At 58.8% G+C, this 55,592-nt stretch carries 59 protein-coding genes and 2 tRNA genes; 30 read left to right on the forward strand and 31 right to left on the reverse strand.

The features are described 5' to 3' along the window. On the forward strand, nt 1-212 hold a 212-nt coding region (locus ERD78_RS18400; protein ID WP_129971331.1), incomplete at its 5' end, for an integrase core domain-containing protein. A gap of 73 nt (nt 213-285) precedes the next feature. Here the strand turns inward: ERD78_RS18400 and yaaA are convergent. Further along, entirely contained in the window at nt 286-1,080 is a 795-nt protein-coding gene (yaaA, locus tag ERD78_RS18405; protein WP_129971332.1) for a peroxide stress protein YaaA, read from the reverse strand. Between the two features lie 90 nt (nt 1,081-1,170). Continuing rightward, nucleotides 1,171-1,953 (reverse strand): 3-hydroxybutyrate dehydrogenase, encoded by a 783-nt coding sequence (locus ERD78_RS18410; RefSeq protein ID WP_129971334.1) that lies wholly within the window; start codon nt 1,951-1,953, stop codon nt 1,171-1,173. Nucleotides 1,954-2,165: 212 nt separating this feature from the next. Here ERD78_RS18410 and ERD78_RS18415 point away from each other — a divergent pair. Both ERD78_RS18415 and ERD78_RS18420 read left to right on the forward strand, forming a co-directional pair. Then, a tRNA-Ser gene (locus ERD78_RS18415) sits at nt 2,166-2,256 on the forward strand. A 205-nt stretch (nt 2,257-2,461) separates the two neighbouring features. Then, nucleotides 2,462-2,941, forward strand: coding sequence for a hemerythrin domain-containing protein (locus tag ERD78_RS18420; protein ID WP_129971336.1), 480 nt, complete (start codon nt 2,462-2,464; stop codon nt 2,939-2,941). 150 nt (nt 2,942-3,091) lie between these two features. Here ERD78_RS18420 and ygiD read toward each other — a convergent pair whose 3' ends face one another. After that, entirely contained in the window at nt 3,092-3,943 is an 852-nt protein-coding gene (gene ygiD, locus ERD78_RS18425) for a 4,5-DOPA-extradiol-dioxygenase (protein ID WP_209020036.1), read from the reverse strand. A gap of 139 nt (nt 3,944-4,082) precedes the next feature. On the opposite strand from ygiD, the gene ERD78_RS18430 reads away from it, so the two are divergent. Then, the gene (locus ERD78_RS18430; RefSeq protein WP_129971338.1) at nt 4,083-4,544 is read left to right on the forward strand and encodes a DUF6790 family protein; all 462 of its coding nucleotides are present in this window, start codon (nt 4,083-4,085) and stop codon (nt 4,542-4,544) included. Nucleotides 4,545-4,914: 370 nt separating this feature from the next. On the opposite strand, the gene ERD78_RS18440 is transcribed toward ERD78_RS18430, so the two are convergent. After that, nucleotides 4,915-5,415: a CinA family protein gene (locus ERD78_RS18440; RefSeq protein WP_129971342.1), complete on the reverse strand. Its 501-nt coding sequence runs from the start codon at nt 5,413-5,415 to the stop codon at nt 4,915-4,917. A gap of 293 nt (nt 5,416-5,708) precedes the next feature. On the opposite strand from ERD78_RS18440, the gene ERD78_RS18445 reads away from it, so the two are divergent. The 13 genes from ERD78_RS18445 (at nt 5,709) to ERD78_RS18505 (ending at nt 22,006) form a co-directional block, all read left to right on the forward strand. Continuing rightward, a complete protein-coding gene (locus ERD78_RS18445) occupies nt 5,709-5,930 on the forward strand; it encodes a hypothetical protein (protein WP_129971344.1) in 222 nt (73 codons plus the stop codon). Nucleotides 5,931-6,471: 541 nt separating this feature from the next. Continuing rightward, a complete protein-coding gene (nusG, locus tag ERD78_RS18450; protein ID WP_167668989.1) occupies nt 6,472-7,035 on the forward strand; it encodes a transcription termination/antitermination protein NusG in 564 nt (187 codons plus the stop codon). Between the two features lie 273 nt (nt 7,036-7,308). Further along, nucleotides 7,309-8,463: a polysaccharide biosynthesis/export family protein gene (locus ERD78_RS18455; RefSeq protein ID WP_245152532.1), complete on the forward strand. Its 1,155-nt coding sequence runs from the start codon at nt 7,309-7,311 to the stop codon at nt 8,461-8,463. A gap of 11 nt (nt 8,464-8,474) precedes the next feature. Further along, on the forward strand, nt 8,475-10,727 hold the full coding sequence (locus ERD78_RS18460; RefSeq protein ID WP_129971348.1) for a GNVR domain-containing protein: 2,253 nt from the start codon (nt 8,475-8,477) through the stop codon (nt 10,725-10,727). 44 nt (nt 10,728-10,771) lie between these two features. Next, nucleotides 10,772-12,205: a lipopolysaccharide biosynthesis protein gene (locus tag ERD78_RS18465; protein ID WP_129971350.1), complete on the forward strand. Its 1,434-nt coding sequence runs from the start codon at nt 10,772-10,774 to the stop codon at nt 12,203-12,205. Nucleotides 12,206-12,229: 24 nt separating this feature from the next. After that, nucleotides 12,230-13,282, forward strand: a complete 1,053-nt coding sequence (locus tag ERD78_RS18470; protein ID WP_129971352.1) for a GNAT family N-acetyltransferase — start codon at nt 12,230-12,232, stop codon at nt 13,280-13,282. Nucleotides 13,283-13,320: 38 nt separating this feature from the next. Next, entirely contained in the window at nt 13,321-14,640 is a 1,320-nt protein-coding gene (locus ERD78_RS18475; RefSeq protein WP_245152533.1) for a polysaccharide deacetylase family protein, read from the forward strand. A gap of 9 nt (nt 14,641-14,649) precedes the next feature. Continuing rightward, a complete protein-coding gene (locus ERD78_RS18480; protein WP_129971356.1) occupies nt 14,650-15,714 on the forward strand; it encodes a glycosyltransferase family 4 protein in 1,065 nt (354 codons plus the stop codon). Between the two features lie 17 nt (nt 15,715-15,731). Then, entirely contained in the window at nt 15,732-17,714 is a 1,983-nt protein-coding gene (gene asnB, locus ERD78_RS18485) for an asparagine synthase (glutamine-hydrolyzing) (protein ID WP_129971358.1), read from the forward strand. Next, a complete protein-coding gene (locus ERD78_RS18490) occupies nt 17,711-18,856 on the forward strand; it encodes a glycosyltransferase family 4 protein (RefSeq protein WP_129971360.1) in 1,146 nt (381 codons plus the stop codon). Before asnB ends, ERD78_RS18490 begins: the two co-directional genes overlap by 4 nt. A gap of 93 nt (nt 18,857-18,949) precedes the next feature. Continuing rightward, nucleotides 18,950-20,116: a hypothetical protein gene (locus ERD78_RS18495; protein ID WP_129971362.1), complete on the forward strand. Its 1,167-nt coding sequence runs from the start codon at nt 18,950-18,952 to the stop codon at nt 20,114-20,116. Further along, the gene (locus ERD78_RS18500) at nt 20,113-21,369 is read left to right on the forward strand and encodes a glycosyltransferase family 4 protein (protein ID WP_129971364.1); all 1,257 of its coding nucleotides are present in this window, start codon (nt 20,113-20,115) and stop codon (nt 21,367-21,369) included. The genes ERD78_RS18495 and ERD78_RS18500 overlap by 4 nt, the downstream gene beginning before the upstream one ends. Before the next feature lie 154 nt (nt 21,370-21,523). Beyond that, on the forward strand, nt 21,524-22,006 hold the full coding sequence (locus tag ERD78_RS18505; protein WP_129971366.1) for a hypothetical protein: 483 nt from the start codon (nt 21,524-21,526) through the stop codon (nt 22,004-22,006). A 32-nt stretch (nt 22,007-22,038) separates the two neighbouring features. Here ERD78_RS18505 and ERD78_RS18510 read toward each other — a convergent pair whose 3' ends face one another. Beyond that, complete coding sequence (locus ERD78_RS18510) at nt 22,039-22,701, reverse strand: GntR family transcriptional regulator (protein WP_129971368.1); 663 nt, start codon at nt 22,699-22,701, stop codon at nt 22,039-22,041. Nucleotides 22,702-23,036: 335 nt separating this feature from the next. Between ERD78_RS18510 and ERD78_RS18515 the strand changes: the two genes are divergently transcribed. From ERD78_RS18515 to ERD78_RS18545, 7 genes are all read left to right on the forward strand, one after another. Continuing rightward, the gene (locus tag ERD78_RS18515) at nt 23,037-24,458 is read left to right on the forward strand and encodes an amidase (protein WP_257216571.1); all 1,422 of its coding nucleotides are present in this window, start codon (nt 23,037-23,039) and stop codon (nt 24,456-24,458) included. 15 nt (nt 24,459-24,473) lie between these two features. Then, a complete protein-coding gene (locus ERD78_RS18520; RefSeq protein ID WP_129971372.1) occupies nt 24,474-25,670 on the forward strand; it encodes a CaiB/BaiF CoA transferase family protein in 1,197 nt (398 codons plus the stop codon). Continuing rightward, on the forward strand, nt 25,671-26,498 hold the full coding sequence (locus ERD78_RS18525) for an enoyl-CoA hydratase (protein WP_129971374.1): 828 nt from the start codon (nt 25,671-25,673) through the stop codon (nt 26,496-26,498). Between the two features lie 34 nt (nt 26,499-26,532). Then, nucleotides 26,533-27,516 carry an ABC transporter substrate-binding protein gene (locus ERD78_RS18530; protein ID WP_129971376.1) on the forward strand — a complete coding sequence of 328 codons (984 nt, stop codon included), beginning with the start codon at nt 26,533-26,535 and terminating at the stop codon, nt 27,514-27,516. 23 nt (nt 27,517-27,539) lie between these two features. Continuing rightward, nucleotides 27,540-28,370, forward strand: a complete 831-nt coding sequence (locus tag ERD78_RS18535; RefSeq protein ID WP_371734639.1) for an ABC transporter permease — start codon at nt 27,540-27,542, stop codon at nt 28,368-28,370. A 9-nt stretch (nt 28,371-28,379) separates the two neighbouring features. After that, entirely contained in the window at nt 28,380-29,129 is a 750-nt protein-coding gene (locus tag ERD78_RS18540) for an ABC transporter ATP-binding protein (protein WP_129971380.1), read from the forward strand. A gap of 65 nt (nt 29,130-29,194) precedes the next feature. After that, the gene (locus ERD78_RS18545) at nt 29,195-30,073 is read left to right on the forward strand and encodes an alpha/beta fold hydrolase (protein ID WP_129971382.1); all 879 of its coding nucleotides are present in this window, start codon (nt 29,195-29,197) and stop codon (nt 30,071-30,073) included. A 10-nt stretch (nt 30,074-30,083) separates the two neighbouring features. Here the strand turns inward: ERD78_RS18545 and ERD78_RS18550 are convergent, their stop codons facing one another. The 5 genes from ERD78_RS18550 to ERD78_RS18570 all read right to left on the reverse strand — a co-directional run bounded on the left by ERD78_RS18550 (nt 30,084) and on the right by ERD78_RS18570 (nt 36,766). After that, the gene (locus ERD78_RS18550) at nt 30,084-30,872 is read right to left on the reverse strand and encodes an SDR family NAD(P)-dependent oxidoreductase (protein WP_129971384.1); all 789 of its coding nucleotides are present in this window, start codon (nt 30,870-30,872) and stop codon (nt 30,084-30,086) included. Between the two features lie 71 nt (nt 30,873-30,943). Next, nucleotides 30,944-32,284: a serine--tRNA ligase gene (gene serS, locus ERD78_RS18555; protein WP_129971386.1), complete on the reverse strand. Its 1,341-nt coding sequence runs from the start codon at nt 32,282-32,284 to the stop codon at nt 30,944-30,946. 90 nt (nt 32,285-32,374) lie between these two features. Further along, on the reverse strand, nt 32,375-33,790 hold the full coding sequence (locus ERD78_RS18560) for a replication-associated recombination protein A (protein ID WP_129971388.1): 1,416 nt from the start codon (nt 33,788-33,790) through the stop codon (nt 32,375-32,377). A gap of 5 nt (nt 33,791-33,795) precedes the next feature. Further along, entirely contained in the window at nt 33,796-34,422 is a 627-nt protein-coding gene (lolA, locus tag ERD78_RS18565) for an outer membrane lipoprotein periplasmic chaperone LolA (RefSeq protein ID WP_129971390.1), read from the reverse strand. Further along, nucleotides 34,412-36,766, reverse strand: coding sequence for a DNA translocase FtsK (locus ERD78_RS18570; protein ID WP_129971392.1), 2,355 nt, complete (start codon nt 36,764-36,766; stop codon nt 34,412-34,414). Before ERD78_RS18570 ends, lolA begins: the two co-directional genes overlap by 11 nt. A 45-nt stretch (nt 36,767-36,811) precedes the next feature. Here ERD78_RS18570 and trxB point away from each other — a divergent pair, with 45 nt between their 5' ends. Together trxB and ERD78_RS18580 are read left to right on the forward strand one after the other, a co-directional pair. Further along, nucleotides 36,812-37,768, forward strand: a complete 957-nt coding sequence (gene trxB / locus ERD78_RS18575) for a thioredoxin-disulfide reductase (protein ID WP_129971394.1) — start codon at nt 36,812-36,814, stop codon at nt 37,766-37,768. Next, nucleotides 37,758-38,594 (forward strand): Smr/MutS family protein, encoded by an 837-nt coding sequence (locus tag ERD78_RS18580; protein WP_167668990.1) that lies wholly within the window; start codon nt 37,758-37,760, stop codon nt 38,592-38,594. The genes trxB and ERD78_RS18580 overlap by 11 nt, the downstream gene beginning before the upstream one ends. Nucleotides 38,595-38,907: 313 nt before the next feature. On the opposite strand, the gene ERD78_RS18585 is transcribed toward ERD78_RS18580, so the two are convergent. Further along, nucleotides 38,908-39,522 carry a superoxide dismutase gene (locus tag ERD78_RS18585; RefSeq protein WP_129971398.1) on the reverse strand — a complete coding sequence of 205 codons (615 nt, stop codon included), beginning with the start codon at nt 39,520-39,522 and terminating at the stop codon, nt 38,908-38,910. A 166-nt stretch (nt 39,523-39,688) separates the two neighbouring features. On the opposite strand from ERD78_RS18585, the gene ERD78_RS18590 reads away from it, so the two are divergent. Beyond that, nucleotides 39,689-40,984, forward strand: a complete 1,296-nt coding sequence (locus tag ERD78_RS18590) for an FAD-dependent oxidoreductase (RefSeq protein ID WP_245152535.1) — start codon at nt 39,689-39,691, stop codon at nt 40,982-40,984. A gap of 57 nt (nt 40,985-41,041) precedes the next feature. Next, the gene (locus ERD78_RS18595; protein ID WP_129971399.1) at nt 41,042-42,076 is read left to right on the forward strand and encodes an adenosine deaminase; all 1,035 of its coding nucleotides are present in this window, start codon (nt 41,042-41,044) and stop codon (nt 42,074-42,076) included. A 143-nt stretch (nt 42,077-42,219) separates the two neighbouring features. Here the strand turns inward: ERD78_RS18595 and ERD78_RS18600 are convergent, their stop codons facing one another. Further along, complete coding sequence (locus tag ERD78_RS18600) at nt 42,220-42,429, reverse strand: cold-shock protein (RefSeq protein WP_129971400.1); 210 nt, start codon at nt 42,427-42,429, stop codon at nt 42,220-42,222. A gap of 186 nt (nt 42,430-42,615) precedes the next feature. Between ERD78_RS18600 and ERD78_RS18605 the strand changes: the two genes are divergently transcribed. Both ERD78_RS18605 and ERD78_RS18610 read left to right on the forward strand, forming a co-directional pair. Continuing rightward, a complete protein-coding gene (locus ERD78_RS18605; RefSeq protein WP_129971401.1) occupies nt 42,616-43,218 on the forward strand; it encodes a DNA-3-methyladenine glycosylase in 603 nt (200 codons plus the stop codon). A gap of 13 nt (nt 43,219-43,231) precedes the next feature. Next, nucleotides 43,232-43,308, forward strand: a tRNA-Arg gene (locus ERD78_RS18610). Between the two features lie 219 nt (nt 43,309-43,527). On the opposite strand, the gene ERD78_RS18615 is transcribed toward ERD78_RS18610, so the two are convergent. From ERD78_RS18615 to ERD78_RS18695, 19 genes are all read right to left on the reverse strand, one after another. After that, entirely contained in the window at nt 43,528-44,664 is a 1,137-nt protein-coding gene (locus tag ERD78_RS18615; protein WP_245152536.1) for a site-specific integrase, read from the reverse strand. Further along, nucleotides 44,649-44,873, reverse strand: coding sequence for a DUF4224 domain-containing protein (locus tag ERD78_RS18620; RefSeq protein WP_129971402.1), 225 nt, complete (start codon nt 44,871-44,873; stop codon nt 44,649-44,651). Before ERD78_RS18620 ends, ERD78_RS18615 begins: the two co-directional genes overlap by 16 nt. Continuing rightward, nucleotides 44,870-45,190 (reverse strand): hypothetical protein, encoded by a 321-nt coding sequence (locus tag ERD78_RS18625; protein WP_129971403.1) that lies wholly within the window; start codon nt 45,188-45,190, stop codon nt 44,870-44,872. Before ERD78_RS18625 ends, ERD78_RS18620 begins: the two co-directional genes overlap by 4 nt. After that, nucleotides 45,178-45,354: a hypothetical protein gene (locus ERD78_RS19825; protein ID WP_167668991.1), complete on the reverse strand. Its 177-nt coding sequence runs from the start codon at nt 45,352-45,354 to the stop codon at nt 45,178-45,180. The genes ERD78_RS18625 and ERD78_RS19825 overlap by 13 nt, the downstream gene beginning before the upstream one ends. Then, complete coding sequence (locus ERD78_RS18630; RefSeq protein WP_129971404.1) at nt 45,351-46,700, reverse strand: hypothetical protein; 1,350 nt, start codon at nt 46,698-46,700, stop codon at nt 45,351-45,353. The genes ERD78_RS19825 and ERD78_RS18630 overlap by 4 nt, the downstream gene beginning before the upstream one ends. Beyond that, nucleotides 46,697-47,023, reverse strand: a complete 327-nt coding sequence (locus tag ERD78_RS18635) for a hypothetical protein (RefSeq protein ID WP_129971405.1) — start codon at nt 47,021-47,023, stop codon at nt 46,697-46,699. Before ERD78_RS18635 ends, ERD78_RS18630 begins: the two co-directional genes overlap by 4 nt. Continuing rightward, a complete protein-coding gene (locus ERD78_RS19830; protein ID WP_167668992.1) occupies nt 47,020-47,166 on the reverse strand; it encodes a hypothetical protein in 147 nt (48 codons plus the stop codon). Before ERD78_RS19830 ends, ERD78_RS18635 begins: the two co-directional genes overlap by 4 nt. Further along, complete coding sequence (locus ERD78_RS18640; protein WP_129971406.1) at nt 47,163-47,501, reverse strand: hypothetical protein; 339 nt, start codon at nt 47,499-47,501, stop codon at nt 47,163-47,165. Before ERD78_RS18640 ends, ERD78_RS19830 begins: the two co-directional genes overlap by 4 nt. 348 nt (nt 47,502-47,849) lie before the next feature. After that, nucleotides 47,850-48,380 carry a hypothetical protein gene (locus ERD78_RS18645; RefSeq protein WP_129971407.1) on the reverse strand — a complete coding sequence of 177 codons (531 nt, stop codon included), beginning with the start codon at nt 48,378-48,380 and terminating at the stop codon, nt 47,850-47,852. Nucleotides 48,381-48,430: 50 nt separating this feature from the next. Then, nucleotides 48,431-48,928 carry a hypothetical protein gene (locus ERD78_RS18650; RefSeq protein ID WP_129971408.1) on the reverse strand — a complete coding sequence of 166 codons (498 nt, stop codon included), beginning with the start codon at nt 48,926-48,928 and terminating at the stop codon, nt 48,431-48,433. A gap of 48 nt (nt 48,929-48,976) precedes the next feature. Beyond that, complete coding sequence (locus tag ERD78_RS18655; protein WP_129971409.1) at nt 48,977-50,098, reverse strand: RNA-directed DNA polymerase; 1,122 nt, start codon at nt 50,096-50,098, stop codon at nt 48,977-48,979. 254 nt (nt 50,099-50,352) lie between these two features. After that, entirely contained in the window at nt 50,353-50,742 is a 390-nt protein-coding gene (locus tag ERD78_RS18660) for a four helix bundle protein (RefSeq protein WP_129971410.1), read from the reverse strand. A 27-nt stretch (nt 50,743-50,769) separates the two neighbouring features. Beyond that, nucleotides 50,770-51,186 carry an Lcl C-terminal domain-containing protein gene (locus ERD78_RS18665; protein ID WP_129971411.1) on the reverse strand — a complete coding sequence of 139 codons (417 nt, stop codon included), beginning with the start codon at nt 51,184-51,186 and terminating at the stop codon, nt 50,770-50,772. Between the two features lie 46 nt (nt 51,187-51,232). Continuing rightward, on the reverse strand, nt 51,233-51,565 hold the full coding sequence (locus ERD78_RS18670) for an Lcl domain-containing protein (RefSeq protein WP_129971412.1): 333 nt from the start codon (nt 51,563-51,565) through the stop codon (nt 51,233-51,235). Nucleotides 51,566-51,819: 254 nt separating this feature from the next. Continuing rightward, complete coding sequence (locus tag ERD78_RS18675) at nt 51,820-52,053, reverse strand: hypothetical protein (protein WP_129971413.1); 234 nt, start codon at nt 52,051-52,053, stop codon at nt 51,820-51,822. Then, nucleotides 52,050-53,930, reverse strand: coding sequence for a DNA cytosine methyltransferase (locus tag ERD78_RS18680; RefSeq protein WP_129971414.1), 1,881 nt, complete (start codon nt 53,928-53,930; stop codon nt 52,050-52,052). Before ERD78_RS18680 ends, ERD78_RS18675 begins: the two co-directional genes overlap by 4 nt. A gap of 54 nt (nt 53,931-53,984) precedes the next feature. After that, on the reverse strand, nt 53,985-54,890 hold the full coding sequence (locus ERD78_RS18685) for a recombination-associated protein RdgC (RefSeq protein ID WP_129971415.1): 906 nt from the start codon (nt 54,888-54,890) through the stop codon (nt 53,985-53,987). A gap of 3 nt (nt 54,891-54,893) precedes the next feature. Beyond that, entirely contained in the window at nt 54,894-55,100 is a 207-nt protein-coding gene (locus ERD78_RS18690; RefSeq protein WP_129971416.1) for a hypothetical protein, read from the reverse strand. A gap of 106 nt (nt 55,101-55,206) precedes the next feature. Further along, entirely contained in the window at nt 55,207-55,488 is a 282-nt protein-coding gene (locus ERD78_RS18695; RefSeq protein ID WP_129971417.1) for a hypothetical protein, read from the reverse strand. Nucleotides 55,489-55,592: the final 104 nt, after the last annotated feature.

Raw genomic sequence — 55,592 nt, forward strand, 5'->3', positions numbered from 1 at the left:
AAAGTTTCAACGGTAAGTTTCGTGATGAATGTCTGTCTATGGAATGGTTCCGCAACCGCCTGGAGGCCAGAGTCATCATTGAGGACTGGCGTCGCCACTACAATGAGATCCGGCCGCATTCGAGTCTAAACTACCAAACCCCACACGAGTTTGTGGGAAACCTGACCAACGAATTAACAACCGAGGCCAGAATCTCCAGTTCTCAGTGGTAGGAAATTCCCGGACAGGTCACCCCGCGATAACTGCCGCCGCGGCGGGCATCGCCACAGCCGCGTGCGCCAACCGCTAGGCGCCCCGCTCGCTTCGCCTGAATACCAGCTTGTTCTCTGTGGAGACCTCGGGAGCGAAAGCATACCCCTCACTGTCGAAGCCCTGCAGAGCCGCCGGCCTGGCAATGCGATGCTCAATGACATAACGAGCCATAAGGCCGCGCGCCCGTTTGGCGTGGAAGCTGATCACCTTCCACGAGCCGTTCTTGCAGTCCTGGAAGACGCACTGAACAACGCGCGCATCAAGCGTCTTGAGATCGACGGACTTGAAATATTCCTCGGAGGCCAGATTCACCACGATGCGTTCCGCCGGCTTGCCCGTCGCCTGCTCGTCTAGCCGCTGGTTCAGGTACTTGGCAATGGTGCCGCCCCAGAAATCATACAAATTAGCACCCTTGTCGGTTGCCAGCCGGGTTCCCATCTCCAGCCGGTATGGCTGCATGAGATCCAGCGGACGCAGCGCGCCGTACAGCCCACTAAGCAGCACCAGATGGTCCTGAGCCCACTTTAGCCTCGCATCCGACAGGCTGGGCGCATCGAGACCTTCGTATACGTCGCCATTGAATGCCAGCACGGCCTGCCGCGCATTATCCAGGTCGAATTTGGGTTTCCACGCCGCATACCGGTCCACATTAAGCCTGGCAAGCGTGTCGCTGAGCTTCATGAGAGCCGCCACTTCCGATACGGATTTCTGCTTCAGCACCTTGATCAGCCGCGATGCCTGCGTCACAAACTGCGGCTGGGTATAAAGCGTCGTGCGCACGGGCGAGTCGTAGTCCAGCTTCTTGGCTGGGGACAAAAGCAACAGCATGGGTATGCTTCCTTGTGCAAAAAAAATATGTGAATTCCGATATCATCCGCCCTGGCGCGAATCGCATGAGGGCGCAAAAATGGACAACGATCAGCGGGCCGTCCAACCGCCATCCAATGTCAGGGTCGTGCCCGTCATTTGATCCGCCGCCTCGGACGCCAGGAACACAGCGGCACCCCCCAGTTGCCTGGGTGTGACGAACTGCAGGGAGGGCTGTTTCTCAGCCAGCAACGCTTTTGCGGCGGATTCGATGTCCAGGCCCTGCTTGGCGGCCAATGCCTCGATCTGCTTTTCGACAAGCGCGGTGCGCACCCAGCCCGGGCAGATGGCATTGCATGTTATGCCATTGCCGGCGTTCTCAAGTGCCGTCACCTTTGTTAGGCCAACCACGCCATGCTTGGCGGCAACATAGGCGGATTTGTTCGCCGAAGCCACCAGCCCGTGCGCTGAAGCAATATTGATGATTCGGCCCCAGCCTTTTTTCTGCATCAGGGGCAAGGCGGCGGCCGTCCCATGAAAAACGGCGGACAGGTTCAGCGCAATGATGGCGTCCCACCGCTCGACGGGGAAATTTTCAATGCGGTCGGTGTGCTGAATACCGGCATTATTGACCAGGATATCCACACTACCCACTGTTTTCGCGGCCTGTTCGATAAAGGAGCGGGTTGCCTGCGGACTGGAAAGATCCGCCTCGATGAAGTGTGCCTTGACGTCGAACTCCAGCTCGATGTTCAGGCGCTCCTGCTCGATGGCCTCGGGGTCACCAAAACCGTTCAGTACCACATTGGCCCCATTAGCCGCCAGCTCGCGCGCAATGGCCATACCAATGCCGCTAGTGGAACCCGTAACGACTGCATTTTTGCCTGTAAGCATATTCTTCCTTTTTTCGTGGGGAGATGATGGCGAGAAAGGTACATTATGCAATTTTTTGATTCCTTGCTAGAATACCGGACTTGCTTGGCACGCGCCGCAACCTTCGACCCGGTTCGGCACGCAGCGTAGCAGGGCGTGTGCATCAGGTTATCGCACAACAAGCCCCTCGCAGGCCAGCGACTGGTCTCCCCCCAAACGGAAGCAGCCAGAAAGGACAGGTGGCAGAGTGGTCGAATGCGCCGGACTCGAAATCCGGTATACGGTTCTCCCGTATCGTGAGTTCGAATCTCACCCTGTCCGCCAGAACACCATGCAAATCAAGCAGATACGGCAATCCGGATACCTTCCGGATTGCCGTTTTCTTTTGCGCTGGCGGTCCCCATGACAGAAATGTGAGCCCGATATCGCTGCCCTCTGGGGAAGCACCATTACGCTTTCTCCAGGTACAACACTTGCGCGACAACGCTCAGTGTTGCCTGCGACGGCGAGAAACTACCGGAGAAAGCGCATGAACAAGTCACATATACCGGCCGCTCAAAAGAGCGTCCTTAGCCAGTTGATTGATGATCACAGGAAGGTAAGCACTCTTCTCAAGAAATTTAAAAGAGAAAAGGCATCCAACCAGAAACAGCAAGCCGCCAACGAGGCCTGCACCGCGATCACTGTGCACATCGAAATAGAGGAAGGACTGTTTTATCCGTTTCTTCGCGATCGGGACGCTCGGGTATTCGACGACCTACTCGATGAAGCCTTGGTCGAGCATGGCAATGTCAAGAATCTCATTGAAAAAATTATGAACATGAGTGCCGACAACCGATTATACGAAGCCAGCGTGCGAGTCCTCGGTGAGCGTGTCGCGCACCATGTCAAGGAAGAAGAAGAGCTGTTGTTCCCCAAGATTATCAGCAAGAATGTGGATCTGCGCGAACTGATCGAGCCAATGGAAAAACGGAGGCAACATGTTCTGGTCGGAAAAGTAACTGCGTAGCCTGCATGAATGGCCTGCTATGGGGGCAGGCATACCATCACCGCGATCTCAGCTATGATGAATTGAATGGAAGCTTGCTGGACACTTATCTGAATGATCCCGAGGGCAGAGATGGGTATAGCGTCGCACCCGCGCGCAAATCCTGCTTTGCTACATATTCGTCTGATCCGGCGGCACGCCTTCCGGTAATCCCGCCGCACAGGCTGCCGGGCCGCGCAGCGCCAATTCCGCTCCCAATCCGAAACAGGCCATCGAAATCGAACCCACGGTAAGGCCGCGAACCAGCGGCTCGGGCTTGGCGCCTTCCGCATCTGCCAGCCCCGCCAGATAAAGCAACGGAATAAAGTGATCCGGCGTGGGAACGGCAAGGCGATAATCCGGGTGCTCCAGCACGCGCAAGATCTCGCCAGGCGCCTTCTCCAATTGCTCCACTGCGGCCTCATCGAATCGTGCCGCCCAGTCGTAGCCGAACTCGCTCCGATGCCATTGCAGCGCTTGCAGATTGTGCACGACATTGCCACTCGCGACGATCATCACACCCTGCTCCCTGAGTGGCGCCAGGCTGGCGGCAAGCTTCAAATGATAGTCCAGCGGTTTTAAAGCATTGATGGAAAGCTGCAGAACGGGAATATCCGCGCTCGGATACATATGAGCCAGCACCGACCAGGTACCATGATCAATACCCCATTGATCGCGATCCAATCCGACCCATTGAGGCTTGACCAGCTCGACAATTTCGCCGGCCAGATCGCTGTCGCCCGGCGCCGGATACTGAAAATCAAACAGCGCTTGCGGAAAGCCATAGAAATCGTGAATGGTTCTTGGCCTGCGCATTGCTGTAATTGCCGTTGCACCGAAGTACCAATGCGCGGACACGACCAACAGGGCGCTGGGCCGGGGAAGATGCCGCCCAAACGCTTCCCAGGCTTCGGTATAGCCATTCTTCTCGAGGGTATTCATTGGGCTGCCGTGCCCAATGAAAAGAGCCGGCATTTTGCTCATGCTGTATTCCTTTGACGGGATCCCGACCAGTCTCTCATGGTCAATAACAACTCTCGACAAGTTTAGTGTTGGAAGGCCAACATGTACACACTGGCCAGCATATTGTTATGATCACAACACGACAATTATGGCGGCCGTCATGCAGCTTGTTGCGATCATTTTATTGATGGCAGTATTGCCTATCTTTTCCATTATTCAAGAGATGGTCACCAGCCAGACAGAGCTGCTTGATGCGCTCGGAAAATGGTTCGTATTTTGGGGTGTGGGATGGCGTCTTGCGACTGCCGGGATACACCAGCTGATGCGCCCGGGATTTACCGCGAAGGATATATTTGAAATCCACGATCCAGCGGCAAGCAAGCTTGTTCTGGAAATCGGCATTGGTAATCTCGCGTTGGGCCTCCCAGCCATCGCAAGCCTTTATTTTCCGGCTTGGGTTCCGGCTCTTGCCCTGGCGGGATGCATCTTCTACGGTTTGGCTGGCATCCAGCATGTAAGAAATAAAGCGTCAACTCGCGCAGAGATCGCGGCCATGGTATCAAATATCGGTATAGCCGCGATACTGATCATCTACCTCTTCTGGCTTGGCGTGGTGGCCTAGGGACAGTGCCCGCCGAGGTCATTCGTCCCAAACCTCGCTGGCCGCAAGAACGCCGATCGCGGCATGGCAACTTTCAGATGCGCAAGCGATTATGGCAATCGCTCTGTCTGCATTCACCACTGCATCTTCACGCAGCGCAATGAATCCATCATGGCCGCATCTCGGACATACGGGCCGGATTCCGACGGGAAACAGCTTGTCCAGAAAACCACCCTTGTCTTGCCTTCTCATCGATCAGCGTCTCCCTTCCCTACTTATCCCGTCTTATTCATGCCGATGTATATAAACTCGACGAAATCACAATCGGCCACTAATAAACCAAGCTAGTGGCCACACTCGAAATACAGGATAATGCCTTTCCTCCGCATTATCATATGATTTTTTTCTGCTGCCATTGCGTATGCAAGCGCATTAATTGAAGCAGGGCGTAGTCCGCACTTGCCGAACGAATCTCGTTTCGCCCGCCGATAAAACGACGTGTTTCCGAATATATTCGGGCAGATTCGGTATCTCGGCCAAACATCCACGCGAAACACTGCGTTCCCGCCGGCGGGCCTCCAGGCATGAATTCTGTGACACCCGTATTGGCAATAGCCACACTGGCTCGGCTCTTGGCCAGCGCGCCTTTGGCCATTTCGATTGACACCTCCTCGCTCGTGAGGCCATGGGAACGTATAGTCTCTTCACTGACGCCCAGGCACTTCTGCTTGGCAATTGGCGAATAGGTCACGAACGCACAGTCCAATATCTCGCCCGCCTGGGGGTAATCCACCAACCGCGCGGCAATCAGGCCCGCCGTGCACGACTCGGCCGTGACAAGAAGCAAATGGTGTTCTTGCAGATAGCGTGCTATTGAATCCATTTCGTTCATCACAAAGCCTTGCAGAAAGGTTCGCCCCGTCGGTCAGCGAGAGGGCCCAGACCATGACGGCAAATTCCGTGCCGATTCGGGAGAATCCTGGATATAAAAGCCCCTGTGCACGGTGCTCGACCTACATCCATTTGGTTCTCGGAAAATCTCCGGATTGTGCGCCACCAACCCGTACATTATCTTGGGACACGCAGAAATTAACTGACTGATATGGAAATGGCTTGCAACCTCACTAAAATCACAGCCGCGAGCTGCCACCCCCGATAGTTATTCGGACATAACAAGGTGCATTTATGGCTCCAATACCCATTAATGGCGCAGGCGTATACGCAACCCGCGGGGGCCATCTCGTTTTCATCAGGCATTTCGAAACAGGCTACGAAGGCATGAAAGCGTATGGATACAGCATTACCGGCCGACGCTCCGACGCCAACGCCGAATGGCGCGCATGGCACCTGGACGGCAGGATATACAGCGGTGGAGGCACGGAATGGGACATCGTCGAAGCGGCCTGAATCGCCGACACATGCAGCGCTGAGTCACTCAAGCACTTGCCGGCGCGACTGACGGTGTCCTCATCACGCACCTGCGGGGGCTGGCGCGCAGGCGATTGCGGCACCACGCCCCCATGGCCATTACGCACAAGCAACATGCTTTTTATTTTCACGTAACAGAATTGTTACAAGCTGATCGCGCAAGGCATTCGTCCGCTCAAGCACGGCAAGGCCTGCAGCGGGCGCTTCTGCTTCGGATTTACGTCTTGGTTCTAGGATGCAGACGCTCGAAATTGCAGTCGCTGGCCCGCAAATAGCTGGTTTTCAGGTGCACTCGGCTCACGGATCAGCTATCCGCCGTCAGGCCTAGGAAACATGTAGCTCAGCCCGCTGGACTATGTCATATGCCTTATGGAAGGAGTCCAGTCAAGGCTGCTATTAATTACACAAATTGAAAAACAAAGTAGTGGTGCACAACATTGCAGTCGCAGTTTCAGGATGGGTGGCCACGGAGAACAGTTAGGGCAGAAAAATGAGGATGCAATGTCAAAGCACAGGCAGCATGCTTGACGTCACACGGCAGAGCCCGAGAACGGCGGGAACAAGCACGGGGGGCAGTCAGGGGGACTGGTATGTGGCCTATACAGAGCCGCGCCGCGAAGCGCTGGCGCAGCAACACCTTCAACGTCAGCAGTTCGAAGTCTATCTTCCCTTGTACCGTGTCATGACCAGGCGAACGCGGACCGCGCAAGCCAGAACAGCGGAATGTGAGCCGATGTTCCCCCGCTACCTGTTCTTGCGGCCGACCAAGGTGCAGCAGTCGCTTAGCGTGGTTCGTTCGACCCGAGGCGTGACCGCGATGATACGATTCGGCGCTGTCTATGCCCAGTTGCATCACGACGTGGTTGCTGCCATTCAGGCTCGTGAACGCGAACAGCACCACTCCAGCCTGCTTGCTGTCCGGCCCATGCAACCAGGCACGCAGGTACGCATCACCAATCCCGCACTCGATGGCCTGGAGGGCCTGGTTCACGCGGCCTCGTCTCAACGCATCGTGGTGCTGCTGGACATTCTAGGGCAGCAGACGCGTGTCAAGCTCAGGGAGGAGGATGTGCGGGTCGCTTAAGCGGTCCTTGTCCGTTTCACGATACCCGTAGTAGACCGCAGCGGGTGGCGATGTCGCCCCATGCGCAAAGCATGCCTCGCCGGCGCAGCGAGGCATGCTGAATCAAGGCAGTTCGCGCCATTCCTTCGCAGCGATGCCCATTCGTGTTGCCCTGTCATGGTGCGAACACTGCGGTAGCCTGCGCCACCAGAAAATGCCATCCGCGAGCCAGCATCCCGTGCCATGACAATGACAACGGCTCGCTGGTGCGCCGATTCACAGAACGATAATGCCATGAAACACGTTCAACCTCCCGTGCTCTGCCGACACACGCTGCGCCAGGGCATGAGGCTCTCCATCCTGTGTGTTCTGCTGCTGTTGTCAGCCTGCGCCGCAAGCCCGGGCATGTACATGGGCAAACCCGAGGACGTCCAACAGGCGCTGCAGGATCAGAACGCACCGCCAGGTGCGCTCACAGCCATCACACCCGAGCTGATTGCCAGCCAGCAGGCGCCAGTAAACCATGCTGTACGGCAGGATGTTCGCGCATTGTTCGCGCACGGGAATCCCTACGCAATCGGTGCTGGCGACATACTGAACATCGTAGTCTGGAACCATCCCGAACTCGCGCTTGCGCCGGCTGGCTCCGCCGTCGCCACCACAGCGCCCGGAGCGCCGGACGTGGGCAATGGCTATAACGTCAGCGCGGATGGTCGAATACAGTTTCCGTTTCTGGGTGCAGTCAAAGTCAGCGGCATGACGGAGTATCAGGTTCAGTCCCTGCTGCGCAGGCGTCTTGCCCCCTATATCGCGGATCCACAGATCACCGTTCGTATTCAGTCATACAGGAGCGGCCGCATCTATATCGACGGCGAGGTGCGCAATCCAGGTCTGCTGACGATCAACGATATACCAATGACCTTGCCGGAAGCCATCAGCCGAGCAGGAGGATTCACTGCGGACGCGGACCGTTCAACCATCATCCTGAGCCGAGATGGGCGACAAACCAACATCAGTCTGCCGCGCTTGACGCAAAGCGGAACAAACCCTTCACAGATTCTGCTCAGGAACGGAGACATGCTGCGTGTGATCAGCCAAGAAGAGAACAAGGTCTTCCTGCTGGGCGATGTTTATGCTCCGCGCGCGCAGAGCCTGCACGACGGTCATCTGAGCCTGGCCGAAGCACTGGGGCAGGCAGGCGGCCTCAATCCGGACACCAGCAACCCGCATCAGATCTACGTAATACGCAGGGGAGAGAACGGGTTTGCAGAAATCTATCACTTGGATGCCGGCGAGCCCACTGCGCTTGTGCTGGCAGCGGGATTCGAACTCAAGGGACAGGATATCGTTTTCGTCGATCCTGCTCCTATCGTGAGATGGAATCGCGTCATCAACATGATTTTGCCTAGCTACGGGGCCATTAGTGCGACCCGGGACATGACACGATAAAGGGTACAACCATGAATCATGCTTCCACTCCAACCGCCCCCGCCAATCTCAGCCTGGTGTTGGCGCCGCCACAATCGGCCGAGGAAGAGGACATCGACTTTCCCGGCATACTTGACGCCTTGTTCAATGCGCGCAGGCTGATCCTGCTGATCACGATTCTTGGGGTGGCGGCAGGCGCCGCGTATGCGTTCCTCAAGCAGCCCATCTACCAGTCCGATTTACTCATACAGGTAGAACAAAGCCAGGGAGAAAGCGACAACCAGATTCTTGGCGCGCTAGCCTCCGCATTCGATATCCAATCGCCGGCCAGCGCGGAAATGCAGATACTGCGATCCCGCCTGGTTCTTGGCCAAGCCAGCGATACGCTCAAGCTGTATATCAGCGCCCAGCCCGATTATCTGCCTGTAGTGGGAGAATGGCTGGCACGCCGCGCGCACGAGCCCTCAAGCTCCGATATACCCTTGCTTGACGGTTATGTATGGGGCAATGAGTCTATCGATATCGAACACCTCCAGGTACCGCAGGCGCTGGTGAATCGCACGCTGACGCTGCGAATGACGGCCAGTGGATACGATCTGCTGGACCCTGATGGCAAAGTGCTCGCTCAAGGCATGCCGGGCGTCGACGTCGCATTCGATACACCGGACGGCTCTGGGAGCATTCAAGTGTCCAGCCTGCAGGGCAACCCTGGCGACCGTTTCAATGTCAAGCGCCTGTCGCGCCAGCACGTCATAGAAAAGCTGCAGCATGATCTTGTCATGGAAGAAAAAGGTAAGCCTTCGGGTGTGCTGTCCGTCAAATTGAACGGCACCGATCCGGTACAGCTTGCCGCCATCCTCAATGCAATCGGCACCGCATATGTGGAACAGAATACTGCCCGCAAGGCGGCCGAAGCCGAAAAATCCCTCACCTTTCTTGACGGCTTCCTGCCCCAGCTTCGCAAGCAGATGGATGAAGCCGATGATCGCTACACGTCTTTCCGCGATACCCATGGCACCTTCGACCTGGGTACCGAAGGCACGCTGTCACTGAACACGTCGGTGCAGCTCAAGACAGAATTGTTCTCGCTGCAGCAAAAACGCCGTGAACTCAGCGTGCAGTTTGCGCCCAGCCATCCCTCCATACGCGCGCTGGATGCACAGATATCCGCGGCACAGTCGCAGTTGGACAAGCTTGAGATGCATATCAAGGGCTTGCCCGACCTGGAGCAACAGCTTCTCAATCTGCGGCGCGACGCCAAGGTAAACAGTGAGATCTACGCAAGCCTGCTGACCAGTATGCAGCAATTGCGGCTGGTCAAGGAGGGCAAGGTAGGAAATGTACGGCTGGTCGACAGGGCCGTTGTACCCGAACGGCCGATCAAGCCAAACAAACCCATGGTCCTGGCCATTTCCGCATGCGCTGGCCTGCTGCTCGGTGCTGCGCTCGTACTTCTGCGCAGCACGCTGGGGGCTGGCATCAAGGGCGCCAGCGATATCGAGTCGCGCATGGGCTTGAGCGTCTTCGCCACCGTTCCGCGCACCCGCGTCCGTCCTGGGCGCTGGGCATCTGGTGCGCGTAGAAACGGCTCGGCATGGGTTCTGGCCCAGTCCGCACCCAATGATCCCGCCATCGAGAGCCTGCGCAGCCTGCGCACGTCGCTGCGGCCGCTTCTGTATGATGCGCCCAACAATATCGTGATGCTGACAGGGCCCACTCCTCATATCGGCAAGACTTTCACCAGCATCAATCTGGCAGCGGTGCTAGGCTCCTCGGGGAAAAAAGTCCTCCTTATCGACACGGACTTTCGCAGCGGCGGCGTGCATCAGCAATTTGGCCTGCCGCGCGAGAACGGCTACGAGGAACTGATACGGGGCGACATTACCGTACACCAGGCAATACACAAAGAGCCGATTCCCGGCGTGGATGTAATAACCACCGGAAACCTGCCGCTCTATCCCGCCGAAGCCTTGCTTGCCGACCGGGCGGCCACGCTGCTCGACGAATTGTCCCACGCCTATGACGTTGTCGTGCTTGATGCAGCGCCCGTCTTGCCGGTATCGGATTCTCTGGCCCTCGCCCCTCATGCCGGCGTACTGTTCCTGCTGGCAAGGGCGGAAGTGACAACGCTGGACGAACTGGAAGAGTCCGCCAAGCGGCTGCGCCAGGCTGGCGCCGAGGTCAGCGGCGTGATTCTGAATGACTTTGATCCCGGCAGCCACAAGTTCAGTTCAAAATACGGACGGCATCGCCAGTATCAGCTGGAATACGGCAAGCACGCCTGATCCGCCACTGTCGCTACGTCATCGACTGCTCGCGCGCCATCTTCATGCCCATCGCCTGGATCCGCACCATTCTGCCGAGCACGCCTTTTGCACGCGGCGTAAGCCTGCTGGCGGGCGGCACCGCGGGCTCGCAGGCGTTGCTGATGCTTGCGGCGCCGCTCCTGACTCGACTCTACACACCCGATCTGTTCGGACTGCTCGCTGTCTATACCAGCCTGCTGGGCATGTTTCTCTCAGTCTCCACCTTATGTTACGAAGAAGCCATTGTCCTTCCCGAATGCGATCGGGATGCGGCCAATATCGCAGCCTTGTGCATGTCGATCACGGTGATTGTCGTCGTTCTTTGCAGCGTCGTATTGCATTCCGCGAATCAATTCATCGCCCGCGAGCTCGATGCAGGCCGGCTGGTGCGATATCTGTGGCTATTGCCGCTGGGGCTGCTACTGGCAGGCTTCACCCAGATCATGAGCTTGTGGGCGATGCGGCACAAGCAGTTCTCGCTGGTGGCCCAGTCACGCATGGTCCAGACCGTGATCACGCTGACCTTGCAGCTTGGCGCCTACAGGCTGGCCGTGCTGGCTCTGTTGCTGGGACACACACTGGGTCAAGCCGCCAGCCTGCTGACGTTGAACTCGGGAATACGGCGACGTTCACGCATACGCGGCATCTCCCTGTCGGGCATGCGGCAAGCGGCATGGCGTTATCGCAACTTTCCGTATTTTTCCACTTTGTCGAATCTGCTGGATACCGGCGGCCGCGAATTACCCACCATTCTGTTCGCCATGCTGTTCAGTCCCGGGGCAGCCGGCTTATATGCGCTGGCCAACCGGGTTCTTGCCATGCCGATGACCGTGCTGGGCAGCGCCATCGCACATGTACTGCTGGCCAATGCGCCGCAGGCGCATCGCGACGGCGAACTGGGGAGCATGGTGGCCATTGTCTATGGCCGGCTGTCCCACATCGCCATGCCCGCCGTTCTGGCTCTGATGATGGTGGCCCCCGATCTCTTCGCTCTGGTTTTCGGGCAGGAATGGCGCGAGGCGGGTCTGCTGGCGCAGTGCATGGCGCCATGGCTGTACATGCGCTTTGTCGCATCGCCACTGAGCACGCTGATTCCCGCTCTGGAAAAACAGCGCGAAGGGCTTGTTTTCTATGCCGCCGTATTTGCATTGAGAATTATCGCAATTGTGATTGGCGGGCTGAGCAACAGCCTGACGATGGCCGTCGTGCTGCTGTCTCTGGCCAGTGTGCTGAGTTGGGGCGCCTATCTGATCTGGATAACGGGGCAGATTGGCAACTCGATCAGAAACCTAGCGTGGACATCGCTGAGCTCGCTGGGATGGGGGCTGCTGTGCATAGCGCCGCTCATTGCCAACAAGCTCTATCTGAATCACGACGGAACCTGGATGGTGGCCCTGCTCATGACTGGACTGCTGATCAGCCTCAGAATCTACTACCTGCTCCGCCAAATTTATTGAGCATCCGCCAACGAAGGAAATGGCATGTCATCAGTTCCCCTGACGCCCGCCCATGCGAAAGAACCGCACAATGGAACCTGCGCAAGCGTGCCTGAATGGCGCGACAGCCTGGGAACCGGTCATGTGCCGGCAAAGGAAATATACCGGGCACTCTGCGAGACGGGAGCCGGCATCCCGCTCTTTAGCCAAGCATGGTGGCTGGATGCAGTGACGGTGAACGGCAGTTGGGACGTGGCCCTTGTCGCCAACAACAAGCAGGTTATGGCCACCATGCCCTACTGCATGTACAGACGCATGGGGCGCAGGCTTATCGTGCATCCTCCGCTTACGCAGACCATGGGCCCGTGGATACGAAAGCAGGATGAGTGCGACATGAAGCGCCTGAGCAGAGAGAAACGGCTCATGAACGCACTGATCAGTCAGTTGCCCCCGTTCGACCACTTCGAACAGCGGTGGCATCATTCCATGACCAACTGGCTGCCCTTTCATTGGGCCGGGTTTCAGCAAACCACCCGCTACACCTATGTGATTGATGATATTTCACATCCTGACACCCTGCCCGCCGGCTTTGCGCTGGGCAAGCGTCAGGACCTGAAGAAGGCGAGCCGGCTGGATGTGCGTTTCAACATCCCGGCGCGGGCGTTCTATGACCATCATGCGATGACATTGAAACAGCGGAATGCGCGCATCCTCTACTCCTTCGATGTCTTCCAGCGCATTTATGAGGAAGGCCACCGGCGCCACGCGGCATGCACAGTGGGCGCTTTCGATACGAAAGGCACCATGCACGCAGGCCTGTTCATAGTCTGGGACAGCGAGAGTGCATACGGTCTGATCAATACGATAGATCAGACATTGAAATCCTCGGGTGCCAGCACGCTGCTCACGATGGAGGTCATCAGACATGTTTCATCGCGAACGCGGATGTTTGATTTCGAAGGCAGCATGATTGAAGGCGTGGAGGCCTCCGTGCGCCAGTACAACACGCGCCAGGTGCCCTATTTATCCGTCAGCAAGACCCCCTGCAGGCTTTACGCGCTGGCACGCTTTCTCAAAACCCTGAAAACCCATATCTGATCATGACCTCCTCATACAGCGCAGCGGCGATCCAATGGATGTCGTCCTTGCTTTCTCATCGCTTCGGCCACGCGCTTCGCGTCGCGCCCAGCGACGCACGGCATCTGCTGCTGTTCAGCGCCCATAGTGACTTGCGCATACGCGTTGTAGCCGATCCCGCCACATTCACCAGCAGACACGGAAATTTGCCCTGCGCACACTGGCACGGCGCGCGTGAAGGCTGGAACCTAGCACTTCCCGGATCGCTTCCCGCACCAGGCGTGGGCTTCCTGCCAGAACCGCTGATTACCTGCGACGAAGCAGGCATGACCATAGGCTACGACATTCTCGGACTTGCGTTCTGGATGCTTACCCGGCACGAGGAACTCACCCCTGCGGAAACCGATCGGCATGGTCGCTTTCCAGCCAGCGCATCACACGCATTCCGGCACGGCTATCTCGAGCGCCCCATTGTGGATGAATGGCTGCACCTGCTTGGCGCAGCCATGCGGCGTCTGTGGCCGGGCGCGCCTATACGGCCGCCCGATTTCTCCATGCAGGTATCGCATGATGTCGACTGGCCCAGCCGCTACGGCTTCTCGTCTTTCGGGCAGTTTGTGCGCACCATGACCAGCGATCTGCTATACCAGCGCGATTTTCTGCAGGGCCTGACCGCACCGCTGATATGGGCTGGCACGCATACGCGCCTGCGGCGCGGCGACCCGGCCAATACATTTGAATGGCTGATGGATGTATCCGAGCGCCATGATCTGAAAAGCGCGTTCTATTTCATCTGCGGCCGCACGGACGCCGGCATGGACGCGCCTTACGACCCCGAGCATCCCGCCATCCGCGCCCTGATGCGGCGCATTCATGAACGCGGGCACGAGATTGGCCTTCACCCCAGCTATCACACATATCGAGATCCCGAGACGCTAGTCAAAGAGGCGCAGCGCCTTAGGCGCGTGTGCGCGGAAGAAGGCATCGTACAGCATGAATGGGGGGGACGCATGCACATTCTGCGCTGGGAAACGCCCACTACACTGCACGCCTGGGAACGCGCGCGCATGTCCTACGACAGCACGCTGGGCTACGCTGACCGGCCCGGGTTCCGCTGCGGCACATGCCATCAGTACCAGGCTTTCGATCCGCTGGAGGACAGCGCTCTGTCTCTGCAAATCCGCCCGCTTATCGCCATGGAGTGCACAGTGGTCGCACCGCGCTATCTGGGCCTCGGCACAGGCGAGTCCGCCAGGAAGAAGTTCCTGCAGCTCAAGCTGGCCTGCCAGGCCGTGGCGGGCAGCTTTACTTTGCTCTGGCACAACTCGGAGCTGGAGACCGCAGCCAAGCGCCGCCTGTACGCGAGCCTGCTGGAGTAAGCCCATACCATGAAGCGCATTCTGATACTCGGCATCGACACCTTTGCCGCCAAGAACCTGGCCCAGATCCAAATGCTGTCCCGCAAGGGCTATGCGTTCACGATCGCCACCACAGACCGCCGCGCCGATTCGCAGCATTATTTCAAGATGCTGGATCCGCACGCGCATATGCTGCATGTGCTGCCTGCCCATCCTCTCAAGCGGTTGGCCGCAGTCATAAGGCTGTTGAAGCAGGGCCCCTACAGCCACATCGAGCTCTATGCCGCCGGACGCTGCACGCTGCTCTATCTTCCCGTGCTGAAGTATTTCAAGTGCAGGTGGATCGTCGTCGAGCGCGGCGATATTGGTTCCATGGACGAGTATTCATTCACGACGCGTCTGGCTATCCAGGCCGCCTACCGCCACGCGGATGCGGTCTGGTACAAGGAGCCCTATATGCATCCGCTGCTCGATGCAAAAGGCGCACGCAAGCTGTATTTCGTACCCAATGCCGCACAGATTCCTGACGCTCCGCGCGGCGATGCACGGCGCGATATCGACTTTCTCTGGGTCAATCGCCTGGTTCATGTGCGCTATCCGGATTGGATCGTGCGCTCCGCGTCCGATCCTGAACTGGCGTCACTCACCTTGGCCATGCTGGGGTTCCAGGACGCCGCACGGTGCGAGCCGGAAACCTTGAGGCGCCAGATCTACGCTCAGGACAACCGCCCCCCCGGGCTGTCGCTGCATGGCTTCACGGACCCGTTCTCATGGTATCCACGCGCACGGTTTTTTGTTCTACCAGCCCGATTTGTATTCGGCAACAATGCCCTGCTGGAAGCCATGGCGCACGGTGTGGTGCCCATTGTGACCCAGTCGCCGGGCGTGGATATGCTGATCCAGGATGGCGTCAACGGCTTTGTCGCAGATCAGAACGAAACATCCTTCAGGAGCACCATGCGCAGGGCAGCGCGCATGGAAAAGCAAGCATGGGAATGCATGTCCCAGGCAGCGCTCGGCACAATCGCACAGAAGTTCAACCTTGACACGTGGACCAACAGCATGGCCCGCATGTACGAAGAGCTTGCCTGTTAGGCAATCAGGAGACAAATATGTGCGGAATCGTTGGCGTATTCAGCCCACACGGCAGCACAGGCCTGCAGCAGGCGGCGGCGTCCATGGCGCATGCCATTGCGCATCGCGGACCCGATGGCGCCGGCGTATGGGTGGAGCAGCGTGTGGGGCTTGCCCTGGGACACCGTCGCCTGTCCGTGATCGACCCGAGTCCGGCGGGTGAACAGCCCATGCATTCGGCCTGCGGTCGCTATGTCATGGTGTTCAACGGCGAGATATACAACCACGAGCTTCTGCGCCTCGAGCTCGAAAAGGCACAGCAGGCGCCGGCCTTCTGGCGCGGCCATTCGGATACCGAAACTCTGCTGGCATGTTTTGCGGCCTGGGGGGTGGAAAGAACGCTGCAGGCCACTGTGGGCATGTTCGCAGTGGCATTGTGGGATCGCCTGTCATGCTGCCTCACACTGGCTCGCGACCGGATGGGAGAGAAGCCAATTTATTGGGGCTGGAATGGCGGCAGGCTGCTTTTTGCTTCGGAACTCAAGGCATTCAAGGCCTGCCCCGGTTTTGTCGCCGATATCGACCGCGATGCCATTGCGCTGCTGCTTCGCCATGCATGCATTCCCGCTCCTTATTGCATCTATGCGGGACTGCACAAGCTGTGCCCGGGTATGTATGTCAGCCTGCCTTTGGGCCGCCAGGATGCAGCACGCGCCGCTCAGCCGGTATCCTACTGGCGCCTGAACGATGCCGTGCAGTCTGGCCTGGCTTCTCCTTTCAGCGGAACGGTGGACGAGGCCATTTCCGCACTGGACCGGCAGTTGGCCGCAAGCGTACGGGCCCAGATGCTGTCCGATGTGCCGCTGGGCGCATTCCTGAGCGGCGGCGTGGATAGCACACTGATTGTCGCCTTGATGCAGAATCAGAGTTCCGAGCCTGTACGCACGTTCACAATCGGTTTCGACGATCAGCACTATGATGAAGCATCCCATGCACGCGCAATTGCGGCGCACCTGGGAACACAACATACCGAACTGTACATTGAACCGCAGGACATGCTCACGGTCGTGGGGCTGCTGCCGACACTGTACGACGAACCCTTCGCAGACAGCTCCCAGATTCCCACCTATCTCGTCAGCCGGCTGGCGCGGCAACACGTTACCGTGGCATTAAGCGGTGATGGCGGCGATGAGCTGTTTGGCGGGTACAACACCTATCATTTCGCGCCATCCATATGGCAACGCATCGACGGCCTTCCTTCCTCGCTGCGCAATGCGCTCGCTGCAGGCCTGTCCAAGCCGTCGGTAACGGCATGGAACCGGGCATTGCTCCCGCTGCAACGCTGCCTGCCCTCGGGCCTCAACGCACTGAGCGGCGAGCGCTTGCACAAGCTGGCATCCCTGCTGCCGGCCCGGTCCCGCGAAGACTTCTATCTGAGATTGAGCAGTCATTGGAGCCGGCCCGAATCAATAGTGTTGGGCGCGCAGGAGCCTTCCACACTGTTGGGTCTGCCTCAGGCCTGGCCCGAATCGGATCATTTCGAACACTGGATGATGGCCATGGGCGCGCAAACCTACATGGCGGACGACATCCTGGTAAAGGTCGACCGTGCATCCATGGCCAACAGCCTGGAAGTGCGTTCGCCAATGCTGGACCATCGGCTGGTCGAGCTTGCCTGGCGCATGCCATTGGACCTCAAGATTCGCAACGGCACGGGAAAGTGGTTGCTGCGCCAAGTACTGAATCGCTATATACCGCAATCGCTGATGGAGCGGCCCAAGATGGGATTCTGCGTGCCGCTCGCAGCGTGGCTGCGCGGGCCCTTGCGGGATTGGAGCGAAGCACTGCTGTCCACCAGCCGCCTGCGCAACGATGGCTATTTCGACGATCAACGGGTGCGGGCTGCCTGGACGGCGCATACGGACAACCTGAATGATTGCTCCTCAAAGCTCTGGTGCGTGCTGATGTTTCAAGCGTGGCTCGACGAGGAGCGCAGCGTCGCACTCGCGCTGGCGCCATGAAGGTTCTGCACATCATCACCGGGCTGGGAAACGGCGGCGCCGAAGGGGTGCTGTACCGTCTGTGCGCCTTCGACCGGCAGTCCGGCCACCAGCACCATGTCATATCGATGATGGATGGCGGCGTGTATGCCGGACGGCTGGAAAGCGCAGGCTGCTCCGTAACCTGCCTGCACATGCCGCGCGGCCGCCTGACCTTGGCCGGGTTGCGGCTGTTGTACCAAAAGATGCGCGCGCTGCAGCCTGATGTGGTTCAGACATGGATGTATCATGCGGATCTCGTCGGCGGCGTTGCAGCCAGGCTGTGCGGCATACGCGCCGTCGCGTGGGGTTTGCGCCATGCCGATCTGGATCCTGGCAGGAACAAGAGGCGCTCTCTGCTGATCGCGCGTATTTGCGCTCGGTTGTCTTCCCGCGTGCCCGCCCGCATAGCCTGCTGTTCCGAAGAGGCCATGCGGACACACGCCAGACTGGGCTATAGCGCAGAAAAAATAACGGTGATACCGAACGGTTACGCGCTGGCGCAATTTCAGCCCAGCAACAAGCTGCGTGCGGGGGTGCGCCGCGACCTCGGCCTGCCCGCAGACAGGCTTCTGGTCGGCATGGTGGCGCGCTGGGATGTCCAGAAAGACCACAGCAATCTTCTTCATGCGCTGGCACTCGTGCAGCGATCACATCCGGCAATGCAATGCCTGCTGGTCGGCGCAGAAATGACACAGGACAACCTGTCGCTGCGACGCCTGCTGACACACACCGGCATGGCCGGCAGCGTCCTGCTCCTGGGGCAGCGGAACGATATTCCCGCCATCATGAACGCGCTGGATCTGCACATACTCTCGAGCGCGGGCGAGGCATTCCCCAATGTTCTGGCGGAGGCCATGGCATGTGGAACGCCTTGTGTCGCAACCGATGTGGGCGACGCCTCCTTGATCGTGGGTGAGACGGGGTGGCTTGCCCCCCCGCGGAATGCCCCATGCCTGGCACAGGCCATATTGCAGGCAATTTCCGCGCGCAGCATGCCCGACGAATGGGAACAGCGGCGCAAAGCCTGCCGCCTTCGCATTGCCCAGTACTTCGAACTGTCTCATATGGTGGCCGCCTACCACGCGCTGTGGGCTGCCACACGAGATCAACCCCTTCCCTGAACACGCTCCGCATCTAGCCTGCTTTGACGGCGAAACCTCTCGCGCATGCGCGATCGGGGGCATGGCCGCCGACCTTCTTCGACAGGTGCTTCCATGGAACTTTTTTCATCGGCCTGGCAGGTTGCCGGCGCCCTGCTCGTATTCCTTGCCGGATTACTCCTGGCGTGTGCCGTGGCGCGCCCATTCAGAATCAAACGCAAGCGCGCGCTGTTTCTCTATTTGTGGCACACAGGCATGTGCATCGTATACGTCCTGTACACGCTGCATAGCGTCAGCGATGCTCAAGGCTATTACGAGGCCGCACTTCGGGGAAACATCGAGTTCTCTTTCGGGTCGGCCGCAGTCGACTATCTGACATATCTGTGCGTGAATGGTCTGGGGCTTTCCTACCTCGGCACATTTCTTGTCTACAACATCATCGGATTCGCGGGTCTGGCCGCCCTGGATGGCTGCTTGCGCGTGGCAACGGCTGACAAGCATCGCACGGTACGGCGTTTTGCCACGCTACTGGTTCTACTGCCATCCGCCAGCTTCTGGTCTGCGGCCATAGGCAAGGACGCATTGTCATTCCTGGCCGTCTCGCTCTCTCTCTGGGCAGCCCTGCAGCTGAGACGCAGGATGCCGCTGATGATCGCCGCCATCGCACTTATGCTGCTGGTACGCCCGCACATGGCTGGCGTGATGGTAATTGCCCTGGCTGGTTCTCAGATGATTCAAAGCGGCATTTCCGTCAAGCGACGGTTGGCATTCGGCAGCCTCGCCATTATGGCCGCAGCCGTTATGGTGCCTTACGCGCTCGACTATGCGGGCGTGGGCGAGCATGCGGATGCCACCGATGTCATGGAGTATATCCAGCAACGCCAACAAGAGAATCTGGACGGCAGCACCAGTGTCGATATCTCGTCGATGAGCCTTCCCATGCAGCTGCTGACATATCTGCTGCGGCCCCTACCCTATGAAGCCTCCAGCGCTTTTTCTCTTGCAGCTTCGCTGGAGAACAGCCTTCTGGGGTTGCTGATGCTGCTCGGCCTATGGCGACTGATCGCGCGCCCGCTTGCACCGCTTCCCGGCAATCGCGCATTCCTGTGGATCTACTCCCTGCTTGCCTGGTCGGTGCTTGCCAGCACCACCCCCAACTTGGGCATCGCCTTGCGGCAGAAATGGATGTTTGTCCCGATCCTGATTTTTCTGTTCATTTCCCTGGCACGGCCCCGCAGACGGGCTGCGCCCATTCTTGCTGGCCTGAGGTGGCAATCATGACACAACCCGTATTGCTCGTAGTCACAACTGTTCCTGAAACACTGAATACTATTCTGCGATACCAGCCGCGCTTTCTTGCCCAGGCGCTGACAGACTCTCTGGAAGTCAGGATCGCCACATCGCCAGGCCCCGGCTTCCGCGATGTGCAAGACGATGAAGGACTGCCTGTACATCCGGTCGCCATGGCCCGGGGCATGGCACCGTTCAGGGATATTCTCTCCATCCTGGCCATGATCAGACTGTTGCTGCGCTTGCGGCCGGCTATTGTGCATTCCTACACAGCCAAGGCCGGCCTGATATGCATGGTGGCCGCATGGTTGTGCCGCGTTCCGGTGCGAATTCATACCTTTACGGGCCTTGTGTTTCCGAGCTCGGCAGGCCTCAGGCGCCGGATCCTCATGGCTGTGGATCGTCTCATCTGCGCATGCGCTACCCGCATCGTGCCTGAAGGATTGGGCGTTAAAACCGATCTTCAGCGGCATGCCATCACGCGAAAATATCTGGCGCCAATCGGCCACGGCAATATCGCCGGCGTGGACACACATCAATTCGCACGAGGCCAGGCGTCGGTGACAGCCGCCGCCCGCGGTCTCGCGACGAGGTTCCGAATCCCCGAACGAGCCATGGTGTTCTGCTTTGCCGGACGCCTGAACCGTGACAAAGGTATAGGCGAACTGCTGCAGGCCTTTGAAGTGCTGCCCGAAAACTGCCACCTGCTGATCGTGGGCGGTCTCGACACCACTGCACCCATCAACCACGATGAGCAGAGCCTCATCGCCAAGCATCCGCGCATTCATGCAACCGGATTCATGCAGGATATCCGCCCTGCTCTTCAATTGGCCAATATTCTGGTGCTGCCCAGTTATCGCGAGGGCTTTCCCAATATCATTCTGCAAGCCGGCGCCATGTCACTGCCCGTAATCGCCAGCGACATCAGTGGCTGCAACGAAGTGATCAAGCCCGGACTCAACGGATGGCTGATACAGCCCAGATCCACCTCGGGGCTGCATGCCGCCATGCTGGCAGCGTGCCATTGCCCGCCAGCGACATTGGCGGAAATGGGCGCCCGCGCCCGGCTGATCGTTCAATCTCACTTCGAGCGATCAATGCATTGGCGGAACATGCAGGCCTTTTACTACGCTGCATTGCCCAGCCAGCATCTCATCGAAGCGCCTATCGGCGTTTCCGCGGAAGCCGCGGTTCCTGCATCCCTCACGCGCAGGCCCCCCGCATCCAGGCTTCCGTCAGCCTGATCCTTGATCAGGCACAACCATGTTGCGGCATTGCGTCCATGATCGCTTGAGGATATAGTAGTTACATAGCTGTCATGAGTTGCACGGGATTGCAGTCCCGGTTCTGGCCTTGGCACGCTAGCGGCGCCGAGGCCGGCTTTGAAAAGGAGCCGCCATGAGTATCCAGTCGTTCAACCTGATTCTAGACATCAACGGCGACGGGTCCTACAGTGCGTGGGAACTCTGGGAAGCCATCCGCTTCGTGTACAGACTGCCAGGAAATCTTGTGGTCGAAATACTTGGCCATATTCCTTTCGTCTCCCCGCTGCTTGACATCCGCGCCTCGGAAGCCACCGGTTACGGCAGCCTTAACGGCATGCTGGCCACTTCGCTTTCGCTGCTGTTCTGGGTGGTTGTCGTGGTAACCGCGCTCAACCTGGCTTCTCCCACGGTGGAGGATGACAACAATAACGAAACGCGCGGCAACATCGCCCCACCCTTCCCGTCGGGTCCCCTGCCTGCTACACGGCAAACCGAGGCTGAAGCCGCGCGCAGCCATCGGCCCGTAAGCCGTCCAGCCCATACCGTACCCGGAGCACACGCCAGGCCGCGGCGCCATCGTCATTTGTCAGGCTACTTGGCGCGCCATGCAAAATAAAAATAGGGAGCGCATTCCTATGGGGTGCTCGCTCAGGCACTCAGCATCGAGCGCGGAAGATTAATAATAAAATCCGTCAAGCCCCGCGCTCCCTGGTCCAAACTGATGTGCTCCATCATCATGGCATGTGCTCGCTGAGGATCATGTGCCAATATCGCATCCACGATTTGTCCGTGCTGCTCCTGCGATGACCGCAGCCTGCCAAGCGCACTAAAGGCATAACGCAGGTATGCGCCGGTGCGCGCGCGCAGACGCAAAATTTCCTGGCGCAGATATGGGTTGCGAGACCCTTGATACAGCACGTCATGAAAAGCATGATTCATGGCCCGCCAACCATCCACATCGTCCGCATCGACAACACCCTGGGCCTGCTCGTGCACACGCACGAGCTGTTGCCGCTCCTCATCGGACATGCGCTCACAGGCCAAGCGTACACACACACCCTCCATCTCACACAACAGCTCCCAAATCGCCAGCAACTGCTGAATATCCATCTTTGCAACCACCATACCCTGACGCGGCTGGCTGATAAGAATGTTCTGCGCTTCCAACTGAAGCAATGCCTCGCGCACTGGCGTGCGCGAGACCTCAAAACGGGCTGCAAGCTCCTGCTCATCGATGACATCGCCGGGTAGAAGCACACCCGAGCGAATGTCTTCCTCAATAAGCTGGCGTATACGTTCGCTGACTTTCATCTCTGCATCTTGCCATAGGCGACGCCGCAACGCGTCCCCCGGCTTATCTCGTTCATGGATGTATAGAAATATAACAGAGGCTGTTTATCGGGTTTATACCTATACATAACAACAATAACATTGCCTATAAATATATTTATTCTAATGATACATATATTTTTATAAACCGCCATGACACAGCCGCCACGTGATTACGTGATTCCATCAAGGTTAGTCGTCGCGCTTCTGGCAGCCCAGGGCATAGCTGCGACGGCGAAGGAAGCGGGCCGCATTGCCAAGACACTGGACCGGCTTGCTCCCAAACCGCCGACCACAAGGCGGACTGCTTCGATATGATGTCATTGCCTCCTTCTCTTGTTGCTTTGCGCCGCCTGATCTCCAAGCGTGCCTGCTCCGCTGGGGAAGCGCTTCAAGCTCAGTATCGGCACATACGCGAAGAAGATGAGCATTGGCACAGTGCAACGCATTTTTTCCCGCTCCCGACCCACATCGATCACACACTGCCGCTGGCAGGGATTGGTTTGGCGCACAAAGATATCTTCACGATGCGCGGACGTACTCCCGGATGCGGTGCGGCTGTCGCGCCCTCATGGAAACAACCGTGCACAGCGATTCGCAATCTCTCTCGGGCGGGAAGCGAACCCATGGCTGCCCTCAGCATGGCGGAATTCGCAGCCGGCATTACCGGAGACAATCCGAATCTCCCACGCCCGGTCAATCCTATTTCGACAAACGCAATGGTCGGTGGCTCTTCAAGCGGATCTGCCGTGGCGGTAGCTGCCGGCCTATGCTACGCATCGCTTGGTACGGATACCGCCGGCTCGATTCGTGTTCCTGCTGCGACCTGCGGTATTTTGGGCCTCAAAACAACCAGAGGCCTCTTGCCAACCACTGGCTGCTACCCCCTTGCACCTAGCCTGGATACCATAGGCGTCATGGCGAGGTCGGCGCTTGATGCGGCGCAGGTGCTTGCCGCCTCCATGAGCATAAGTGCTCGGAAGCGGATCTTCAGCCATCTGCCCCCCACAAGCGACGCTCTATCCGACAACGCGTGGGACAACCTTGACAAGGGGCTTCCCATGCCAGATCACTGGCGCTTGGCATGGTGCCCGGAGCATGAAGATTCCTATGCAACACCGAGCGAGCCCCAGGCAAGGGTGCTGGAAACGTTCATGTCCTGGATCGCCCGCTTTGCACACGTGTCACACGTCTCGTTAACCAATTATCCTGAGCTCACGCGTCACGCCAGCGTGGTGCTTCATGCAGAGTGTACGAGCACGCATGCACATGCATTGCGCACGCCATCCACGCGCCCTCTGTCACCGACTACACGTGCGCTTGCCCTTCCAGGCGCTGCCATGCCGGCATTCTGGTACGCAGAGTCTCAGGCGCTACAACACGAACTGACCATGGCGTTTCTGACGCTCATATTGAAAGATAGCGATATGCTCGTGACGCCGATTCTGCCCCAAGGCGTACCCGACTGGTCGGCCGTGCTCCCCGACTCTCCAGAATTCGACCCGCGCGCGCTCATCGCCCTGTTCAGTTGGACCGCATTTGTGAACTATATGGGTTTGCCCGCCATCACCTTCCCCATCGGCGAGGATGAAAAGGGTCGTCCCGTCTGCATACAAGTGATAGGCAAGCCTCGAACCGAAGCTTTACTGCTGGCTTTTGCATGGCGTATCCAGCAGGAGCGATACGCCGAACGAGGTTTTTCTCCTGCTAGCAGCCCAGCGGAAAAAGCTAACCATTAAAGAGGGAATGTATTTATGCCGGCAATTCACGCTTCCGCGGCATTACAGCGATTTCGTGTCCTGGATCTCTCTCGTGTCCGATCCGGCCCAACCTGCGTGCGCATGCTGGCCGACTTCGGTGCAGACGTGATACGGATAGAGCCGCCTCCCGGCATTGATCCAAATGAAGCCATGTTTGCCGCAGACCGATGGAGTGGCGATTTTCAGAACCTGAATCGCAACAAGCGCTCATTGACATTGAACCTGAAAAAGCCTGAAGGAGCGGAAGTACTAAAGCGCTTGGTGAAAAGCGCCGATGTCGTCGTCGAAAACTGGCGCCCCGATGTCAAAGAGAGGCTTGGCATGGATTATGAATCCCTCTCGCGGATCAATCCACGCGTCATTCTGGCCAGCATATCTGGTTTTGGCCAAACAGGCCCGTATGCCCATAGGCCGGGATTCGATCAGATTATCCAAGGCATGGGCGGCCTGATGTCCGTGACCGGCCTGCCCGGACAGGGGCCTGTTCGGGCAGGGCTTGCCGTGTCCGACTCAAGCACAGGCCTGTATGTCGCTATCGGAATCCTGACGGCGCTGCTCGAGCGGGAAATCTCGGGAAAAGGCCAATGGGTTCATGCTTCCTTGCTTCATGCACAGATAGCCATGATGGATTTCCAAGGAGCACGCTATCTGAATGACGGGGATGTGCCTGTTCAAGCGGGAAACGACCACCCGACCAGCAGCCCCATGGGGCTCTTCCATGCGGCAAACGGCCCATTCAATCTGGGCGCTTCAGGCGAGGGAAACTGGCAACGATTCTGTGCGGCGCTGAAACAGCCTCAATGGCTCAAGGACCCCGATTTCTCCACGGAAAAGCTGCGCGTCCGGAACCGTGGGAGGCTTACAAAGGAAATTCAGGAAATCTTCTCCACGGCAACAGTGGAGCATTGGGTGAAACTTCTGAACGAGGCTGGTGTTCCCGCTGGCCCGGTCTATACAGTGCCGCAGTTGTTTGAGGATCCGCAGGTACAACACCTGGGTGTAGCAAAAAAAATTACAGCATGGCAAGGCGGTGATCGCAGCTTCATTACCCAGCCCGTTACGCTTGAACGCACGCCAGCGGATGTCAAGCGCAGCGCGCCCGGCTGGGGCGAGCATACTGATGAAATTCTGAAGGAAGCTGGCTACAGCGAGGACGCCGTAACCAGCCTAAAGAATAGCGGGGTCGTATAAATGGCAAATTCAGCGCCACCAGCACAGCGCCAAACGGCAGCAAAGAGGCCAGGTAAGGTCTTGATGCATCGTGAAGAATCCGTGTGCAGAATAATCTTCAGCAACCCCGACCGCTATAACGCCATGTCACTCGCCATGTGGCGTGATCTCAAACGCATTGTCGATCAGGCCGACACCGATTCGGGAATCCGCGTCATTGTTCTGGAGGGCGACGGGGATAAGGCCTTTGTATCCGGCGCTGATATTTCCGAATTTGCACAGCTGCGCGACACACCAGAACATATCAAAGACTACGGCAACGCAGTTAAGGCGGCCCAACACGCCCTAAGCGCCTGCGCCAAGCCAACGGTCGCCAGCATACGAGGCATCTGTATGGGCGGTGGCATGGGTCTCGCCCTGGCCTGCGACTTGCGCTATTGCACCCATGATGCGAAATTCCGCATGCCAGCCGCCCGTCTGGGGCTAGGATACGACCTGCAAGGAATCCAGCGCGCATCAAGCATTCTCGGATTGGCAAATACCGCCGATATTTTCATGACCGCCCGCACTTTCGATGGCAGGGAGGCTGCCCGGCTCGGGATGGTGCATCAAAGCTACAGCGAGGCCGAGTTTGCTGCCGCCGCCAAGGCCGCCGTTGACAGTATTGGGAAAAATGCACCGTTGACGATACAAGCCGTGAAGCTGGCCTTGAGCCACGTAATCAATCCACAGGATGTAGCTGAGCAGCGGGTGCAGCGCGCCATCGACGCATGCTTTGCCAGCAAAGACTATCTGGAAGGACAAAAGGCATTCCGGAATAAACGTGATCCTGAGTTCAAGGGTCAATAAACGCGATGGCAGTGCCATCCATCGAGGAGACATCATGAAGAACATGCTCAGAATTGCTTTTGCTTTGAGTCTTGCATCGGCCACCAGCGCCACGTTCGCGATAGGCCCACGCCCTCCCGCACTGCAAGCCAAAGAAACCTTGAATATCGGATATGTAAAAGTCGGCCACGTATCCCCCATACTGTTCGCCAAGGAAGATCTGGAAAAATGCAATGTGGAGTACAAGCCTGCTGAGTTCGTACGCTACGCCGACGCCCGCACGGCCCTTCTGTCGGGCTCACTGGATGTCGCCACCATAGGCCCAGCCGACCTTGCCATCGCACTGGCTCAGGGAAATAAGAGCATCGTCGGGCTAACAGGCGTGGCATCCTCGCCCAAGTACCTCGTGGTTCGCAAGGATGTGGATATACACACCTGGGACGATATCAAAGGCAAGCGGATCGGGATCGCACCCGGCTCTGCTGTATGGTTTCAGTGGGCGGCAACGCTTGCGGAAAAGGGTATACCGTACAAGAGTTTCGAGGCTGTGAATATCCAGGGAGGCGGCACCGCTTTCATTCAAGCATTGGAGCGTGGCGACGTTGATGCCGTGGCGCTCTGGGAGCCATTCGAATCGCAGATTGTGGCAAGCGGCAAAGCCTACTTTGCCGATCAGATGGACTACAGTCAATCCAAAGCTGTGGGCGCCGAGCTTGGCATGCTGGCTGCCACGCGCGACGCTATCCAGAACAAGCGCGGGGCGTTGCTTTGCTTTCTCTGGTCATACAAGAATGCCGAGGCACGGCTGGAAAGCGATCCCGAAGCATTTGCTCAGGCCTACACTAAATTCACAGGCCTGCCCATCGACGTGACGCGAGATTCCGTGAAGCTTATCAAGCTCGGCGGTGTGCTCGATGTGGAGCAGCTTAAGCGTCAAGCAAAGGTTTTCAACGAGTTGGGGGTCATTCCCAAGGACACCAGTGGTGAAATTGGAAACGCATGGGACCCATCCCTTGTTGACGCCGTCATGAAGCCATAGCAACTATCCCAGCCATGAACACCATGACATCGAATGCAATCAGCCCCCGTACCAAGCGGCGTCTACAAGCTCCGCGACGCCTGTTGATGGGTATTGCCGTCCCATGCGCCCTGCTGCTGGTATGGCAGGTGGTGGGCCAACAGGCCAGCATGGCGGGCGTCGTGCCAACGCCACTGGAAGTAATTGTGGCCTGGCGCGACTGGATTTTTGCCGATCCGGGTATGGGGTTGAATCCCTATTTAGGTACATGGGTGGGTAACGTGCAGTATTCCACACTACGTGTGGCCCAGGGGTTCGCCCTTGCCTTGGTATTAGGCGTGCCGTTGGGCTTGATGATAGGCTGGAGCAGAGCTGTTGCGCTCATGCTGGATCCCATGGTGCAAGGCATGCGGCCCATACCCATCACGGCCTGGTTGCCATTTTCCATTGCTCTGTTCGGTATCAGAGACCTGGGTTCGGTGTTTCTTATTTTCCTGGGTGCGTTCTACCCGATTGTGGTTAATACGACGCAAGGGGCGCGGGATGTTGATCGCAACCTGGTTCGCGCCGCCGCCATGATGGGCTGCTCGTCCTGGCAAATGTTGCGCCGCGTTGTGTTGCCTTCGGCGATGCCCTCTTTATTCACAGGCCTCAGACTGGGTTTGGGAATCGCGTGGACCGCGGTCATCGTTTCAGAGATGGTGGCGGTGAAGTCCGGTCTAGGATACGTGCTATGGGATGCGTATTATGTGGGCCGCATGGACATCGTTCTCGCCGACATGGTGTCCATCGGGATCATGGGTTACATCAGCGATCGCCTGATCGTTTGGCTGGAACGGCATGTGCTCAGATGGCGCATATTACAAAACTACTGAGGTCAGCACATGTCGAGAATATCGATTAGTAAAGTCAGCAAGGTATATCCAGGCGCGACACCCGTGCACGCACTCGACAGCATAGACCTTGACATTGAGCCGGGCGAGTTCATCGCGTTGCTTGGCCCCTCAGGCTGCGGAAAGTCCACCCTGCTCAATCTCATCGCCGGCTTCGAGCAAGGCACTTCGGGCGGACTGCTAGTAAATGGTCATCAAGTTGACAAGCCTGGCCCGGAGCGTGGCGTCGTATTCCAGGAGGCAGCCCTGTTTCCTTGGCTGACGGTCTGGGAGAATGTTGTTTTTGGCCCAAAAGTAAATGGTACCCAGAAAACGGAATATGAGGTTCGGGCACGTGAGATGCTGGACATTACAGGCCTCTCTGGCTTCGTCGATCATCTTCCTGTTCAGCTTTCGGGTGGTATGCGCCAGCGCGTGGGCATCGCAAGGGTATTAACTCTGGGCTCAAAAATCCTGCTCATGGATGAGCCCTTCGGTGCTCTGGATGCGCAAACACGGCTGACCATGCAGGAGCTGCTCCTGTCGGTATGGCAAAAGCTGCGTACTACTGTACTGTTTGTGACACACGACATCGATGAAGCGATTCTTCTTGCAGACAGGATTTGCGTAATGTCTGCACGCCCTGGCCGCATCAACAGCCAAATCAATGTGCCTCTGGATCGCCCTCGCACCATAGAGGACACAACCACTCGAGAATTCAATGATCTGAAGCGCGAGATACTGATGCAAATTCGCCATTGACGACATGGAATTACCACCCCTTGAGCCCGAGACGGCTCGCCTCACACTGAACATGGAGATCCAAGATGGCGTATGCACGCACCGATGACGGTATCAAGCTGTACTATGAAGAGGCGGGCGACGGCACACCCATTATTTGGGTACACGAGTTCGCCGGCGATTGGCGCAGTTGGGAATCGCAAATGCGATTCTTCAGCCGCCGCCATCGCTGCATTACATTCAGTGCTCGCGGCTATCTGCCTTCTGATGTGCCACACAAACAAGACATGTACTCGCAGGAGCGCGCGGCACGCGATATAGCGTGCGTTCTGGATGCCGCCAAGATAGATAAAGCGCACATTGTGGGATTGTCCATGGGAGGATTCGCAACCTTACATTTCGGGCTCATGTTCCCGGAGCGAGCGCTTTCTCTTACCGTGGCAGGCTCGGGTTACGGAGCCGAACCCGCACAGGCATCCTCATTCGTGGCGGCGAGCTTGAAAGCGGCTGAGCAATTCGACACGCTAGGCAGCGAAAAATTCGCACCCATATATGCGAGCGGTGCATCCAGAGTCCAGCTGCAAAATAAAGACCCCCGAGGTTGGGATGAGTTTGCCCGCCAGTTGGGCGAACATGACGCCGTGGGTTCGGCCCTGACCATGAGAGGCGTTCAGGCTCGCAGACCTTCGCTATATAGCCTCGAGGAACAACTTAGGCGGATCCAGATACCAGTGTTCATTGTCGCAGGCGACGAAGACGACCATTGCCTGCAGCCCGCCATCTATCTGAAGCAGACCATACCAACCAGCGGCCTGCTCATCATGCCGAAAACAGGACATACGCTTAATCTTGAAGAGCCAGATACATTCAATCGATATGTCTGGGACTTTCTCAGCATGGTTGAATCGGGGAAATGGGGAATGCGTGATCCCCGCGCCACTAGCGAAATACTCAAGGTGGACTAGAAACCTTGGCCTAGGCCCCCAGCGGATGTACCCCGCCATCCATGGTGACCAGCGCGCCAGTGACATAGCTGGCGCGTGCAGAGGCCAGGAACAGCGCGGTATCGGCCACCTCTTCTGGCCTGGCGATACGCCCGAGCGGAATGCGCTGCGCCATAGCCTCGCGCAGCGCTTCGATGGACTTTCCAGTGCTTTGTGCTTCGGCCTCCAGCGCGCCCTGCACGCGTTCGGTGAGCGTAGCACCCGGATTGATGGCGTTGATGCGTATGCCTTTGCTGCCCCATGCGTTGGCCAGGCCGGCTGAGGCGAGCATGAGCGCGGCATTGGCTGCACCTCCCGGCAGATGGATGGGACTGGCCACACGGCCGCCTGCGCCAATGATATTGACAATAGCGCCCGACTCACGGGCAATCATGCCCTTGAGCACGGCATCCATGGCATTGATATACGTGAAATACTTGGCATCCATTGCGTCGCGCCAGGCCTGGGGGGTGAGCGTGGCGGGCGGATAGCGCTTTGCGGCGCCCGCCGAATTCACGAGAACATCGATGGGTCCGAGATCAGCCTCGGCGCTATCCACCATGTTCTGGGCGGCCCGTGCATCGCCCAGATCAGCAGCCAAGGCAAGCGCATCGTATCCCGCAGCACGCAGCGATGCGTGTGCTGCATCGAGATTGGCGGTGCTGCGCGAGACGATGGCCACGCGCGCGCCCTCTCGCGCAAAAGCCTGGGCGCAGGCCAAACCTATACCCTTGCTGCCGCCTGTGATCAATACCACTTTTCCTTTCAGTTCCAGATCCATATCCGTTTTCCTGTCATGTGGCACCAGCGACGGCAGGCACCCTTCGGTCCAGCGGGTTGCGCAGCGGTTGCTCAGGGCCTGATCGCCTCGGCTCCCCCCATATAGGGACGCAGCACTTCGGGAATGACAACGCTGCCGTCTTCCTGCTGATAATTCTCGAGTACCGCCACGAGCGTGCGTCCCACCGCCAGGCCCGATCCATTGAGCGTATGCAGGTATTCCGGCTTGCCTTTCTCGGGCCGGTAACGCGCCTGCATGCGTCGCGCCTGAAAAGCCTCGCAATTGGATACCGACGAAATTTCGCGCCAGGTATCCTGAGCCGGCAGCCATACTTCGATATCGTAGGTCTTGGCAGCGCCGAAGCCCATATCGCCGCCGCACAACAGAATGACGCGATAAGGCAGGCCGAGGCGCTGAAGTACCGTTTCCGCGTGGCCCGTCATTTCCTCCAGCGCCTGATAGGAGTTGTCGGGATGCACGACTTGCACCATCTCGACCTTGTCGAACTGATGCTGTCTTATCATACCGCGCACATCCTTGCCACCGCTGCCAGCTTCCGAACGAAAGCACGGCGTATGAGCGGTAAGACGCAGCGGCAAGTCCTGCAACGGCACGATGGTGTCACGCACCGACCCCGCCAGCGTGATCTCGGATGTGGAGATCAGATAGAGATCGTCCGCGCTATCCTGGTCTTCATCGGGCATGGAGCCTTCTCCGCCTTTGGTCACCCAGAACATATCGTCTTTGAATTTCGGCAATTGGCCTGTACCGAACAATGTGGCGCTATTGACAATATAAGGGGTATAGCACTCGGTGTAGCCGTGCTCGCCGGTCTGCAGGTCCAGCATGAATTGCGTCAGCGCCCTGTGCAGCCGTGCCAGGGAGCCTCTCAGCATCATGAAACGCGCGCCGGCAAGCTTGCGCGCGGTCTCGAAATCAAGCCCCAGTGGTTCGCCGACTGCCACATGGTCACGAGGGCTGAAGGCCAAAGGCTGGGGCAGGCCGCGCTCATCGGTCGCCATGCCTGGCGGCAGCCATCGGCGCTGCTCGACATTATCGTTTTCGTCTTTGCCTGTGGGTACACTGTCGTGCGGCAGATTGGGAATGGTCATGAGCCAGTCATTCAGCTCGCCCTGCACGGCGGCCAGGTCTTGCTCCAGCTCCTTGAGACGCGCGGGAATCTGCTGCGACTCCGCCATTTCCTCGCTGGCGTCTTCCCCTTTTGACTTCAGTTGGCCTATGAGCCGGGATATCGCATTACGGCGCGCCTGCAGGGCCTCGGTCTCGACCTGGACGGACTTGCGCCGCGCTTCCAGCTGATTGAACCGCTCGACATCGAAGTCGATACCGCGTACTGCCAGGGCCTGCGTAACCGAAGGCAGATCTTTGCGCAACTGATTGGGGTCTAGCATAAATGAACCGGATAATGAAACGAAAAAAAGAGGCTGAACGAAGAATTTTACCCGCAAGCCCATAAACAGGCTCAAGCCTATGAAAACAGGCTAGCTGCCGCCTTTCTTTGCAGCTTCCTCATCCAGCTGCCGCAGAAAAGCCATTTTCTCGGCAATTTTTCCCTCAAGGCCGCGGGATACCGGCCGGTACCAGTTGGGCTTTCCCATTCCCTCCGGCAGATAGGTTTCGCCCGCGGCATAGCCATGTGGTTCGTCATGCGCGTAGCGGTAGGCATGCCCGTATCCCAGTTCTTTCATGAGTCGGGTGGGCGCATTACGAAGATGGACGGGCACGCTGCGCGAGGTGTCTTGGCGAACAAAGGCGCGGGCCTGGTTATAAGCCATGTAGCCCGCATTGCTCTTGGCCGCGACGGACAGATAAATGACGGCCTGCCCCAGCGCCAGCTCGCCTTCAGGCGAACCAAGACGCTCGTATGTGGCAGCCGCATCGTTGGCGATCTGGATGGCGCGTGGATCGGCCAGCCCTACGTCTTCCCAGGCCATGCGCACAATGCGACGCGAGAGGTAGCGGGCATCCGCGCCCCCATCCAGCATACGGCAAAGCCAGTACAGGGCGGCATCGGGATCGGACCCCCGCACAGACTTGTGCAATGCGCTGATCTGGTCGTAGAAGGCGTCGCCGCCTTTATCAAAGCGGCGAAGATTCTGCGACAGCGCGGTTTCGAGCCATGCGCTGTCAACCAGGTCGCGGCCCGCGGACAGCGCCGATTCGGAAACCACCTCCATGGCATTGATAACGCGGCGCGCATCGCCGTCGGCCCACTGCGCCAATTGCTCCCTGGCTGCCGGATCAAGACGCAACGCCGCCACGCCCGCAGGCGCCCCACCCTCTTCGGGCTTGCCGCCAGAGGATGCATCAACGGCTGCATCGGGGGCAGCAACGCCCTCGCCGTTGATAATATCCAAGGCCCTGTCGATGAGCTGCTGCAGTTCGTCTTCGGACAACGACTGCAGCACATAGACGCGTGCGCGCGACAGCAGCGCGGAATTGACTTCGAACGAGGGATTTTCCGTCGTGGCGCCAATAAAGGTGAACAGTCCGCTTTCAACGTAGGGCAGAAAAGCGTCCTGCTGCGCCTTGTTGAAGCGGTGTACTTCATCTACGAAGAGAATGGTGCGTCGCCCCTGCCCCTGGGCCACCTGCGCGGCGGCCACCGCATCGCGAATATCCTTGACCCCGCCCAGAACGGCCGAAATGGCAATGAAGTGAGCGTCGAAGCCGTCGGCCATGAGCCGCGCCAGCGTGGTCTTTCCAACGCCCGGCGGTCCCCAGAAAATCATGGAATGCGGGCGGCCAGACTCGAAGGCCACACGCAACGGCTTGCCGGCGCCAAGCAAATGCTGCTGGCCAACGACTTCCGACAGCGTCCGCGGCCGCATCCGTTCAGCCAGCGGCGCATGGACGCCCGCGCCGGGCGAGGAGAAAAGGTCGCCAGCCGCTGCCATGAGGGCTACTGCATTTTCACGACGTCGACACCAGCCGGAGGGTCGAAGGTGAAGGTATCGGGACCGAGCGCCGGATTGAGCGTGATATCGGTAAGGTCAATGCGGGTGGTTTGGCCGAAGGCATCCAGCAACAGCAGCCGCGCCGGCAATCCATGGAGGAAACCGATGTCCACATGGACAAAGCCCGCATCAGCGCCTTTGGGCGTAGCGCGCATCCAGTCGATGCCATCGCTGGCCGGCAGCGCCGCGATGGTGAAATTGTCATCCAGCGAGCCCTCGCCGAACAGAATTGCCGCGGGCGATGCGCCGATGGACTGTCCGACCGGCCGTACGGTCACCTGCGCCAGGTCGGGATCGTATTGGTAGACCTTCTTGCCATCGGACACAACAAGCTGCTCATAAGGCTTCACGACATGCCAATTGAACTGCCCCGGGCGCTTGAAGGAAAACGTGCCCGATTCGGCGCCCTGGCTCGGTTGGCCTTTGTCGCTGAGTCGCTGCTGTGTGAATTGGCCCGATGCCGACGGCACATCGGCGATGAACTTGCGCAGCTGAGCCTCGGCGCTCGCCGCATGGGTGGCCAGCGGTGCCAGGGCCAGCGCCGCCACGGCCAGTAGGTGTTTAATCTTCATTGGACGCATTCCCCGCTGGAACCAGAATTTCTCGATTGCCGTTCGACTGCATGGGCGACACCAAACCGGCCTGCTCCATCTGCTCAAGCAGCCGGGCTGCACGGTTGTAGCCTATGCGCAAATGGCGCTGCACCGATGAAATTGATGCGCGGCGGTTCTTGAGCACCACCTGTACAGCCTGATCGTACAACGGATCGGATTCTGCGTCGGCGAAGCCTGTGACGCTGCCTACGCCATCGCCCGTTTCGCCTTCGAGCGCGCCTTCGAGCAAGCCCTCGATATAATCGGGCTCGCCCTGTTGCTTCAAGGATTCGACCACGCGATGCACTTCATCGTCGTGCACAAAAGCGCCATGCACACGATGCGGCAGGCCGGTGCCCGGCGGCAGGTAGAGCATGTCTCCCTGGCCCAGCAGCGTTTCGGCGCCCATCTGGTCCAGAATAGTGCGTGAATCGATCTTTGAGGATACCTGGAAGGCAATGCGCGTGGGGATGTTGGCCTTGATAAGGCCGGTAATGACATCCACGCTGGGACGCTGCGTGGCCAGGATGAGATGAACGCCTGCAGCCCGTGCCTTCTGGGCCAGGCGGGCAATGAGCTCTTCGATCTTCTTGCCGACAACCATCATCAGGTCAGCCAGCTCGTCGATGACCACAACTATCGTGGGCAAGGTGGTGAGCGGCTCAGGCGCATCGGGCGTCAAGGAGAAGGGATTAGGGATGGGCTCCTCGCGCTTGTTGGCCTCGCGTATCTTGTTGTTGTAGCCCGCGAGATTGCGCACCCCCATTTTGCTCATGAGTTTGTAGCGCTTTTCCATCTCGCCCACGCACCAGTTCAGCGCATTGGCCGCATGGCGCATGTCAGTGACCACGGGCGCCAGCAGATGCGGAATGCCCTCGTAGACGCTCATTTCAAGCATCTTGGGATCGATGAGAATAAGACGGACTTGGCTGGCATCCGCCTTGTAAAGCAGCGAGAGAATCATGGCGTTGATACCCACCGACTTGCCCGAGCCGGTGGTACCTGCCACCAGCAGGTGGGGCATCTTGGCGAGATCGGCCACCACCGGATTGCCTGCAATGTCCTTGCCCAGGGCCATGGTGAGCATGGATGCGCTGGTGTGGTAGGTTTGCGAACCCACGATTTCGGACAGGCGCACCATCTGGCGCTTGGGATTGGGCAACTCCAGGCCCATGAGGTTCTTGCCGGGTATTGTTTCCACCACCCGGATACTGACCAGACTGAGCGCGCGCGCCAGATCCTTGGCGAGATTTACGATCTGGCTGCCCTTGACGCCGGTAGCGGGCTCGATTTCATAACGCGTGATGACTGGGCCTGCCTGCGCCGCGACCACAGTGACATTCACACCGAAATCCGAGAGCTTCTTCTCGATGAGACGGGAAGTGTACTCAATGGTTTCGGGTGAAACGGTCTCAATGTTCGCATCGGGCATGTCCAGCAACCCTATTTCGGGCAGATCGCCCGAAACACCTGCCTCCCGGGGCGCCGAAAACAGGGTTTTCTGTTTTTCTTTCTCGACGCGCTCCGAACGAGGCACAGTCGTGATGGCAGGCTCGATACGTACAGGCTGCTCGTGCACCAGTTGCACCTGCTTGACGCCCACGCTTTCCGTGCGCTCCGCCTGCTTGGCCTGGCCAACCTTGCGGTCTTCGCGCGCCGCCCTGAGCTGAATGAGGCCGCGCACGAATTTTTCGATGGACAACCCCACCCGTTCGGAGACATGCAGCCATGAAAACCCGAAAAACAGGCTGGCGCCCACGGCCGCAAATACCAGCAGCATGAGCGTGCAGCCCGTGACACCCATGGCCATGGACAGGCCATTGGCCAGAAGCTGGCCAAGCTGCCCACCCGCGCCCGCAGGCAGATGCGCGCCCGACTGCTTGAGCTGCAGAGCCTCGGTGCCCATCACGCCGACGAACAGGAGGAAGAAGCCGATGCCTACCTCCCAGTGCACGCGCGGCAGCGGCGCCTGCTTGTCTGGCTGCAGCAGGGAGGTGAGCCGGTAGAAGCCCAGCACAACGCGCTGGGCCAACAGCACGACCCAGAGCCACGCCGACCAGCCGAACAGAAACAGCAGGAAATCGGAAATGTAAGCCCCTACGGTGCCGCCACGGTTGTGGATGACAGCGGCCTGCACGGAATGCGACCATGCCGGGTCGGCGGGATCCCAGGTGGCAAGCACCAGCCCTAGCCAGGCGGCAAGCGCGGCGAATACGATCCAGCGCGCTTCGCGCAGCAGGCCCGACAGCCGCGACTGCAAGGGAGAAGGCCCGTTTCGCACGTTGCGGGACGAGCGTGGAGATGTTGCAGGTATTCTAGCCATGGACTCATTATAATTGGCTGTTTATCTATTTTCGGATTTTCTGCAATGACCACCCCAAAACACGCCAAAGTGCTCATCCTCGGCTCTGGCCCGGCAGGCTACAGCGCCGCGGTGTACGCGGCGCGCGCCAACCTGAATCCCGTCCTGGTCACCGGGCTGGAACAGGGCGGCCAGCTCATGACCACCACCGATGTCGACAACTGGCCGGCGGATGCGCAAGGTGTGCAGGGCCCCGATCTCATGCAGCGCTTTCAGGCGCACGCCGAGCGATTCAACACCGAAATGGTCTTCGACCACATCGCCGAAGTCGATCTGTCGGCCCGCCCCTTCACCCTCACTGGCGACACCGGCGCCCAATACACCTGCGACGCGCTCATTATTGCCACGGGGGCGTCGGCCCAGTATCTGGGCCTGCCCTCCGAACAGGCCTATATGGGCCGCGGTGTCTCGGGCTGCGCCACCTGCGACGGTTTCTTCTACAAGAACCAGGACGTCATCGTGGTGGGAGGCGGCAATACCGCGGTGGAAGAGGCCCTGTACCTGTCCAATATCTGCCGCACCGTCACGCTGGTGCATCGGCGCGACAAATTCCGCTCCGAGCCCATACTCACCGACAAGCTCATGGATAAGGTCGAAAACGGCAACATGAAGCTCAAGCTGTTCTGCGAACTCGACGAGGTCCTGGGCGACAACTCGGGCGTGACAGGCGCCCGTCTGCGTAACAACCAGACCGGCGAAACAGAAACGCTGCCTGTCACCGGCGTGTTCATTGCCATTGGCCATAAGCCCAATACCGATATTTTTGCCGGCAAACTCGACATGGAGAATGGTTACATCATCACCCGCAGTGGCTTGCAGGGCATGGCAACCATGACATCCGTCCCCGGCGTCTTCGCTGCGGGCGACGTCCAGGACCACGTGTATCGCCAGGCCATCACCAGCGCGGGCACAGGATGCATGGCGGCGCTGGATGCCCAGCGTTGGCTGGAGAATGCCGAGTAACAGGGCGCGGCGGGACGCCCCCCAAGCCCGTGGGCTTTCCGATCTGAAACGTCTGCGCGCCCAGGCACAGGCGGTATCCGAGGCAGCCCCCGCGCCCGCCCGCCCGCAAAAGCGCCAAGCCGACGCGACGACATCCGGCACCGGGAAGCTGGATCGCGCCACGCCCTCCCCGGATACTCCCGCCGCCGAGCAAGCCAGAGCCCCATCGGGCGTGTCTCCCGCCGACATTGCGCTCTTTCGTCGCACCGTGGGAAGGGTTGCACCCATCAAGGCTGCATCGCGCGCCGATATCGGCCCCCTGCCGCATGACGTACCCGAGGTGCTGCGACAGCGGCGGATGCGCGCGACAGGCGATGCAACGGAGGCGCCCGAACGCAAGCCCCACCGCCCGCGTCACACGCCTCGAGACGAGAAGGCCGGCGGATCGCGCCGCGGCGGCGGAAACAACACCGTCTCGGATCACTATCATCCCGCCTCAGCCAACGATGATCGCCAGTTTCTGCAGCCAGGCCATGGCACAGATCTGATCCGGGGCCTGCGGCGCGGCAAATGGGTCATTGATGCCAGCCTCGACTTGCACGGTTGCAATCTGGACAAGGCACGGGAGCGTCTGGACCGCTTTCTACAGTCCTGCCTCGAACACCACGTGCGCTGCGTACGCATAGTCCATGGCAAAGGTCACGGGTCGCGTACGGCCGAACCAATTCTCAAGAACACTGTGCGGCGCTGGCTGATGCAGATGGATGCCATACAGGCCTACGTCGAATGCGCCGAACGGGATGGTGGCGCCGGAGCGGTCCAAGTCCTGCTGCGCCCCGGAGAATGACTCCCCGCTGCTGGCTCCGCCGCGCCCCAGTCTGGCCGCGAAATATATTTCGCACCGGAACCTGCCCACAAGCCAAAAGCCGATATATGCATGCGCATATATCGGCTTTTGTGCGTTTATATTTTTTATGGGACCTGCTGTTTTATTATGTACCGATTACCGGCCTGCCCATGCAGGGCTATGTCTCCTCACCTGCATGGGCAAGATTTTGCATGATATTGCCGCTCGCGACACTTAGGGAATGCACTAGGTTTATATACATATTCCAGAATAATGCTGATATTCCTTGCCTAACCAGGCTGCAAAAAGAAACTCACGAGCGTGCTTGGTCGTAGCGGCGCGCCACCTCGGGCCAGTTAATGACATTGTAAAAGGCGCCAATATATTCAGGGCGCCGATTCTGGTATTTCAAGTAATAGGCATGCTCCCATACATCCAGGCCCAGAACCGGTGTTTTCCCTTCCATGTGTGGACTGTCCTGATTACCGGTGCTTTCCACCGCCAGTTTTCCATCCGCGCCGACAACAAGCCAAGCCCAGCCGCTGCCGAACCGGCTCACCGCCGCCTGCGTGAAAGCCTGCCTGAATGCTTCCATTCCGCCCAGTTCGGCCCTTATGGCGCTGGCCAGCGCGCCATCGGGCTCGCCGCCTCCCTCCGGAGACATGACCGTCCAGAACAAACTGTGGTTGGCATGGCCTCCGCCATTGTTGCGCACTGCGGTTTTCACGGAATCCGGCAGATCTTCAATGCGGGCAAGCAATGCTTCGACCGGCTGGTCGTCATTGATGTTTGCGGCTTCGAGCGCGGCATTGAGATTATTCACATAGGCCTGGTGGTGCCTGGAGTAGTGAATTTCCATTGTCATGGCGTCGATATTGGGTTCCAGCGCGTCGTACGCATAGGGCAACGGCGGCAACGTGTAAGTCATGTTCATTCTCCGTATTGAGCAGCGTGATCGGGGATATTCGTTTCAATATTGAAAATAGAAATCATAAGCATTTAGTATACTCGCTCGCACCAAGTCTGCCGGATGCTAAACTGCGGCATGTCCAATGCGATCCCCGGGTCCACACCCGTCGTCATGGAGACACAAAATGCCGTCGACGCCAGATCCCGGCGCCCTGCTCCAGCGCGCGGCCGCAGCGCCGAAACCCACGCTCATGCAGTCCACGCAATGCTGCATTGTCGGCGGCGGCCCTGCGGGCATGATGGCGGGCCTGTTGATGGCCCGCGCCGGCATAGAAACTGTCGTGCTGGAAAAGCATGGGGATTTCCTGCGAGATTTCCGTGGTGACACGGTTCATCCCTCAACGCTTGAGATACTCGACGAGATCGGCCTAAAGGACAAATTCGACGCGTTGCCGCAGCACCGCGTATCGCGGCTGGAAGCGCTGTTTGCGGATGGCCCGCACACCGTGGGCGATTTCAGCGGGTTGTCACCCTTTCCCTACCTGGCACTCGTACCCCAGTGGGATCTGCTGGACCTTCTGGCGGACGAAGCAAGGCGTCACCATTGCTTTTCCCTCCATATGAACACCGAAGCCACCGCATTACTGCGCGATGGCGCGCAAGGGCCTGTCTGCGGCGTGGTCGCCAAGACACCCCAGGGAGAACTGCGCATTACGGCCGATGTGGTCATAGGCTGCGACGGCCGCCGCTCCACATTGCGCGAATCGGCCGGCCTGCAGCCGCGCAATCTCGGAGCGCCCATGGATGTGCTGTGGTTCCGGCTGACGCGCCAGCCTGCTGACCCGGAGGGCACGTATGGCGTACCAGGCAGGGGCAGCTTCCTGGTCCTGATCAACCGCAATCAATATTGGCAGGCCGCAGCCGTCATTCCAAAGGGAACCGCTGCGCAATGGCAGGCTCAGCCCATTTCGCGGTTCAAGGCTCTGGTGGCCAGGCGGGCGCCATTTCTGGCTGATCAAGTGCAGACGATTGCATCGTGGGACGACATCAAATTACTTGAGGTTCGCGTGGATCGGCTCGATTGCTGGCATTGCCCGGGCTTGCTGCTGATCGGCGACGCCGCGCACGCCATGTCCCCAATAGGCGGCGTGGGCATTAATCTGGCCATCCAGGACGCAGTGGCGGTCGCGAATATTCTCGGACCGGTTCTAAAGCAAGGCAATACGCCCGGCAATGACGATCTGGCCGCCGTGCAGGCCAGACGCATGCTGCCAACACGTATTATTCAACGCGTGCAGACACTGGCGCAGCGCCAACTGATCGCCCCGGCATTGACTCGGCAAGATGACGGCCAGCCGGTGAAGATTCCAGCGCTTTTGCGCTGGGTGGAGCGCAGCAGATTGTTAACCTCCATTCCCGCCCGGGTTTTCGGGCTCGGCTTCCGACGTGAACATGTGCATCTCCCGGCCCGAGCACCTTGACTGTCCGCCGCTATGGCCAGGGTGGCTCACAGGCTCGCTTGCGCTTAACATGGCGCCATGAGCAACGATACTTCCCTCGCGGGTTTCATCCGCGGGCTGCCCAAGGCGGAGCTGCATCTGCATATAGAGGGCACGCTCGAACCAGAACTGATCTTCGCCCTCGCCCGGCGAAATGGGATCGCCCTGCCCTATGCATCGGTGGATACGCTGCGGGCAGCCTACCGCTTCAAAGACCTTCAATCCTTCCTGGACCTCTACTACGCGGGCGCCAGCGTACTCGTCACCGAGGATGACTTCGAGGCCATGACACAGGCCTATCTGGAACGCGCACAGGCCGATGGCGTCATGCATGCGGAAATCATGTTCGACCCGCAGACCCATACGGCGCGGGGCGTCGCCATGGAGACGATTTTTGCCGGAATGGCCCGCGCGATGCGCCGCATGCGCGAATCCGCAGGGCTGAGCAGCCGCCTGCTGCTGAGCTTTCTGCGCCATCTGACCGAGCAGGAAGCGATGCAAACACTTGAACAGGCTCTCCCTCTGCGGGAACGCTACGATGACCTATGGGTAGGCATTGGGCTGGATTCGTCCGAACGGGGCAACCCGCCCGAAAAATTCGTGCGTGTCTTCGAACGGGCTAGAGGCCTGGGCTTTAGACTGGTGGCGCATGCGGGGGAGGAAGGGCCAGCCTCTTATGTCCGCAATGCACTGGACATGCTGCATGTCGAGCGCATTGACCATGGCGTGGCCAGTGAGCAGGATCCTGCGCTCATGCAGCGACTGGTGCGAGCGCAGATACCGCTGACGGTCTGTCCGCTATCCAACTTGAAATTATGCGTGTTTCCCGATCTGGCGCAGCATAATCTGGCCCGCATGCTACGCCTCGGCGCCATGGTCACGGTGAACTCGGACGATCCCGCCTATTTTGGCGGCTATGTCGGGGACAATTATCTCGCCTGCGCGCATGCCCTGGGCCTGACGCGGGCGGAACTTGCCGGGTTGGCCCGTAACAGCATTGCTGCGTCATTCCTGGATGACAAGGACAAGCAGCGATGGCTGCATCAGCTTGATGCCTTGATCAAGGAAATTTAGTGGCGGCCACACGCCAGAGTCGGGCCAATCCCTCCGCCGCCCCGCAAACTCGCTTCTTGAAGAAAATCCCGGACAGCGGGACAAGCCGCCGACCGGGATCGGATGCATTCTGCGCCGCACGCGTTTTGCGCATGCGGCGTGTATCAGGCTGCCTGGATAGACTTGGCCTGCGGACCCTTCTGGCCCTCTGCCACGACAAAGGTCACACGCTGGTTTTCTTCCAGCGACTTGAACCCCGTGCCGATGATGTCGCTGTGATGGGCGAACAGGTCTTTGCCGCCATTATCAGGCTTGATGAAGCCGTAGCCCTTTTCGTTGTTGAACCACTTTACAATGCCAGTTTCCGTTTGCATTTTTACAATCCCTTGAATTGAACACGAGCTGCCGCCCAGAAAATGACCGTCAAGCTGTAGGATTGGAGCAAAAAAGCACGGAGAGCCTATATGGCCGAAACGCTGGATTTTTGTACTAATCACGAACCTGAAAATCAGGCTGGCATACTATAGCCAAGCTGTCTGCACGTCAATACACGAAGCAAAGTGAAACTTTCACCCCTGCCCCGCGCCTTTTACGACCGGGATACACAACTGGTGGCCCGGGACCTGCTGGGCAAACTACTGGTGCATCGCACCACGAACGGCGCCGAACGCATCGGCCGCATTGTCGAGGTGGAGGCCTACCTGGGTCCGCACGACCTGGCCGCCCATACCTCCAAGGGTAATACACCCCGCACGCGCGTCATGTTCGGCCCGCCTGGCCACGCCTACATCTATCTCATTTACGGCATGCATCACTGCATGAACGTCGTCACCGAACCCGACGGTACAGGTGCCGCCGTGCTGCTGCGCGCACTGGAGCCAGTATCGGGGCTGGATCCGAATACACGCGGTCCGGGGCGGCTTTGCAAAGCGATGGGCATAGACCGCTCGCACTACGGCGCCGATCTGTGTGGGCCCGAGCTGTTTCTGACGCGGGATCCACAGCCTCGGCCGCCGCTTGAAATAGCAAACAGCCCGCGTATCGGCGTGGATTATGCCGGCGAATGGGCAAAATGCCCCCTGCGCTTCTATATTCAGGGCAATGCCTATGTGTCGCGCGTACCGGGGCCAAGCCGCAGACAACAGAAAAAAAACATGTTATAGTTACGCCTCTTTTGCGGCTGTAGCTCAGTTGGATAGAGTACTTGGCTACGAACCAAGGGGTCGTGGGTTCGAATCCTGCCAGCCGCGCCAGAATACGGGCGTCCCGAGAGGGGCGCCCTTTTGGTTTGTGCTATAGAAACGGCTTTGTACTATAGAAAATCGACTTATACCAACGGGAACGCCCGGAAAAACCGGCCACCTGTGATCGGGGGCGACACCAAAAGTAGCGGATATCTTGCAATTATTGCGCACGCCGCGCACTGCCTGGCGCAGCCCCCGCTTCGATCTGTCTTTACGATGCTGCTCCCATTACGCTATACCCTTCAGTGGTGTGACTTCTTCCGGCCGCCGCCGATAAATTGCCTCTGTCGTGCGGGCGTCAGCGTGAGCCAGCAGCGCCCGGGCGTGCTCCAGCGTCTTGGCGTCCGATGCGCACTTGGCGCGCAAGTCGTGTTCCGTGAACGACTCCGACACCTTGGTTTCGGCCAAAACGCGCGCCATAAACCGCTGCCACATGCTATCCCAGCCGCTGGCCTTACCGTCTTCCTCATTGATGTACCCTTCGCCGAATCTGTTACAAAATAAGAACGAAGACAACGCCGGCCTGACGAATAGCGCCATTTGATACGCCGCGCGTAGTTCGGGCGTCCATTTGTACACGGTGCGCTTGCCGCTACTTTCTGCGGTCTTGTGCCGCTGCACGTGAATGCCGTCGTCCTTGATATGCTTGCCCTGCTCCAAGCGCAACAGGTCGGAACGGGCCATACCGGTCATCAGCTTGATACGAATGTACGCCTGGATGGCCAGCACACTGCCCTTCTTGCGGCGCGACGCCATAGCCAGGACCTCGACCACTTCCCAGTCTTCAATATAGCGGTCGCGGTGGCCCGCGCCTTCCAGTTCTAGCTCACCTTTGAATGGGTGTTGGTCTATGTACCCCCAAGCAACCGCCTTGGTGAAGGCGTGCGACAGCAGCTCCTTCTCCCGTAGCGCGGTGGTGGGACCGCCGGTAATCTTCTTGCGTTCCTTGCCGGTTTTTTCGTCCGTGATGATTTCGGTTTTCTTTTTGCTGCGTTGGTCCACGTACCGATACACCAGCACCGGTTTCATGGACGTCAGCGCCATGCAGCCGAACACCTTGCGAAGTTGGCGTATCCAAATGGCTTGTTGCTCATGCGTGCTGACGGCCTTGGTTGGCACGACTTCCAGTGCGTACCGGTCCAGCAGGTCGCCGATGGTGCGCACACCAATCTGGTTGTCCAGGCGGGCGGCCCATGTCTTGTACGCCTCAGGTAGCGTTTTGCCCAAACGAAAGGTTTTCCTTCCGTCCCATTGAGCTTCCCGCCCCGGCGGAACTTGGTAGTAGTACGCCTTGTGGGTGTACCGCCAGCGGTCAGGCAAACCTCGATTTTCTGAGTTCCGCTTTCTTATCATATTGCGCTCCAATCCGGCTCGACCTCTTTTGGTCTGCGCGCTGATCCATGCAAAACACCGAACACTTGGCGCACATGCTCACGGAGTACCGCTACCGTATTATCCGCCCGAACCCTGTGTTCGATTCCCATAAATCGCAGCGCCCGTATTTGCGCATCAGAGCGGCTTCGTCGCGTGAGGTTTTTAACTTCCTCGGGACTTAGAAATATATCTTCGTTCATAACGTGACTTTCTCCAACTGGCGGGCCGCCTCCATCATCATCTCCACCCGCCGCTCCAAACCTCGCACCCGATTGCCCAGGATGCCGGTAGGCGTATGGGTGCAGATATCCATGCCCGATGCCAGATGCACCAGTTCATGCAGCAGACCATCATCGGCCACGGCCTCTTGCGCACCGTCTCCGATCAGGTGATAGCAGAGCATGGCCCCGTGCAGGCAGCCAAGGTAATCGCAGCGGGCCCAGCACTCGTACGGCGATTGTCCCGGTGGCCAGCCGTCGAAATGGTAGGTGTGGCCGCTTTCGGTCACGTATTGCATTTGCCACTCCCTGTCCTGTAAATCTCCACAAGCTCGTACACAGTCACCGGCTTGGTCTGCTCGCGTTCATGGGCAATTTTCATGATGGCTTCCAGCACTGACTCGCGCTCACCGACGCATGTGGCCACGGTTGTATGCTCTTGATGTATTACCATGGTGGTCATGATGGGTCCTTGGTGGGCTGGTAGCGGGCGAGCATGGCCTCTACCTCAAGGATGCATTCGCTCTTGGTGAGGCTGTACGGGTTGCTGTTCAGCCGGCGGATAACGTCAAGCAGCGCCTCTCGTCGGGCCTCGTCCGGAGCGCTGGGCTGGGCGGTAACGGGGGCGGCGTAGAGCGGAACAATCGCTGGTCGCTTTGCGTCGAGCTTTGCGAGCGACATTACCTTGCTCACGTACTTTTCAGCAGCTTCATGGGTTTCAAACATGTACAGGCCGGCGCGTATTGGCGCGACACCGACATTATCGGCGTCCCATGTAACCCACCAACATACCGGCTCCGCATCACTCTCCACCTTCACCGGCTCAGCTGGCATGAATGCGCCCGGCCACGTTGCATGCAGACGCTGGGCAATTTCTTCCAGCGAGTATTTCTTATCGGGCCAGTTGTCGGAGATGTAGTCTGCAAGCCTATCCAGATTCAGCTTTTCATCTTCCGGCTCGGCGGGTTGTGGTGCGTTCCGATAGAGTGGGAAGAATCTCGTGTCGTGCGGGTCGCTAAAAACAATGTCGTAGCAACGTCCGTCAGCGTGCGCTTCGGCTCCTGGGCGCGGACGATACCAAAGGAAAGGCTTGGCGGGTTGTGGGGCTGCACTGATGGGCTGACCCAAACTCCAGAGGAACATGCAGAAATTGGCTACGTCGCGGGGGTCACCCTTCTCGACGTGGGCGCGCAACATTGTGGACAAGTCCTTTGGGTCACACTCATGCCAACCATGCCGACCTTTGGCGCGGGCCTGAGCAAGTTTTTCTTTCATAGCTGCCGCGAAGTGGTCGACCGCATCGTCGTCGGTGTGTGCGTTCGTCACCGGCTCGGTGGGTTGTGCGTCAACGGGGGTGCGATAAACCGGCACATCGAAACCGTATTTTGCGGCCGCTTCTGGCGTACCCTTGGCGTGCAGCATCATGGAGTCAGTACGTTCATTCAAGGGAGAATCGCTGCCTGGGTGCCCCAATTTGCGGAGTTGATCGCTACGTAGCCATGCCACCGGCTCGGCGGGTTGTGGGGCAAAATCTGTCCACCAGTCGAATGCCGAAAGCAAGTCATGTGCGGTGAGCAGGTACTTATCATCATCACTCGCTTCGTCTCCACCTGTCATGCTGATGAAATGAGTGTCGATAAAGTCTCGAATTTCTTTGGCGTTTCTTGGCCACGCCACCGGCTCACTCCGCCCCTTGCGATCATGCTCGATGGCGGCTTCCAGATCCTTGGCGAGTGACACGTTCTGCCCGGTCGCTTTCAGTGCCGCAAGGACTTCGGGCATCAGCCTCATAATGTTGTGAGTGTTCATTTCCTTTCCCCCTCAATGCGGCGGCGGGCGTGGGCCATCACTGAGTCAAACGCAGCGCGCCGATTGTCCAGAAAGAATCCGGTTGTGTCGAAAACAGCATCCTTGTAGGCCAGCACAAGGCGCTCATGCTCCTTCAGCCACTCATCCGCAGGCATGGCGCTCTGCACCGGCGCAAGCTGGACGGCTACGTGCGGGGCATCGTTCGGCCAGCAGTTGTCATATTCGTCGACAAGGTTTTTGGCGTCAGCTTCGTTTTGACATAGGGTTGCCATCCCTCGGCGGCCTACTACATACCAGCGGGACGGAATGTTATTGGTTGTCATAGACTGTCTCCAAGGCATTCGGGGCACGGCAATAAGTAATCGCACCAAGGGTCACGACCGTCGCCGTGACAGCGCGGGCATACTGGCTCGTCGTCGTAGCCGTCGTCATCAAGATCGTCCGGCACGGCATTATTGGTTGTCATGATTCAATCCTTTTTAATAGCTCACTAACCCGATCTTTATTGCGGGGCTCGTCCAACAGTTCGGCGGCTTGTTTTGCCTGCTGTCCGAGCCGATGCAAATCTTCCGGCACGCCATCTTCTCCATGCGCCGCCATCATCCGCTCTCGGTGCTGAAAAATGCCTAACGCGAGCGCAGCCAGCGCAATGGCAAACTCCCGTGCCCGTCGGTTTTCGCGCTGTAGTTCACGATCAAGCAGGAATACGTCCGACTTCATGCGCTCGACCTCATCCTCGGAAGGCGGGCAGTTGCACATCTTGGGCCAGTGCCGCCAGCAAACGTCCGTGAAGACGCTCATGATTGCTCCTGTGAAAGGGCGGCATCAGCTAAATCTAGAATCGCAGCTACGGTGCGCGTTTCCCCGTGTATGGTTATGTCTCCGGCCTCACGGATTGGCTCTGCCATTCGGCAAGCGGCCTGTAATGTGGCGGCATTCCACTGCAAAGCCTCCCGCAACCTCGCAATCTCCACATCCCTCGGGTCAGGCCCGCGCAGTGCTTCCATTCCCCGGTTGCGCTCGGGGTCGTTGTGGTCGTGGGTCATCAGTAATGCCTCTCATTTTCCTGACGTTCATAGCCTTTGGCCATGCACCACAACACAAGAGCAAGCGCAATCAGAACTGTGGCAAGAGCAATGAGGATCGCTGTCATGGCTCTATCCTCGCTGTGAAGGTTGTGGCGCTCATGCTCTGCGCCAACTGCTCGGGGGCGGCGATATAGCTGCACACGCCTTGATGGCGCAGAGCGGCGCCCACTGTTTCGTTCAAACTGCAGAGCGTATCGATGGCAGCCTGCTGCAATTTGGCCGATAGCGCTGGATTGACTGCATAGACGGTGGAGGCGGCTTGCATGGTGCGCTCGAACCCGCGCAGGATCGCGCACTGTTCGTCGCGCACAGGCGTGGCGCCCTGAACGCCAACACCGATAATCGAAACACCACCGCCGGCGGACACCATGCAGTTATCCGATGAAAAGCTGCCGAATAGCCCGAGGCTGCCCATCTGCGGCGCGGATTTAATTGTTTGCGTCCCGGATCCGCTGGACTGAAACGTGATGTTTTGTGCGTTGCCTGCGTTCTGGGCAGCGGCGTTCGCCACCGATTCAGTTTTACTGGTGGCGGTTTGCGCCTGTGCCGCGCTCGCTGCTACGATGGCCGTAGCAATAAAGAGTGCTCGCATAGTGTCTCCTTTGTTGTCAGGGCCGGGAAGTGAGGTCCCGGCCCGCCTGATTAAAGACCCGCTACGCCCGCGATGCCGCCCACGGCGAGAAACCCGCCGATCTGCCCGACCTCAAAACTGGCTTTGCCCTTGGCGCTATTGATGCTCTGCGCTTGAGCGATGGAGCCGTTCTGGATCAGGCCATCAGCATTGAGCGCGGCCTGATCGGTGACGCCAACCGTGGCGATGTTGGCGTACTGACTGGTCGAGGTGCCGACCGTTGCCGTGGTGGGCGTGACGATGCCGCCGATTGTCGCCAGGCCGCCGGAGTTGGCCACTGACGACTGGAAGCTATAACCAGTGCCGGCCACTTGGCCAACGGCCACGGCAGCGCCTTCGGTTGCTGATTTAGCGGTGCCAGATGCATCGGCGGTCCAACCCTGCGTCACGCCGCCAACAGCGATACCGCCGGCAACACCGCCGCCGTTATTACTGTTGTGGCCATTTCCGTGCGCGAACGCGAAAGGCGTTAGAAAAGCGAAAACTACTGTTGCAATGAGAGACTTCATTTAATGCTCCTGTTGAGTGCGTGCCTGTGTCCGACAGGCGGCGGTAAATCATGCGAGGTCTTCCCTGCTTTGGGCGGGATGGCCGCGCTTGTACGCCTTAGTGAAATGAGTTGCCACGCAGTGCCCGCGCCGGCGCGCTGCATTGGCTATCCGCGCGCGGTCGTTTCGTGCGCTGGCGTGGCGCATCAGACCCATATAGCTGTTGGCGGTGGCGAGCGTCTGCTCGGGCGGTACTGTCTCCATCCGGGCCAGAGCCGTGCGCACTGAGCGGCGGCGCACTTCCCGGCGCCATGGCTTGATGACGTAGCCTGCGAAATCCACGCCGCGAGCAATGGGTTGAATGACGGTTTTGCGTGGGTTGAGCGCCAAGCCCAGTCCGGGAAGATGTCGCTCGATGCTGTCCAGCGCGCCAAGCAGCCAGCCTGGAGACTCGCTCAGAAGCACGATATCGTCCACGTACCTAACGTAATGCCGTGCGCGCACATGGTGCTTCACATGCTGGTCGAGGCTGTCCAGCAGCACATTGGCGAAAAACTGACTGGATAGGTTGCCGATGGGCAGCCCGTGATACTCGGGCGCCTCCATGAGTCGCTTGTGGCGCGGGACAGTCTTGAGCAGAGCCTTCGAGCCACGGACCTCCACGTTCTCACGCGGATCGTGAAACAGGATGAGCGCAGCCAGGTTGCGCCACCAATCCTCGGGTATCAGCTCGGCCAGCCTGAACCACACCAGGCGCTTATCGATACTAACGAAGAAATTGGCCAGGTCCGCCTTGAGAAAATAGCCGGCACGACTCCAGTTTTGCGTCTGACTGCGGATCTTCGCTTCCAGGCGCTTAGCGGCGTAGAGTGTGCCTCTGCCTGGAATGCACGCGCAGCTATCGGCAATGAAGCGGGCCTGAAACCGGGCGGCAATACGGTTGTACAGAAGATGATGGACGATTCGGTCCCGAAACTGTGCCGCCCACACCTCGCGCGGTTTAGGGCGCGTGATGACAAAGCAGATGGATTTTCCAGGCCTGTAGGAGCCGTCCAGCAGCTGCTCATGCAGTGCGGACAGGTTTTGCTCCAGGCGCTGCTCGAAACGCAACGCGCTATCGGTGGTGCGCTTGTGGCGCCGGCAATCGAAATATGCCTGCACCAATTCTGGGAATGTAGGGCTTGTATCCATAATAAAACACGGTCTGATTTGCGGAAGGGACGAACCCGAAACTCGTTGTTCTTGTTCCAGTTGTTGACGTTGCCGTTCTCGAAGTCGATGGCCCAGGCGTTGTTCTCCGAGTACTGCGAGGAATCACGCTATTCACATCGCCCGAACGAGGCTGGCGGCTTCATCCGGGTAACTGCGCCGGATCAGCGCAGCCACTGCTGCCGATATCCGTGATGCGCCTATCGGTGGCCTTGTGAGCCAGCGGCGTGACCAGATCAAATGGCGCATTGGCCCTGCCGCCGTGACGACGGGGCGGCAAGCGCTCGTTCCGTGTGCTTTAACCATGCGGTTGCCTGTTTACCTATGCTGTCCGTCAGAGCAATTGCCTGGCCGTATTGCCCCTTGGATATGAGACGCAGATCCATCGCCAGACGAACAGCGAGGTTGACCGCCTCAATCTCCGTGCGCATGCGCGCAAGCGGGCCTCGTCTGTCCTCGGTGGTATTGGCCTCATAGACACGCATCACAAGGCCGACCGACTGGCGGCGCAGTTCCTTGCCGAAATCGGCCTTGTAGTTTCTGGGCATGTTGGCCACCAATTTGGTGATCAACAGCGTCAGGTCATACGTTGCCTTGTAGATGCGGGTGTCTGTATGTAGGGCCATGGTCAGGCCGGGCTGCGCCCGGAAGCGTTAAAGCGATGAATCGATGATGCTGCGGAAGGGACGAACCCGAAACTCGTTGTACTTGTGCCAGTTGCCGACGTTGCCGTTCTCGAAGCCGAAGGCCCAGGCGAGGTACTCCGAGTACTGCGCGCTGGTCCAGTACCAGTCCTCTTTGTCGAACTGACCAGGGACGTTGATATAGGCCAGCATGAGTTCGCGCTGATCAGGTACACGCCAATCGTTGTGGCCATTGATTTCGCCCTTGGCCTGGACGGCCTCGGCGGCGTTGCGAAACGTCACGTCCTCGATATCGAACTGGACGCCACCGGGTTCAACCAGGTGATGCAGCTGTCCATCTTTCATGAGACTGCCCACGTAGGTACCGCCCTGCTCTGGCCAAGGCTGGCCGATGGCTGGAATTTGGGTTTCTGTCGCTGCTGTCATTGCTATGGCTCCTATCGGGCTTCGCCCGATTAAATGGGTGAAGGGATCAATAGGTAAATCTGCGGAAGGGACGAACCCGAAACTCGTAGCTCTTGCTCCAGCGGTTGACGTCGCCGTAGTCGAAGTCGATGGCCCAGGCGGTGCCCTCCGAGTACTGCGAGCTGGTCCAGTACATGATCTTTTGAAATAGGTGTGCCACGTTGGCCTGGGCGATCTGAAGCTCACGCTTAGCCGGCAGATACCAGTCTGCATGCCCGCCCGCGTCGTGATCAGATGCCACCTTCGCTGCCGGATGCTCGTTGCCGCGCAACGCATTGGTATTGCACAGCCATCCCAGGTGCTGCCAGCGCCGTCCACGGAGGTGCCATACCGGCCCCATTCGCACGGGCCCAAATCGGCCTCGGCCACGACGAGCCCGTAGACAACTCCGTCGTCTCCGAGGATATCGCCAGCGAAGAAGCCGCCCTCGCTCTCAATAAATTGCCCGATCTTGTAACGTGGTACTGCACCAGCAGCTCTGGACTGCAGCTGATCTATCAACTGCTTGACTGCGCTATCGACTGGCAGCGCCACGCTACTGCCGGCGCCCAGGTTGAATTGAATGGTGTTCATGAGTCCTCGCTTTGGTGAGAATTAAAGGGTGTTGCCTGTACCGCGGACGGCTCGATACGCCAGCCCACGCTTTTCGATGTATCCGGCCTGCACAGCCGCAGCACAAGCGCCAGCTGGCCAGCCACCGGTATCGATGTCGCGCCGCTCTATGGCCTCAAGCAGATCCTCCCAAGACATCCAGCCGTCACCAGGGGCGCGCAGCAGGATGTTGCGTATCTGGATCCAAACAACTGGCGACTGGGCGCGCAAGCTCATGCCGACCTCCGTATTTGGGCTTCGTGGGTGAAGTTGGCCGCGATGAGAGCCTTGGCCACCGGAGGGCAAACACTGTTGCCACACATGCGCACCTGGGCTGACTTGGATAGCGGGATTCGCGGCAGCTTGCTCGGGTCACCGTCCACCTGGCGCCCGTCCACGAAAAGGACGGAAGGATCTGGAATCTCGTCAATGACATAGTTCTCCGGGAACCCCTGGGCTCGATATAATTCGCGCGGGGTCAGCATGCGCAAGGTGATATCGACCAGCACCCAATTTCCAACCAGGATGATGTCGGCAGGTTCCGGAAAATGCTCGGGGAGGTGCTGATGCATGAGGGCCGCACATGCTTTGGCGCGCTCGAGCTGGCCAGCGTCCAATAGATCGGCAGATACCTGGATAGTCTGCACGACGCCCATGCGGGCCTTGGTGGTCAGTGTGTGCATGGGCTCATTAGCGCCCTGCCACTGCCCTCCTTCGCTGTAATACTTAACAAAATAAGCGGTTACCAGGCGCTGATTGCTACCCGATGCGGTAATGGTGGACACGGGGACGCTGACAGCACGACCGTCTCCGTCATAGAAGCCACCATTGGCCTGCTCCATAAAAGCCGTGACCAGGGCCTGTTCGCCCCTGTGGGCGCCGGTGACAGTGCGCAGTGGCTCGGACGCCGAATTGCCGGACCTGATGCCATGATGTGTCAAGTGCGTTAGATGGGCGGCAACAAGAGCGTGTTTGTTTGCTGCCACCACGGTGCCCAGAGATTGATCAATGTCCTGCGCGCGCGCCTTCTGCCCTGCCCTTTCACCGTAGCCGATGGTGATCAGGTTGGCTGCGACCAGCGCATGATGCGTGCCGCCAGCGGAGACTGTCGAAAGAGGCGCCCGAGTATCATCCCCCTGTAGATGGCTTTCACTGGTACCGCGCAAGGGGGCGATGAACGGCTCAAGGAGGGGCTGAGCGATGCATGCATCTGCCTTGGCGGTGACCGTCTGGGCCGGGCGGGAAACGGGCCGAGATGGGGACTGGCCCATGCGGCCACCGACGCCCACAATGAAGGGCTGTGGATTGTTCAGCACGTACCGCCATGCGCCCTTTGCCACGCGCCGCATGGTGTTCTGCGCGAGGGGGCGCGCCCGCCCAAAGATGGAGCGCGCAGGCAGGGAAAAATCAATGCATTCGGAGGCTGTACGGAACGGCAGAAGCTTTCCGGCAATGACAGCGGCTGAGGTGGGCTCGCCGTTGGTCGGCTCCGGCCAGACGATGGGCAGGCCGTCTCGGCGCGCGACCATAAAGAAGCGCCGGCGGATGGTGGGCGTGTCATGATCGCAAGCGCGCAACTCCGTCCAATCCAGCGTGTAGCCATGCTCACGCAGCTGGCGTACGAAGCTTTTGAAGGTGCGGCCCTTGCGCAGCGGATCCGGCCTGGCCTTGCCGTCCTCTCCGATAATCAGCGGGCCCCATGTCCGGAATTCCTCGACGTTCTCCAGCGCGATGACGCGGGGGCGGCACTTTGCTACCCAGCGCATTGCCACCCAGGCAAGACCCCGAATATGCTTTTCGACCGGCGTGCCGCCCTTGGCCTTGCTGAAATGTTTGCAATCGGGCGAAAGCCATACCAGTCCCACAGGCTGATTGCCAGTCACAGCTATAGGATCGACGTCCCAGACTGACTCGCATAGATGCCGGGTATAGGGGTGGTTAAGCGCATGCATGGCCAGCGCTTCAGGGTCGTGATTGATGGCAATATCAACCGGGCGCCCGAAAGCCTCTTCCAGACCCTCGCTGGTGCCGCCGCCGCCCGCGAAATTATCAATGATGAGCTCGTCCGGAATGGCCAGATCAAGCTGTCTGCGATCAGCAATATGGGGGCGCATCAGTCACTACCTCCAAAGAGCGCGTCGAAGATCGCGGCAATGAGTTCGCCGATATCAGCCCAGATCACTATCCATCTCCCCGCCAAGCGCGGCCACAATGTCATTGATGAGGCTGGCCAATTCGCCTGTCATGAGAGCAAAATCACCCTCCCAGGCTTCAATGGCGTTGCGCTCGCTGCCCTGCCCTTCCTTGAGTATGTCCAGTGCTGCTATACGGTTGATGGTCAAATCCGCCGTCAAAATAAAAGAGACGCGATCAGACCAGGTCAACGCCAGGCGCGTGCACTGTTTACCGGATTGAATGTGCTGGTGAACTTCTTGCGGCTCCACGGACACATGCTGGTAGCGCACTTTTGCACGCGCCTGGCCGAGAGACTTGAGCTCGGTATCCTGATCGATGGAGAAGATCTCGGGGGCGGCATCCTCGCACAGCCAATTGGTCATAACCGCAGCGGGGGCCTGATTGACCTGCAGCATGAGCAGCGGAAATGGGCCGATGGCCTTGCCGAGCATGCCCAGGACGACGTCAGCCCGGTGCGCCGCGGCAGTATCGATTACGGCCAGACGGTTTCGCGTGTCGATCCAGACCTGCGTGTCGGTTTCGGTGAAAAATGCCTTAGGCAGCAACTCATCGGTGATCTGTTCCTTGATCTCGCGCATCTGCCTGCGCCCCGGCATAAAACCTTGCTGCTGAGCGATTTCGCCCGCCCGGTCTCGGGCAGCGCGGTTTACGACCGACGCGGGCAAGAGTTTTTTTGCTGTTCTAAGGCATAGCAGGTACTGGCCATCCTGCGAATACACCAGCCCCAGATCCTCGCGCGGCGGCACCCATCCCATGGACTGCATTTCCTGCCCGCCAATGGGCCGGTAGCCAAACTGGGCCAGCTTCTGTTCGAGTTCGTCTGCTGACAGCGCAAAAGATGGTGCCAGACGGTAGATTTTTAGATTCTTGAACCACATGGCTCACCCCCAGATCCAGAGCGCAATGCGCAAGGTCGCCCATATGACGGCAACAGTGCCACCGACATAGAGAACCGCATCAATGACGGGAATCTTGGTGCTGTCTTTCGCCCAGGCACCAATACCGTCGTAACGACTGGCGCGGGGAAAGCGCAGAGTGAAGTTGGAATGGCTGCGGTCTATGCCACCAGGCCAGTTGGATGATTGCATTGCCTCTCCCGTCGTGTGGTGCGCCTTTCTATGCGCGACGAGAGAATATTAGGCTACGCCTTATTTTAAGTCAATAGGCATCGCCTAATTATTTTTTGATTTTTCGTTAGGCTATGCCGGCTTTTGTGTCTGGCAGTGTGGAACTGGCTAGCCTGCAGCGAACATCCAGCGCCTCAGAACTGCTTGTTGCTAGAAGGTCCCTGAACTGATCGGGAGGCAATACATTCAAAAACCAGTCGAATTGCTCATGCAGCACATAGCACAAGGTTTCATGCTGTTTGAGATCAGCGAGCAGCGCCTGATATGTATCCACGTCAATGCGAACATAATGCCCGTCGTCCTGCTGTCGGTCCGCACTGGCTATGGATTTATGTTGGCTACGGCGCATGCAATCACTCCTCTTTCCCATTCCATAACGGGATTGCTACGGTCATTATTTGGACGGTCGATCCAAATGCTGCTCTTTGTAGCCATATATTGCACTGTGTTTTT

This window comes from Allopusillimonas soli (assembly GCF_004153445.1).
Taxonomy (GTDB): domain Bacteria; phylum Pseudomonadota; class Gammaproteobacteria; order Burkholderiales; family Burkholderiaceae_B; genus Allopusillimonas; species Allopusillimonas soli.

Bases quoted from the DNA above. Each gene is read 5' to 3' on its own strand.
- yaaA (WP_129971332.1), bottom strand. From the start codon at position 1,080: ATGCTGTTGCTTTTGTCCCCAGCCAAGAAGCTGGACTACGACTCGCCC.
- ERD78_RS18410 (WP_129971334.1), bottom strand. From the start codon at position 1,953: ATGCTTACAGGCAAAAATGCAGTCGTTACGGGTTCCACTAGCGGCATT.
- ERD78_RS18420 (WP_129971336.1), top strand. From the start codon at position 2,462: ATGAACAAGTCACATATACCGGCCGCTCAAAAGAGCGTCCTTAGCCAG.
- ygiD (WP_209020036.1), bottom strand. From the start codon at position 3,943: ATGAGCAAAATGCCGGCTCTTTTCATTGGGCACGGCAGCCCAATGAAT.
- ERD78_RS18430 (WP_129971338.1), top strand. From the start codon at position 4,083: ATGCAGCTTGTTGCGATCATTTTATTGATGGCAGTATTGCCTATCTTT.
- ERD78_RS18440 (WP_129971342.1), bottom strand. From the start codon at position 5,415: ATGAACGAAATGGATTCAATAGCACGCTATCTGCAAGAACACCATTTG.
- ERD78_RS18445 (WP_129971344.1), top strand. From the start codon at position 5,709: ATGGCTCCAATACCCATTAATGGCGCAGGCGTATACGCAACCCGCGGG.
- nusG (WP_167668989.1), top strand. From the start codon at position 6,472: ATGCTTGACGTCACACGGCAGAGCCCGAGAACGGCGGGAACAAGCACG.
- ERD78_RS18455 (WP_245152532.1), top strand. From the start codon at position 7,309: ATGAAACACGTTCAACCTCCCGTGCTCTGCCGACACACGCTGCGCCAG.
- ERD78_RS18460 (WP_129971348.1), top strand. From the start codon at position 8,475: ATGAATCATGCTTCCACTCCAACCGCCCCCGCCAATCTCAGCCTGGTG.
- ERD78_RS18465 (WP_129971350.1), top strand. From the start codon at position 10,772: ATGCCCATCGCCTGGATCCGCACCATTCTGCCGAGCACGCCTTTTGCA.
- ERD78_RS18470 (WP_129971352.1), top strand. From the start codon at position 12,230: ATGTCATCAGTTCCCCTGACGCCCGCCCATGCGAAAGAACCGCACAAT.
- ERD78_RS18475 (WP_245152533.1), top strand. From the start codon at position 13,321: ATGTCGTCCTTGCTTTCTCATCGCTTCGGCCACGCGCTTCGCGTCGCG.
- ERD78_RS18480 (WP_129971356.1), top strand. From the start codon at position 14,650: ATGAAGCGCATTCTGATACTCGGCATCGACACCTTTGCCGCCAAGAAC.
- asnB (WP_129971358.1), top strand. From the start codon at position 15,732: ATGTGCGGAATCGTTGGCGTATTCAGCCCACACGGCAGCACAGGCCTG.
- ERD78_RS18490 (WP_129971360.1), top strand. From the start codon at position 17,711: ATGAAGGTTCTGCACATCATCACCGGGCTGGGAAACGGCGGCGCCGAA.
- ERD78_RS18495 (WP_129971362.1), top strand. From the start codon at position 18,950: ATGGAACTTTTTTCATCGGCCTGGCAGGTTGCCGGCGCCCTGCTCGTA.
- ERD78_RS18500 (WP_129971364.1), top strand. From the start codon at position 20,113: ATGACACAACCCGTATTGCTCGTAGTCACAACTGTTCCTGAAACACTG.
- ERD78_RS18505 (WP_129971366.1), top strand. From the start codon at position 21,524: ATGAGTATCCAGTCGTTCAACCTGATTCTAGACATCAACGGCGACGGG.
- ERD78_RS18510 (WP_129971368.1), bottom strand. From the start codon at position 22,701: ATGAAAGTCAGCGAACGTATACGCCAGCTTATTGAGGAAGACATTCGC.
- ERD78_RS18515 (WP_257216571.1), top strand. From the start codon at position 23,037: ATGTCATTGCCTCCTTCTCTTGTTGCTTTGCGCCGCCTGATCTCCAAG.
- ERD78_RS18520 (WP_129971372.1), top strand. From the start codon at position 24,474: ATGCCGGCAATTCACGCTTCCGCGGCATTACAGCGATTTCGTGTCCTG.
- ERD78_RS18525 (WP_129971374.1), top strand. From the start codon at position 25,671: ATGGCAAATTCAGCGCCACCAGCACAGCGCCAAACGGCAGCAAAGAGG.
- ERD78_RS18530 (WP_129971376.1), top strand. From the start codon at position 26,533: ATGAAGAACATGCTCAGAATTGCTTTTGCTTTGAGTCTTGCATCGGCC.
- ERD78_RS18535 (WP_371734639.1), top strand. From the start codon at position 27,540: ATGACATCGAATGCAATCAGCCCCCGTACCAAGCGGCGTCTACAAGCT.
- ERD78_RS18540 (WP_129971380.1), top strand. From the start codon at position 28,380: ATGTCGAGAATATCGATTAGTAAAGTCAGCAAGGTATATCCAGGCGCG.
- ERD78_RS18545 (WP_129971382.1), top strand. From the start codon at position 29,195: ATGGCGTATGCACGCACCGATGACGGTATCAAGCTGTACTATGAAGAG.
- ERD78_RS18550 (WP_129971384.1), bottom strand. From the start codon at position 30,872: ATGGATCTGGAACTGAAAGGAAAAGTGGTATTGATCACAGGCGGCAGC.
- serS (WP_129971386.1), bottom strand. From the start codon at position 32,284: ATGCTAGACCCCAATCAGTTGCGCAAAGATCTGCCTTCGGTTACGCAG.
- ERD78_RS18560 (WP_129971388.1), bottom strand. From the start codon at position 33,790: ATGGCAGCGGCTGGCGACCTTTTCTCCTCGCCCGGCGCGGGCGTCCAT.
- lolA (WP_129971390.1), bottom strand. From the start codon at position 34,422: ATGAAGATTAAACACCTACTGGCCGTGGCGGCGCTGGCCCTGGCACCG.
- ERD78_RS18570 (WP_129971392.1), bottom strand. From the start codon at position 36,766: ATGGCTAGAATACCTGCAACATCTCCACGCTCGTCCCGCAACGTGCGA.
- trxB (WP_129971394.1), top strand. From the start codon at position 36,812: ATGACCACCCCAAAACACGCCAAAGTGCTCATCCTCGGCTCTGGCCCG.
- ERD78_RS18580 (WP_167668990.1), top strand. From the start codon at position 37,758: ATGCCGAGTAACAGGGCGCGGCGGGACGCCCCCCAAGCCCGTGGGCTT.
- ERD78_RS18585 (WP_129971398.1), bottom strand. From the start codon at position 39,522: ATGACTTACACGTTGCCGCCGTTGCCCTATGCGTACGACGCGCTGGAA.
- ERD78_RS18590 (WP_245152535.1), top strand. From the start codon at position 39,689: ATGCCGTCGACGCCAGATCCCGGCGCCCTGCTCCAGCGCGCGGCCGCA.
- ERD78_RS18595 (WP_129971399.1), top strand. From the start codon at position 41,042: ATGAGCAACGATACTTCCCTCGCGGGTTTCATCCGCGGGCTGCCCAAG.
- ERD78_RS18600 (WP_129971400.1), bottom strand. From the start codon at position 42,429: ATGCAAACGGAAACTGGCATTGTAAAGTGGTTCAACAACGAAAAGGGC.
- ERD78_RS18620 (WP_129971402.1), bottom strand. From the start codon at position 44,873: ATGAACGAAGATATATTTCTAAGTCCCGAGGAAGTTAAAAACCTCACG.
- ERD78_RS18625 (WP_129971403.1), bottom strand. From the start codon at position 45,190: ATGCAATACGTGACCGAAAGCGGCCACACCTACCATTTCGACGGCTGG.
- ERD78_RS19825 (WP_167668991.1), bottom strand. From the start codon at position 45,354: ATGACCACCATGGTAATACATCAAGAGCATACAACCGTGGCCACATGC.
- ERD78_RS18630 (WP_129971404.1), bottom strand. From the start codon at position 46,700: ATGAACACTCACAACATTATGAGGCTGATGCCCGAAGTCCTTGCGGCA.
- ERD78_RS18635 (WP_129971405.1), bottom strand. From the start codon at position 47,023: ATGACAACCAATAACATTCCGTCCCGCTGGTATGTAGTAGGCCGCCGA.
- ERD78_RS19830 (WP_167668992.1), bottom strand. From the start codon at position 47,166: ATGACAACCAATAATGCCGTGCCGGACGATCTTGATGACGACGGCTAC.
- ERD78_RS18640 (WP_129971406.1), bottom strand. From the start codon at position 47,501: ATGAGCGTCTTCACGGACGTTTGCTGGCGGCACTGGCCCAAGATGTGC.
- ERD78_RS18645 (WP_129971407.1), bottom strand. From the start codon at position 48,380: ATGCGAGCACTCTTTATTGCTACGGCCATCGTAGCAGCGAGCGCGGCA.
- ERD78_RS18650 (WP_129971408.1), bottom strand. From the start codon at position 48,928: ATGAAGTCTCTCATTGCAACAGTAGTTTTCGCTTTTCTAACGCCTTTC.
- ERD78_RS18655 (WP_129971409.1), bottom strand. From the start codon at position 50,098: ATGGATACAAGCCCTACATTCCCAGAATTGGTGCAGGCATATTTCGAT.
- ERD78_RS18660 (WP_129971410.1), bottom strand. From the start codon at position 50,742: ATGGCCCTACATACAGACACCCGCATCTACAAGGCAACGTATGACCTG.
- ERD78_RS18665 (WP_129971411.1), bottom strand. From the start codon at position 51,186: ATGACAGCAGCGACAGAAACCCAAATTCCAGCCATCGGCCAGCCTTGG.
- ERD78_RS18670 (WP_129971412.1), bottom strand. From the start codon at position 51,565: ATGGGGCCGGTATGGCACCTCCGTGGACGGCGCTGGCAGCACCTGGGA.
- ERD78_RS18675 (WP_129971413.1), bottom strand. From the start codon at position 52,053: ATGAGCTTGCGCGCCCAGTCGCCAGTTGTTTGGATCCAGATACGCAAC.
- ERD78_RS18680 (WP_129971414.1), bottom strand. From the start codon at position 53,930: ATGCGCCCCCATATTGCTGATCGCAGACAGCTTGATCTGGCCATTCCG.
- ERD78_RS18685 (WP_129971415.1), bottom strand. From the start codon at position 54,890: ATGTGGTTCAAGAATCTAAAAATCTACCGTCTGGCACCATCTTTTGCG.
- ERD78_RS18690 (WP_129971416.1), bottom strand. From the start codon at position 55,100: ATGCAATCATCCAACTGGCCTGGTGGCATAGACCGCAGCCATTCCAAC.
- ERD78_RS18695 (WP_129971417.1), bottom strand. From the start codon at position 55,488: ATGCGCCGTAGCCAACATAAATCCATAGCCAGTGCGGACCGACAGCAG.